The organism is Brevibacterium sp. HMSC24B04, assembly GCF_001806835.1.
GTDB lineage: Bacteria > Actinomycetota > Actinomycetes > Actinomycetales > Brevibacteriaceae > Brevibacterium > Brevibacterium ravenspurgense.
On record NZ_KV786072.1, the window covers coordinates 153,502 to 203,901 of the forward strand.

The 50,400-nt window shown below is 62.8% G+C and carries 43 protein-coding genes and 1 tRNA gene; 17 read left to right on the forward strand and 27 right to left on the reverse strand.

Annotated elements, in window-relative coordinates; all coding sequences use genetic code 11:
* Positions 1–135: 135 nt before the first annotated feature.
* From HMPREF3092_RS02575 to HMPREF3092_RS02585, 3 genes are all read right to left on the reverse strand, one after another.
* Positions 136–212 (reverse strand) — tRNA-Met (locus tag HMPREF3092_RS02575).
* Positions 213–443: 231 nt separating this feature from the next.
* A complete protein-coding gene (locus tag HMPREF3092_RS02580; protein WP_070423767.1) occupies positions 444–3,431 on the reverse strand; it encodes a UPF0182 family membrane protein in 2,988 nt (995 codons plus the stop codon).
* Positions 3,432–3,451: 20 nt separating this feature from the next.
* Complete coding sequence (locus tag HMPREF3092_RS02585) at positions 3,452–4,531, reverse strand: YlbL family protein (protein WP_070423727.1); 1,080 nt, start codon at positions 4,529–4,531, stop codon at positions 3,452–3,454.
* A gap of 167 nt (positions 4,532–4,698) precedes the next feature.
* Here HMPREF3092_RS02585 and HMPREF3092_RS02590 point away from each other — a divergent pair, with 167 nt between their 5' ends.
* Positions 4,699–5,991, forward strand: a complete 1,293-nt coding sequence (locus tag HMPREF3092_RS02590) for a zinc-dependent metalloprotease (protein WP_162131034.1) — start codon at positions 4,699–4,701, stop codon at positions 5,989–5,991.
* A gap of 116 nt (positions 5,992–6,107) precedes the next feature.
* Here HMPREF3092_RS02590 and HMPREF3092_RS02595 read toward each other — a convergent pair whose 3' ends face one another.
* Positions 6,108–6,659: a M48 metallopeptidase family protein gene (locus tag HMPREF3092_RS02595; RefSeq protein ID WP_070423728.1), complete on the reverse strand. Its 552-nt coding sequence runs from the start codon at positions 6,657–6,659 to the stop codon at positions 6,108–6,110.
* 486 nt (positions 6,660–7,145) lie between these two features.
* Here HMPREF3092_RS02595 and HMPREF3092_RS02600 point away from each other — a divergent pair, with 486 nt between their 5' ends.
* Complete coding sequence (locus tag HMPREF3092_RS02600; protein ID WP_141737937.1) at positions 7,146–8,078, forward strand: hypothetical protein; 933 nt, start codon at positions 7,146–7,148, stop codon at positions 8,076–8,078.
* Here HMPREF3092_RS02600 and HMPREF3092_RS02605 read toward each other — a convergent pair.
* Complete coding sequence (locus tag HMPREF3092_RS02605) at positions 8,015–10,078, reverse strand: ATP-dependent DNA helicase UvrD2 (protein ID WP_070423729.1); 2,064 nt, start codon at positions 10,076–10,078, stop codon at positions 8,015–8,017. The two genes, HMPREF3092_RS02600 and HMPREF3092_RS02605, sit on opposite strands and share 64 nt — an antisense overlap.
* Positions 10,075–11,073, reverse strand: a complete 999-nt coding sequence (gene nudC, locus HMPREF3092_RS02610; protein WP_256174361.1) for an NAD(+) diphosphatase — start codon at positions 11,071–11,073, stop codon at positions 10,075–10,077. Before nudC ends, HMPREF3092_RS02605 begins: the two co-directional genes overlap by 4 nt.
* A 90-nt stretch (positions 11,074–11,163) precedes the next feature.
* Between nudC and HMPREF3092_RS02615 the strand changes: the two genes are divergently transcribed.
* On the forward strand, positions 11,164–12,210 hold the full coding sequence (locus HMPREF3092_RS02615) for a phosphotransferase (RefSeq protein WP_070423730.1): 1,047 nt from the start codon (positions 11,164–11,166) through the stop codon (positions 12,208–12,210).
* Here the strand turns inward: HMPREF3092_RS02615 and HMPREF3092_RS02620 are convergent.
* Both HMPREF3092_RS02620 and HMPREF3092_RS02625 read right to left on the reverse strand, forming a co-directional pair.
* The gene (locus tag HMPREF3092_RS02620; protein WP_070423731.1) at positions 12,200–15,571 is read right to left on the reverse strand and encodes an ATP-dependent helicase; all 3,372 of its coding nucleotides are present in this window, start codon (positions 15,569–15,571) and stop codon (positions 12,200–12,202) included. The two genes, HMPREF3092_RS02615 and HMPREF3092_RS02620, sit on opposite strands and share 11 nt — an antisense overlap.
* Complete coding sequence (locus HMPREF3092_RS02625; protein WP_083274210.1) at positions 15,568–18,864, reverse strand: PD-(D/E)XK nuclease family protein; 3,297 nt, start codon at positions 18,862–18,864, stop codon at positions 15,568–15,570. Before HMPREF3092_RS02625 ends, HMPREF3092_RS02620 begins: the two co-directional genes overlap by 4 nt.
* 125 nt (positions 18,865–18,989) lie before the next feature.
* Here HMPREF3092_RS02625 and HMPREF3092_RS02630 point away from each other — a divergent pair, with 125 nt between their 5' ends.
* Entirely contained in the window at positions 18,990–19,604 is a 615-nt protein-coding gene (locus HMPREF3092_RS02630; protein ID WP_083274211.1) for a TetR/AcrR family transcriptional regulator, read from the forward strand.
* A 55-nt stretch (positions 19,605–19,659) separates the two neighbouring features.
* A complete protein-coding gene (locus HMPREF3092_RS02635) occupies positions 19,660–19,881 on the forward strand; it encodes a DUF3107 domain-containing protein (protein WP_019175483.1) in 222 nt (73 codons plus the stop codon).
* Positions 19,882–20,015: 134 nt separating this feature from the next.
* Here HMPREF3092_RS02635 and HMPREF3092_RS02640 read toward each other — a convergent pair whose 3' ends face one another.
* Complete coding sequence (locus HMPREF3092_RS02640) at positions 20,016–20,645, reverse strand: ferritin-like fold-containing protein (RefSeq protein ID WP_019175484.1); 630 nt, start codon at positions 20,643–20,645, stop codon at positions 20,016–20,018.
* Positions 20,646–20,703: 58 nt separating this feature from the next.
* Between HMPREF3092_RS02640 and HMPREF3092_RS02645 the strand changes: the two genes are divergently transcribed.
* Positions 20,704–22,200, forward strand: a complete 1,497-nt coding sequence (locus tag HMPREF3092_RS02645) for a DEAD/DEAH box helicase (RefSeq protein ID WP_070423734.1) — start codon at positions 20,704–20,706, stop codon at positions 22,198–22,200.
* A gap of 25 nt (positions 22,201–22,225) precedes the next feature.
* Here the strand turns inward: HMPREF3092_RS02645 and HMPREF3092_RS02650 are convergent, their stop codons facing one another.
* Complete coding sequence (locus HMPREF3092_RS02650) at positions 22,226–23,071, reverse strand: PHP domain-containing protein (protein ID WP_070423735.1); 846 nt, start codon at positions 23,069–23,071, stop codon at positions 22,226–22,228.
* A 56-nt stretch (positions 23,072–23,127) separates the two neighbouring features.
* Between HMPREF3092_RS02650 and HMPREF3092_RS02655 the strand changes: the two genes are divergently transcribed.
* From HMPREF3092_RS02655 to HMPREF3092_RS02665, 3 genes are read left to right on the forward strand one after another with little or no spacing between them, the layout of a single operon-like run.
* Positions 23,128–24,621 (forward strand): aminopeptidase P family protein, encoded by a 1,494-nt coding sequence (locus HMPREF3092_RS02655; protein WP_070423736.1) that lies wholly within the window; start codon positions 23,128–23,130, stop codon positions 24,619–24,621.
* Positions 24,622–25,782, forward strand: a complete 1,161-nt coding sequence (locus HMPREF3092_RS02660) for a P1 family peptidase (protein ID WP_070423737.1) — start codon at positions 24,622–24,624, stop codon at positions 25,780–25,782.
* A gap of 55 nt (positions 25,783–25,837) precedes the next feature.
* Positions 25,838–26,965, forward strand: a complete 1,128-nt coding sequence (locus tag HMPREF3092_RS02665; RefSeq protein WP_019175489.1) for an Mrp/NBP35 family ATP-binding protein — start codon at positions 25,838–25,840, stop codon at positions 26,963–26,965.
* 85 nt (positions 26,966–27,050) lie between these two features.
* Here HMPREF3092_RS02665 and HMPREF3092_RS02670 read toward each other — a convergent pair whose 3' ends face one another.
* Positions 27,051–27,431 (reverse strand): twin-arginine translocase TatA/TatE family subunit, encoded by a 381-nt coding sequence (locus HMPREF3092_RS02670; RefSeq protein WP_019175490.1) that lies wholly within the window; start codon positions 27,429–27,431, stop codon positions 27,051–27,053.
* A 128-nt stretch (positions 27,432–27,559) separates the two neighbouring features.
* On the opposite strand from HMPREF3092_RS02670, the gene HMPREF3092_RS02675 reads away from it, so the two are divergent.
* The gene (locus tag HMPREF3092_RS02675) at positions 27,560–28,183 is read left to right on the forward strand and encodes an O-methyltransferase (protein ID WP_061942449.1); all 624 of its coding nucleotides are present in this window, start codon (positions 27,560–27,562) and stop codon (positions 28,181–28,183) included.
* 57 nt (positions 28,184–28,240) lie between these two features.
* On the opposite strand, the gene HMPREF3092_RS02680 is transcribed toward HMPREF3092_RS02675, so the two are convergent.
* From HMPREF3092_RS02680 to fdxA, 8 genes are all read right to left on the reverse strand, one after another.
* On the reverse strand, positions 28,241–28,411 hold the full coding sequence (locus HMPREF3092_RS02680; protein ID WP_019175492.1) for a DUF3117 domain-containing protein: 171 nt from the start codon (positions 28,409–28,411) through the stop codon (positions 28,241–28,243).
* 85 nt (positions 28,412–28,496) lie between these two features.
* A complete protein-coding gene (locus tag HMPREF3092_RS02685; RefSeq protein ID WP_256174362.1) occupies positions 28,497–29,690 on the reverse strand; it encodes a hypothetical protein in 1,194 nt (397 codons plus the stop codon).
* A gap of 4 nt (positions 29,691–29,694) precedes the next feature.
* Entirely contained in the window at positions 29,695–29,961 is a 267-nt protein-coding gene (locus HMPREF3092_RS02690; RefSeq protein WP_070423739.1) for a DivIVA domain-containing protein, read from the reverse strand.
* Positions 29,962–29,983: 22 nt separating this feature from the next.
* Entirely contained in the window at positions 29,984–30,856 is an 873-nt protein-coding gene (gene folP / locus HMPREF3092_RS02695) for a dihydropteroate synthase (RefSeq protein WP_070423740.1), read from the reverse strand.
* Positions 30,853–31,629 carry an LOG family protein gene (locus HMPREF3092_RS02700; RefSeq protein ID WP_070423741.1) on the reverse strand — a complete coding sequence of 259 codons (777 nt, stop codon included), beginning with the start codon at positions 31,627–31,629 and terminating at the stop codon, positions 30,853–30,855. The genes folP and HMPREF3092_RS02700 overlap by 4 nt, the downstream gene beginning before the upstream one ends.
* A gap of 61 nt (positions 31,630–31,690) precedes the next feature.
* The gene (locus HMPREF3092_RS02705) at positions 31,691–32,971 is read right to left on the reverse strand and encodes a citrate synthase (RefSeq protein ID WP_070423742.1); all 1,281 of its coding nucleotides are present in this window, start codon (positions 32,969–32,971) and stop codon (positions 31,691–31,693) included.
* A gap of 105 nt (positions 32,972–33,076) precedes the next feature.
* Entirely contained in the window at positions 33,077–34,216 is a 1,140-nt protein-coding gene (gene dapC, locus HMPREF3092_RS02710) for a succinyldiaminopimelate transaminase (protein WP_070423743.1), read from the reverse strand.
* The gene (gene fdxA, locus HMPREF3092_RS02715) at positions 34,213–34,539 is read right to left on the reverse strand and encodes a ferredoxin (RefSeq protein WP_061942434.1); all 327 of its coding nucleotides are present in this window, start codon (positions 34,537–34,539) and stop codon (positions 34,213–34,215) included. The genes dapC and fdxA overlap by 4 nt, the downstream gene beginning before the upstream one ends.
* A gap of 105 nt (positions 34,540–34,644) precedes the next feature.
* On the opposite strand from fdxA, the gene HMPREF3092_RS02720 reads away from it, so the two are divergent.
* Positions 34,645–35,733 carry a GNAT family N-acetyltransferase gene (locus tag HMPREF3092_RS02720; protein WP_141737939.1) on the forward strand — a complete coding sequence of 363 codons (1,089 nt, stop codon included), beginning with the start codon at positions 34,645–34,647 and terminating at the stop codon, positions 35,731–35,733.
* Here HMPREF3092_RS02720 and HMPREF3092_RS02725 read toward each other — a convergent pair.
* The 4 genes from HMPREF3092_RS02725 to HMPREF3092_RS02740 form a co-directional block, all read right to left on the reverse strand.
* The gene (locus HMPREF3092_RS02725; RefSeq protein WP_070423745.1) at positions 35,730–37,400 is read right to left on the reverse strand and encodes a VanW family protein; all 1,671 of its coding nucleotides are present in this window, start codon (positions 37,398–37,400) and stop codon (positions 35,730–35,732) included. The genes HMPREF3092_RS02720 and HMPREF3092_RS02725 overlap by 4 nt on opposite strands.
* Position 37,401: 1 nt before the next feature.
* A complete protein-coding gene (locus HMPREF3092_RS02730; protein ID WP_070423746.1) occupies positions 37,402–38,667 on the reverse strand; it encodes a PIG-L family deacetylase in 1,266 nt (421 codons plus the stop codon).
* A complete protein-coding gene (gene typA / locus HMPREF3092_RS02735) occupies positions 38,667–40,580 on the reverse strand; it encodes a translational GTPase TypA (RefSeq protein ID WP_019175503.1) in 1,914 nt (637 codons plus the stop codon). The genes HMPREF3092_RS02730 and typA overlap by 1 nt, the downstream gene beginning before the upstream one ends.
* Before the next feature lie 88 nt (positions 40,581–40,668).
* Positions 40,669–41,301, reverse strand: a complete 633-nt coding sequence (locus HMPREF3092_RS02740) for an MBL fold metallo-hydrolase (protein ID WP_070423747.1) — start codon at positions 41,299–41,301, stop codon at positions 40,669–40,671.
* 76 nt (positions 41,302–41,377) lie between these two features.
* Here HMPREF3092_RS02740 and HMPREF3092_RS02745 point away from each other — a divergent pair, with 76 nt between their 5' ends.
* Both HMPREF3092_RS02745 and HMPREF3092_RS02750 read left to right on the forward strand, forming a co-directional pair.
* Positions 41,378–41,707, forward strand: a complete 330-nt coding sequence (locus HMPREF3092_RS02745) for a DMT family transporter (protein WP_019175505.1) — start codon at positions 41,378–41,380, stop codon at positions 41,705–41,707.
* On the forward strand, positions 41,704–42,081 hold the full coding sequence (locus tag HMPREF3092_RS02750; RefSeq protein WP_070423748.1) for a DMT family transporter: 378 nt from the start codon (positions 41,704–41,706) through the stop codon (positions 42,079–42,081). The genes HMPREF3092_RS02745 and HMPREF3092_RS02750 overlap by 4 nt, the downstream gene beginning before the upstream one ends.
* On the opposite strand, the gene HMPREF3092_RS02755 is transcribed toward HMPREF3092_RS02750, so the two are convergent.
* The 3 genes from HMPREF3092_RS02755 to HMPREF3092_RS02765 are packed head-to-tail and all read right to left on the reverse strand — an operon-like array spanning position 42,029 to position 44,576.
* On the reverse strand, positions 42,029–43,102 hold the full coding sequence (locus tag HMPREF3092_RS02755) for an NADH:flavin oxidoreductase/NADH oxidase (RefSeq protein ID WP_070423749.1): 1,074 nt from the start codon (positions 43,100–43,102) through the stop codon (positions 42,029–42,031). The two genes, HMPREF3092_RS02750 and HMPREF3092_RS02755, sit on opposite strands and share 53 nt — an antisense overlap.
* 7 nt (positions 43,103–43,109) lie before the next feature.
* A complete protein-coding gene (locus HMPREF3092_RS02760) occupies positions 43,110–43,895 on the reverse strand; it encodes an alpha/beta fold hydrolase (RefSeq protein WP_070423750.1) in 786 nt (261 codons plus the stop codon).
* Between the two features lie 51 nt (positions 43,896–43,946).
* Entirely contained in the window at positions 43,947–44,576 is a 630-nt protein-coding gene (locus tag HMPREF3092_RS02765) for a thymidine kinase (RefSeq protein WP_019175509.1), read from the reverse strand.
* A gap of 146 nt (positions 44,577–44,722) precedes the next feature.
* On the opposite strand from HMPREF3092_RS02765, the gene HMPREF3092_RS02770 reads away from it, so the two are divergent.
* The 3 genes from HMPREF3092_RS02770 (at position 44,723) to HMPREF3092_RS02780 (ending at position 47,871) form a co-directional block, all read left to right on the forward strand.
* Entirely contained in the window at positions 44,723–46,942 is a 2,220-nt protein-coding gene (locus HMPREF3092_RS02770; RefSeq protein WP_070423751.1) for an NADP-dependent isocitrate dehydrogenase, read from the forward strand.
* Positions 46,943–47,091: 149 nt separating this feature from the next.
* Positions 47,092–47,502: a LapA family protein gene (locus tag HMPREF3092_RS02775; RefSeq protein ID WP_070423752.1), complete on the forward strand. Its 411-nt coding sequence runs from the start codon at positions 47,092–47,094 to the stop codon at positions 47,500–47,502.
* Positions 47,503–47,547: 45 nt separating this feature from the next.
* Positions 47,548–47,871, forward strand: a complete 324-nt coding sequence (locus HMPREF3092_RS02780) for a putative quinol monooxygenase (protein WP_061942414.1) — start codon at positions 47,548–47,550, stop codon at positions 47,869–47,871.
* A 68-nt stretch (positions 47,872–47,939) separates the two neighbouring features.
* Here the strand turns inward: HMPREF3092_RS02780 and HMPREF3092_RS02785 are convergent, their stop codons facing one another.
* Complete coding sequence (locus tag HMPREF3092_RS02785) at positions 47,940–48,314, reverse strand: OsmC family protein (protein WP_176745678.1); 375 nt, start codon at positions 48,312–48,314, stop codon at positions 47,940–47,942.
* A 268-nt stretch (positions 48,315–48,582) separates the two neighbouring features.
* Between HMPREF3092_RS02785 and HMPREF3092_RS02790 the strand changes: the two genes are divergently transcribed.
* Positions 48,583–50,349, forward strand: a complete 1,767-nt coding sequence (locus HMPREF3092_RS02790; protein WP_070423754.1) for an N-acetylmuramoyl-L-alanine amidase — start codon at positions 48,583–48,585, stop codon at positions 50,347–50,349.
* The last annotated feature ends 51 nt before the right edge of the window (positions 50,350–50,400 follow it).

A 50,400-nucleotide genomic window follows, 5' to 3' on the forward strand; every position in this document is an offset into this window, starting at 1 on the left:
ATTTGCGCTTTAATGCAGCGCATCAGCGCGTGAATCTGCATTAAAGCGTGAGAACACCCCAGCGCCGCAGTCGACGCGCAACGGCACAGCATAAAAAATCCCGGGACATCTTTGCGATGTCCCGGGATTTCTACGTGGTGGCGGGGGAGGGATTCGAACCCTCGACCTCCGGGTTATGAGCCCGGCGAGCTACCGAACTGCTCCACCCCGCGGTGCGTGTACCACTATACGGAACCTTGCGGTGAACACCAAATTAAGCGGGTGTGATGTGTATCGCACCGCATTTCAGCAGGTGTCCCGGCAACGATTCCACCCAGCAACCACAGTGCTCAACAAACGGTCACCGCCCCCGCCAAGCCCGCTGGGCAAAACAGCTGGCCAAGCCCGCTTGACGCAGCGTCCGCCCCGGCTGCGTCAAGCGGCCGGGGCGAACGCTGCGGGCATCAGTCCTGGTCGCCATCCTGGTCTGCACCGGTGTCGCCACCCTGGCTTGCACCGGCGTCAGCACCGTCGGCCTTCATGGCCTTCTCTAGTGCCTTGCGCAGACGATCCTGAGCCTTGCCGTACTCGTCCCAGTTGCCTTCCTTCATGGCCTTGTCAGAGTCCTTCATTGCCTGATCGGCTTCCTTCAAAGCCTCATCAAGTCCTGCTCCCCCGGCGGCCTTGCCCTTGTCACCGTCCTTTGAGCCGTCAGCTGTGACCGAGCCCTTTTCGTCGTCCGAGGCATGGCCGGACTGTCCGTGGTCACCCGCGGACACACCGGAGTCACCGCCGAACACCTGGTCAAGTGCTTCGTCAAGGGTCGGAGCGAAGCCGATCTGCTCACCGAATGCCACCAGCACGCGCTGCAGAACCGGGTACGAAGTCTCACCCTGCGAACGGACGTAGACCGGCTGAACGTACAGCAGTCCTCCGCCGATCGGCAGTGTGAGAAGGTTTCCGTTCTCCACCTTCGATTCACCCTGGCGCAGCAGGTTGAGGTTCTGCTGAATGGCCGGCTCGGTGTTGAAGTTGTTCTGCGCCTGGCCGGGGCCGGGAACCGTCGTGTTGCGCGGCAGCTGGAGCAGACGCAGGCGACCGTATTCGTCGGCAACCTTGCCCTTTTCATTGCCCGCGTCGCCGCTGGCTGCGAAATAGCCAGTGAGGTTGTTGCGCGTTTGTCCTTCGATGGGCCGTGGAATGAAGCTCGACGTCAGCGAGAACGTGGGCTGTTCCTGACCTGGCATCTGCAGCGTCATGTAGTAGGGAGGCTGCATGAGCTGCTTGTCACGTGCGACCGTCGGGTCAAGCGGCGTCGTCCAGAAGTCCTGTTTCGTGTAGAACGAGTTCGCATCCGGAACGTGGTACTGCGTCAGCAGCTGACGCTGCACCTTGAAGAGGTCCTCCGGGTAGCGCACGTGGCTCATGAGGTCGCCGCTGATTTCCGAGATCGGCTTGAGCGCGTTCGGGAAGATCTTCGACCATGACTGCAGGACCGGGTCTTCTTCATCCCACGCGTACATGTCAATCGAACCGTCATAGGCATCGACGGCGACCTTCACCGAGTTGCGGATGTAGTTGACCTTCTGCGGCGGAAGCGCAGCCACAGCACCCTGGCGCTGGGTGTTGGAGTCTTCCGTGACGGCCTGCAGGACCTGCGGCGTCGAATACGGGTAGTTCGAGCTTGTGGTGTAGGCGTCGACAATCCACTTAATGCGGCCGTCCACGACAGTCGGGTACGGGTCGCCGTCCACTTCAAGGAACGGTGCGACCTTCTTGACTCTCTCCCGCGGCTTGCGGTTGAACAGAATCTGCGATTCCGGGTTGACCGCATCCGACAGGACGATCTGCTCGTCCTGGAACTTCACGGCGAAGGCCAAGCGATTGAACAGCTTGCCGACATTCGGTCCGCCATCCCCCTGGAATGTGGTGTAAACCTGAGCACCGCCGTCCTTGTCATCGTCCGTCGGGTAGTCGATCTCGCGCTTCTCGCCGTCCTCCGGGCCGCCGACAATCGAGTAGGTGGGCGACTGTTCGCCGAAGTAGACACGCGGTTCGTATTCGCCGAGCTCACCCGTCGGCGGGATGTTGTGTTCGAGGAACGCCGGGCGGCCATCCGCACCCTGCTTATTGCCGTAGGCTGCGACAACACCGAAACCGTGCGTGTAGACAACCGACTGGTTAAGCCACGAAGCCGTCGCCTGCGATTCCGGGTTCAGTTCACGAACCGAGATCACGGTGTCCTGCTGTTTTCCGTCGATCTCGTAGCGGTCAACGTCGAGCTGCTCGGGGAACGAATAGAAGGAACGCTGCTGCTGCAGCTGACGGAACGTGTCCGACACCAGATTCGGATCCAGCAGGCGAATAGAAGCCGCGGTGTCAGCGTCAGCCCTCAGGGCACCTCGTTCGCCTTCAGTGGAAGGCTTGTACTGCTGCACTTCGACATCGGCAATGCCGTAGGCATCGCGAGTCGCGTCGATGTTCCGCTGCAGGTAGTCCTTTTCCAGACTCTGTTCACTCGGCTGGACCATGAACTGCTGCACGGCTGCCGGCAGACCGATGATGGAAACCGCACCGAGAACCAGCAGCATGACAACCGAGACCACTGAGAGCTTCCACATGTCGCGAAAAGCGTTCGCGGCCAACAGAACTGCCACGACCACGGCAGCAATCGCGATGATGAGCAGAGCCGGGATCGTGATGTTCACGGCCGTGTAGCTGGCACCGGCCATAAGACCGGATTCGTCCATCAGCCTCGTGTAGCGCTGCAGGAAAATACGCCCTGCCTGCAGCAGAACCAGAATTGCTGCCGTCACGGCCAGCTGCACGCGTGCGGCTTTTGTCAGCTGAATGCCCTTTTCTTCGCCCGGACGGATACCGCCGAACAGGTAGTGGGCCACGGCTGCTGCCACGAGGGACAACAGTGCTGCCATTGCGAGGAAGTCACCGATGACCCTGAGCATCGGCAGAGAGAAGACGTAGAAAGAAATGTCGAGCCCGAATTCCGGGTCGGCTTTGCCGAACGAGGTGGGGTTGAGGAACAGAAGCACCTCTTTCCACGCGCCACTGAGCGACACACCGCCGATGCCGCCGATCACCAGCGGCATGACAATCGTCATGAGTCGACGCAGCGGTTCAATCGCCTCGCGGTAGCGGTCGAGGTTTTCCTGCTGCGGGGTCTGCGGCACATAGACCGGTCGTTTCCGGTAGGCCAGTGACAGCGGCAGGAAAACCGCGAACCCCATAACAATCAGGCCGGCGGCGAACAGGGCAATCCGAGTGATCCACTCCGTGGTGAACACCGCGAGGTAGTCAACCTGGGAGAACCACAGGACGTCCGTGTAGATCTGCGCAAACACCACGTAGAGCGCCAGCAGTGCGATGACCGCGGCAATCGTCAGCACGAGAGGCGATGGGCCCTTGCGCTTCGCTGTTTCCTGACTGTTGGACACGGGGTTCCTTTCGAAGGCTCTCACCTGTCGGCGCTGCACGAAGGCAGGTCGGATGTTCGGTCTTCTGCAATGTCCTCCAGCGCGGTTTTCGCTGCGTGGAGATTGTCGATTCTCACAACTGTGATGTCACGGCCCTTGGCGGCGTCGACCGCTTCTGCGCAGTTGTCACGCGGGGACAGGAAGTATTCGCTGCCGGCATCGTCTGCGGCGGCGACCTTCTGTCGCGCTCCCCCAATGGGCTGCACGGTGCCGTCGGCTGTGATCGCTCCGGTTCCGGCGACGTTCTTGTCACCTGCCAGAGGCCCTTCGGTCAGCTTGTCGATGATCGTCAGCGCAAACACCGTGCCGGCTGATGGGCCGCCGATGTTGTCGAGGTTGAACTTCACGTCGACGGGGAAGTCGAAGTCCTGGTTCAGCAGAACTCCCATCCGGTGTTTGCCGTCGATCATGGTCGGCTGGACCGTTTCGGTCCGCTCCTTTCCCCCGCTTTCGAGGCGGAGCTCCACCGGGCTGCCCTTCTCGACTTCCGCGTGGATTGTCTGCAGGGCGTCCGGACCTTCGACTTCTTTGCCGTTGATGGCCAGCACGGTGTCGCCCTGGGCGACTTTGCCGCGTGCCGGTCCGTCGGCAGGGTCTTCTGCCACTCGCATGCGGACTGTGTAGTCCATGCCGAGTTCGCTGAGCGCCGCGGCCGTGGCGATGTCCTGGGAGCTGGTCATCTGCGCCGTGTTGGTCTGGCTGACCTGCTCACCAGTTGTGTCCAGCGGGTACATAGATTCGGTCGGCACGACGGTTTCTGTCCCCTTGAGAACCCCCATGAATGCGCGCAGTGCGCTCATGTGGCGGTCGGGACCTCCCACCACGCCGACGGTGAGCATGTTGAGCTGCCCGTCAGTGGGATAGGTTTTCGCTCCCGTGATTTCGACGACGTCTTTGTCGGTGTCTTTGACTTTCCCCAGCGTGTTGAACACCGGGCCGGGGGTTTCGACCATGTACGGGACGGGCAGAACAACTGTGACCAACACGAGAACGAACGCGAGAAAGCTCGAAACGGCGAATGCGGAGATCCGCCTGCGGGGCTGGTCAGAGTGCCTGGCCACAGTGTCCTTTCAGTTGGTCGGCTTGAAGCATTCTAGTCGGTGCCGTGACGACACCACCATTCGGCGTTACGTCGAGAGCGAAATGTGCAGTCGACGGCGCTGAGTGGAAATCTTTTAGCGCTTCGCTTCGTTACCCTGAAAAGAACGATCAACCCATGGGGGCCAACATGAGTGATGACAAAGACCGTCCAGATGACGACCCGAGGAACAACATGTTCGGCATGTTCTTCGGCGGCGGGCAGGGGCCGTTCAACATGGATCCAAGCCAGCTGGGATCGATGATGAGCAGCTTCCAGTCAATGATGTCCCCTCCCGACCCAGAAGAAGCCGCCCTGCGGACAGCCGAAAGCGCTGTCCCCCAGCCGGACCCGACCGTGACCAACGAAACCAGCCAAGCCACGGCAGATGCGTTCCGCCTCGCCGAACTGTGGCTCTCAAAGGTGACAGACGCCTCGTCAGGGGCTGCCGGCGTTCAGGCACTCAGCCGCCGAGGCTGGGTCAAGGAGACGATCGGCGGTTGGCTGTCGCTAGCCTCCCCCATCCAGGAACGGACCGCTTCCGGACTCACAGAGAGCATCACGGAGCAGATTCCCGAGGAGATGCGCGGCTTTCTCAGCAGCGCACAGCCGATGCTTGCCTCCATGACAACGTCGATGTTCGCCTCCCAGCTGGGGCAGGCCGCCGCTGCACTGTCCGGCTCCGTGCTCACCGGCACGGAGTACGGTCTGCCGCTGGCATCAAGCCAGCGTCCCTCCATGGTGAGCGCAAACATCACGGGCTTCGCCGCTGAAATCGATGTCGACGTGACCGAGCTGCGCATCTACCTGGCCGCTCTGGAACTGGCACACTACGCGCTGTTTGCTCGCGCGCCGTGGCTGCGCAGGCACATTGAAGATGCCGTGCGCGCCTACGCCTCGACTGTCGAAGTCAACGGGGGCGCCCTCGGTGGCATCACACCGGACATGGATCCGCAGAAAATGCAGGAAGCGGCCGAACAGATGCAGAAGGACCTGTTCAAACCCGCCGATACGGCAGAACGCCGCGCCGCAGAACAGAACCTCCAGCGGCTGCTGTCAACGGTTGCAGGCTGGACCGATGTCGTTGCCTACGCCGCTGTCGAACCGCTTGAAAAGCGCGACCAGATTCGCGAAGCGCTGCGCGAACGCTACAGCACCCAGTCGGAAGCCGAAGCTGAATTCGCTTCGCTCATCGGGCTGAACATCCAGCCGACCCGCATGAACGACGCGGTGCAGCTGTTCACGTTCCTCGAGCAGACAGAAGGCGCTGAAGCACGTGATGCCGTGTTCAGCCAGGTGGAGTCCCTGCCGTCGGCCGTTGACCTCGACGACCCGCTGGGCTACCTGGAGCGCCGCAGCCCCGAAGCAGCCGACGCCGATATCGAAAACATGGACGAAGCTCTCCAGCGACTGCTGGACGAGGAATCCGGCAAGGACGACTGACGCCGGCTGAAGCAAGCAGCCAAACCGAAGCACAAAAGCGCCGCGGGGAGATCACCCGCGGCGCTTTTGTGTGCTGACGCAGCGCAGCGCTCAGCAGCGCCGCGGCTTATGTCTGTTCAGCTTTGCCTTGCTGCGGCTTCGGCGGCATCTTCGCCGTGCGCAAAGCCTTCGAGGAAGACTTCCGCTTCCTCCGCTTTCGGATGCCGGTTCGCCAAAGCGCGAAAAGCCGGTGAATGGTCGAGGTGCCGCAAATGGGCCAGCTCATGAACCAGGACTGCCTCGAGGACCCACCGGGGAACGTTCCGCAGACGGTCGGACACTCTGATATCCCCCGTCAGACCGCTTGCAGAGGCGAACCTGCGTCGCTGGTTCGCAACCCAGCGCACAGAGCCCGGCTCAATGCCGTCGGCGAAATAGCGGCTGTTGAGCTCCTCGGCGAGGGCTCGGAGTTCGTCGTCGCTGCGGGGAGCCAGCGCCCGGCGGCGCTGGGCACGTTCCAAAAGCCGAGCGATGCCGTCGAGGTTTGCTGCAACATTGAAACGCTGCGGAACAGCGAGCTTCCAGCCGTCGGCGGTCGGCTGCAGCGAGTATGTTTTCTTTCTGCGCGCAGAGCGCACCACAGTCATTTCTCCGCTGCGAAGCATTCGCTCAACATCTGCCGCCGTCATGGTCCAATCCAAGCAGAGGGCCCCACCGAGAACAAAGTGACGCGAACATGTCCAGAATGTGACCAACACCACGTGTTTAAATCCAACAGATTTCAAAAAATCATGCATTAACAGCCGAATTTCGCGGATTCTCGGGGCTGAACAGCCATCGACCACATCATCATCCACAGCTGTTTCCACAGGCGCGGGAGAAGTCTCCACAGAGAATCCACACGCGTCCACACTGCCACCCGGACTCCGCTTTGACGACGCCCCGTCGGTCCTTTAACTTTGAGGGACGGACCTGCGGAAAACGCAGTGATCACGGGCAAGGGGAAGGCTCGTGAACACTGACGGCCCTGCGGGTCCGCCTACTGAGCAGGGTCTGCACAGTGGCTTCGGCCCTCACCAGCCGACAGCCGCACAGCAGGCCCTGCTCGTGTTCTATCCACAGGTTTTCCACAGATGTAGAAACCGTCTTCCATCCGGCCAGCCCAGCAACGTAGATTGACTGCACTACCGGAGGTGAAGATGCTCATAATTGATCCGGCCGCCGCCGTCATCAGCCGAACGCACGCCTGTGTGCAGTTCGGAATAGATGACCCGGTCATCCTTTCAGGACTCAGCGATAGCGAATCCGCCCTCATCGACGCTCTGCGGCTGGGCGTTGAAGAAGACGACTTCGAACCTGAAGCACAGACACTCGGAGTCACAGCAAGCAGGGCGCACGAACTCCGCACACTCCTGACAGAAGCCGGAATACTCGTGACCACCCGGGTTCCCGGCACCTCGGCCCCCTGGCGTCTGCGCACGTGGGCGACCCAGAACTCGGCTGATCCCCTCGAGCTCGCGGCAAAAGTGCACCGCTCCCCCGTGTATGCCATCGGACCTTTCAATGATGAGTTCGCGACGGCAGCTGCTGCCGCAGGACTGCGAGCCGCGCCGGCGGACAGCAGCATTGACCCCCGCATCCACCCGGGCAGCCTCGTGATCATCACGGCAGTGTGGATGCCTGATCTGCTGAGCTCGGATGCACTGTTCGCCCGCGACATCGACCACGTCCACGCTGTCATCGGAGACCACTTCGGAACTGTCGGCGGAGTCATTGTGCCCGGTGCTTCACCGTGTTCCCGCTGCAGCGTGCTCTGGGCCAAACAGCATGACCCCGGATGGTTGGAAGCGTGGAAAGCCGTCCACCTGAGCGGACCGCGGGCTTCACTGGCCGACCCCGCACTCGTGGCCATTACGGCTGCCCACGCAGCCTCGCGGCTGCGCGCCAATCGGGCGGGAATGCCCGGCGCGCACAGCAAGCTGACCGTGTCAGATTGGGGATTCGAAGAAGACGCGGTGTCTTTCCACCCCGACTGCCAGTGTCGTCAGGGCTCCGATGCCGCTGCCGAATCTGCTGCAGTGATGTCTAGCAGTTCGGCCCCGAACTGAGCGAGTTTGACCGAGCCGAGACCAGGAATGAGAGCCAGTTGGTCCCGGCTGCGCGGAGAAGCTTCGGCAAGCGCGCTCAGCGTGGCCTGTGTCAGCACCATGTATTCAGGCACGCGCAGCTCTTCGGCTTTTGCCGCCCGCCACTGGCTGAGCTGCTGCAGCAGTCCGCTGTCAGCCGGAGCCGCACACGCGGCGCACCTGCCCATGCGCCGTTCAGCTGGCTGAGTGAGTGCCCTGCCGCACTGCCTGCAGGACTTCCCAGCCGAAGTGGCACGCGGTTCTTCTTCACGGTGAACAGGCTGCGAACCACGCATTTCACCAATAAACCGCGACACTTTGCGCTGGGTGCGAGCACCTGACTGTCGCATGCGCGCCCACGACATATCGAGTGAATCCCGGGCGCGGGTGACGGCAACATAGAACAGCCGGCGCTCTTCGGCGATATCGCGCGGAGTCAGCGCATAGGAAATTGGCATGAGCCCCTCGGTGAGGCCGATAAGGTGCACGCGGCTCCACTCCAAGCCCTTCGCTGCGTGCACACTGGCCAGCGTCACTCCGTCAACCGTGGGTGCGAACTGGTGTTCTCGCCGATCTTCCAGTTCCGCGCTGAACTGCGGCAGGGTGACCGGCAGCTCTGAGCTGCGCTGCATATCTGCGGCCAGCTGCACGAGGGAATTGAGCGATTCCCATTTTTCCCGCAGCGCTCCGGTAGCCGACGGCGGCTGAGCCTGCCAGCCGATGCTGGACAGCACCTCGGCAACAGCGGTGTCGAGTCTTTCCGTGCGCCGTGCCGCGGCAGAAGAGCGCAGTAGAACCATGGCCTCTTTGACTTCGCGGCGAGCAAAGAAGCGCTCTCCCCCGCGCAGCACATAGCTGATGCCGCGGGCTTCGAGGGCTTCTTCTATGGCCCGGCTCTGCCCGTTGGTGCGAAAGAGCACCGCAATGTCAGATGCGCGCGTGCCCTGTGCAATCTGCGCGGCTATCCGCTGGGCGACAGCGGCGGCTTCTGAAGCATCGTCTGCGTACTCCGAGGCGGACGGCGCCTGACCTCCTTCGCGCACCGCCTGCAGCTGCAGAGCTCCACTGCCGGTGTGGGCGAGGATCCGGTTGGCGGCTTCGACAATGGGCTGCCGCGAACGGTAGTTGCGCACAAGTTCGATGGTTGTCGTGTCCGCAAAGCGCTGCGCTGTGTTCAGCAGATAGTTCGATGTGGCGCCCGCGAAGGTGTAGATGGTCTGCGCGGGATCACCGACAACGCACAGGGAGTCCCTGTCGCCGAGCCAGCGCATCAGGAGGTCGTACTGCAGTGGCGAAACGTCCTGGAATTCGTCAACCACGAAGTGGCGATACTGACTATGCACGGTGGCTGCGAGGTCGGCACGCGAACCCAGCACTCCCGACAGCGTCAGCAGGACGTCTTCAAAGTCCAGCAGCCGGCGCTCTGTTTTGAGGTCGCTGTAGCCGCGCATGATGTCGACAACCGCGGAAACGCTGAGCCCGCCCGGCAGTTCACGATTACGCGCCTGCTGCGCGTAGTCCTCAATGCCCAGGAGGCTCACGGCCGCGTATTCGATTTCCGATGCGACGTCGCGGACGAGTTCGCGTTCGACCGTCATGCCAAGATTTCCCATGACGCGGGCAACAGCCCCGGCTTTGTTGGGCATGAGCTCCGGGAACGGACCTTCGGCGAACATGGGCCAGAAATAGCGCAGCTGGCGCAGGGCCGCAGCGTGGAATGTGCGGGCCTGCGCGCCGTCGACACCGAGTGAGCGCAGCCTAGAGCGCATTTCTCCCGCAGCCTTTGCGGTGAATGTCAGGGCCAGAGTCTGTTTGGGATCGCGCTTGCCGGTGAGCGCCCCATAGGCGATGCGGTGCGTCATGGCCCTGGTCTTTCCAGTGCCCGCACCGGCAAGGACTACGAGCGGGCCGCCGCTGTGTTCGGCAACTGCCCGCTGCTGGGCGTCCAGCGCTTCCAGCAGCTGTTCCGCTTTGGATGTCACAGCAGCTGTTCTCCGTCGAGCCAGGCACTGATGATCTGCCCGGCAATTGAGACTTCGCCGGGCAGAGACAGCGAACCGTCCGCTGTTCCGGTTTTTATGTCTTCGCGACTGAACCACTTGACGTCGGCGATTTCATGGCCGTCTGCCGCAATCGCAGCAGACCGCGCTCGCGCAGCAAAGCCGAGCATGAGTGAGCACGGAAACGGCCACGGTTGGGAACCGAGATAGCGAATGGTGTCGCAGTCGATGTCGGATTCTTCGTGGACTTCGCGCCTGACCGCCTGCTCCAGGGTTTCACCGGGTTCAACGAAACCGGCGAGGAGCGAGTACCGGCCTTCGGGCCACAGCGCGTTGTTGCCCAGCAGAATGCGCTCCGTGCCGGCGTCGTCAGTGTGCAGCACCGCGGTGATGACGGCCGGGTCGGTGCGGGGGAAGTGTTCCGTGCCGGCTTCCGGGTCAACCCGCACCCATCCCCCGGCTGAGGGCACCGTGGGGTCGCCCGTACGCGGTGAATGGGTGTGGGTTCTGTGCCAGTTATCGAGTGCCACAGCGGTCGTTGCCGCATCGATGTCGGTGTCGCTGAGCTGTGTTGCCAGTGCGCGCAGATCAACCCAGGTGGGATCGTCCATTGTCGTGCCGACCGCCGGGGCTAACAGGAAGTCGTCAGCAGAAGCTGCGGAGTCATCGAGAACAGCGCTGTCCGCGGTTGAGCGACCGGCGTCGTCAAGCAGCAGCGCCACGAGGTCCGCGGTGTCGCTGCGACCGATGTAGACCCTGGTGCCGGTCAGGCCTTCCCAGTGCTCCTTGAGCTGGGCCACCCTGAACAGGTGCAGGCCTTCACGGGAGACGAGCATGCTGCCGCGGTGGCAGAAGAAGACGCGCGTGCTGCTGCGAGCCAGGACGTCGGCAATGCTGCCGTCAGCACCGCGATCAGTGTGATTGCGGTCGGTTCCAACACGAGCCAGCGAGCGTGCTGGCAGCTGGTAGCGGTTCATGTCCACCACGATAGCCGCCGGCACTGACACAGATCTGACACGCGCCTTCGCGAACCTGAAGTGCTGGTCGCACCCGGGTAGATTGGAGGAGTGGACACTTTCGATCTTCGTGCAGTAGCAATCAGCACCGTCATGCTGGACGGGTTCAAGGCCAAGCGCTGGAAACGGCTCGATGACGAACGCGGCCCGCGCCTGCTTGTCAGCGACGGTGAGCGCACTGTCGTCGTAGCGGCCTTTGACCAGGCCGCAGCAATTGATGCCGAGGCCGAAAAACTCGCATCAGCCGTTCTGCGCTCCATTCTGCCGACCGAGCGCAGCTTTGCCGTGCCCCGCGTCATTGAGTCGCGGACCTTCCGCCCGGGACAGATCAGCGAAGAAGAATGCTGCATCGCGATTTCCCAGCCGCTCGAGGGTGCGCCAATGTCGACGGAGGATTTCCGCACCGCCCCGAGCCACGTTGATTCTCTGGCCGAGATTCTGGCGGTTCTGCACGGTGCCGAAACAGGGCCGATTGCCGATGCGGGGCTCGTGGTCCACGAACCTCAGGAGGCCCGGAGCCTCCTGTGGGACCTGCTGGACCGAGGTGCCGCCACCGGCCGCGTACCGTCGCAGCTGCTGGAGAGGTGGGAAACGGTTCTTGAAACTCCCTCCCTGTGGCATTTCCTGCCGGTTCCTCTGCACGGTGATCTCACAATTGATGCGCTGCGCACCAACGGCGAGTCGATTGTGACGGTTGCCGATTTCAGTTCGCTGCGCGTGGGCGATCCCGCCGTCGACCTCGAAGCTGTTTCGCACCTGCTGGAACCTGAGGACTTCAACAGGTTTTTCGAGCTCTACACGGAGCATGTCCGACACGATGATGCCGGTCTGCGCAGCCGCATCGACCTGCGCAGCGAAATGGCTGTTCTCGAGCTCCTTTTGGCCGCTGTTGATTCTGGCGACAACGCGCAGATCAAGGAAGTCGAAGAAATGCTGGCGGACCTTGCCGAACTCATTGTTCCGCAGGGTGACAGTGACGCGGCGGGTGGGGAGCCGAAGGAGGGAACAAAGACGACGGATGACTCCGACGGTCTGCGCCCGCTGTCCTTCGACTCCCCCGATGACGACGGTGAAGCCACCGACATCATCAGCCGCTGACAGCGGCCTCCAGCTCTTCCCAGCTGAGCAGGGTCCGCTCGCTGCTGTCTGCGCCGGCAGCCGCGAAGCGCACAACGGTGTCGCTGCCCAAAAAGTAGAAGGCCGCTGACACTTCCCGTCCCGCAAACTGCGGCATGCGGGCGACGGCGTGGGCATACATCGAAAGCTGAATCGCTCGGTCTGCCATTTCGCGTTCGCTGTAGGGCGCAGAGCCGGTCTTCCAATCGACAACCTCGAGTGCTGTGCCGGTGTCGAATACCGCATCGATTTTTCCAGAGATGACCTTCGGACCGACTTTGAGTTCAAAGGGAAGTTCGACTCCGGCAGGTGTGCGTTCGGCGAACTCTGACGCTTCGAACCGCTTCTTAAGCTGTTCCAAGCGTGCCCTGTCCCTATCTCCCAAACGCCTGGGCGTGTAGTCGTCCAGTTCAAGCAGGCTCGACTGACCGAACCTGTTCTCGACCCACGCGTGGAATTCTGTACCGAGAGCCGCAGCCGAAGAGGGCTTCTGCGGCATGGGACGGCTGCGTTGCCGATCGAATTCTTCGCGGTCGCCCACGAAGTCAACGAGAGCTGTTGTCGACAAGCGGCTGAGTTCGGCAGGCGCACTGTGCGGTTCTGGCTCAAGGAAAGCCTGTGCGCTCCTGGCCAGCCCTCCGATATCCGGCATGCTTTCGAGGTCGCGAAGGTTAGTGCCCGAAGCTGACCTGTATTCAGCAATGAGCTCTACGCGCTGCCTGAACGTCTGCTCAGCAACCACCGGCGGCCACACCAAGCTGGTCATAGGCCTGGCACTAGGGTCAGCGGCTTCGGGCAGTGCGACTTCCCGGCCAAGTGCTTCGGTGATCTCCTCCAAGAAGGGCGACAGGGTATTCGGTTTGGTGCGGCTGGTCATTGCTGAAGCGCCCAGCCACAGGTGCGTTTCCGCACGGGTGACGGCAACGTAGGCCAGACGCCGTTCTTCGGCTTCGTGGTCCGCTTTGATCTGCTCGCCGAGCGAACCTGCGAACAGCTCTTTCATGTCTTTTGCGGTGCTGAGATTCTGCCGTGTTGTGTCGAGGTCGGCCAAGTGCTGCCTGTCTCCGCGCAGGGGGTAGGGCAGTTCGGCTCCCGCCAGCCATGCTTTTGTGCTCCTGGGCAGAGTAGGGAGATCGCCGACGGTGTTGTCGGGGACCGCCACAGCACTGAACTCAAGACCCTTGGACGCGTGAATCGTCATAATCTGGACGGAGTCGGGGTCGGCTTCTTCTGCGGCAGCTTCGAGGGCTTCGCTTTCTTCAGCCACCATGAGCCAGGCAAGGAAGTCCGCCGCCGCAGCAGACGGGTGCTGAGCACCGTAGTTCAGCGCCATGGCCTTAAGCGAATCGATGGCCCTGCGATGGGGTTCGGAATTGGGCAAAGCCTCGATGTCGAGGTCGAGGTTGAAAACGCGGATCGCAGCACGCAGCGCGTCAACGGGCGATGACGCACTTCGGCGAACTGTTCTGAGCCGCCGCGCCAAGGACTGCAGTCTGCTGATCGCGACAGCCGACAGTCCTGCTCGATCAACAAGATCATCCAATGTGGCGTCGTCGGCGAATTCGTCGATACATTCAATGAGAGTAGGCACCGCGTCTTCTTCAAGACCTTCTGAGCGCAGTCGGCAGAAGCGGTTGAGAGCTCGGATGTCTTTTGCACCCAGTGCTGCCTGCGGTCCGCTCAGCAGCCGCATCACCTCGCTCGATGCCGTGATGTCCACTGCGGCAGCAAGAGCGGCGACAGCATCGGCCGTGTAGGGGTTGTCGAGCGAACCGCGTGAGCCGACAATCGCATATGGAACGTCCGCCGCCCGCAGAGCGTCAGCGATCGGTCCGATGGATTTGCGAGCCCGCACAAGGACCGCCCGGGTGCCCGTCCGCTCCTTCATCCACAGCGCAAGGTCACGGTACTGGTCGAGGCCGTATTGGATATCTGTGCTGCCCGATGTCGTGCAGATTGTCACAGTGCCGTGGGTCGCCTCGTCTGGTTCGGGCGCAGCCTGGGTGCCCTTTGCGGCGCGCGATTTGTGCTCCAGCTGCTTCGCTGAGGTTGCCGAGATCGCAGTGAGCTTAGCTGAGACAGCGTTTGCCGCGTCCAGAATGAGCTGCGCATTGCGGAAAGAAATGCTGAGCGAGTATTCCTGCGCGGGCTGGCCGTTGAACCTGAACTTTTCCGGGAAGTCGCGAAGGCTGCCAGCCGAGGCTCCACGCCAACCGTAGATGGACTGGCGGTAGTCGCCGACCGCGGTGACGGCTTTGTCAGAGAACAGCTTCTCAAGAAGTTTGAACTGGCTGTCCGAGGTGTCCTGGTATTCATCAAGCAGAATGATGTCCCAGCGGCCGCACTCCTCACGTCGGGCTTGTTCGTCAGCGGTCATGATTGTGTAAGCGGAAGCGACCTGGTCAGAGAACTGCATGCGCCCGGTTTCGCTCTTGTGCTCTTTCCATCGACCGGCCAGCACCGCGTACTGTTTTTTGCGCAGCAGCGATTCGATGAGCTCAGATGTCCCTGCTTCCACCACCGCGGCGACAGCTCGGTCAATGAATTCTGGTGACAGTGTGCGAACTCCGGCAGCTTCACCGGCCAGTGTTTCTAAACGTGCGGCGAGGGCTTCTTTTTCCTCTTTGGGAATGCGCTTGCGGCGAACCGCGGCTGCGTGTTCTGTCAGGTTGTCCGAACTGACCGCATCTGCCAAAGACGCATCGAGGTACGTGATCACGTCGTCTGACGTTTTGAGGTGTTCGTCAATCTGCGAGGCCAGGTGCAGAGTGTCCTTGATGACCGTGGCTCGTGATTTTCCAGCCGGAATATCGGCATCGGCCGCTTGGTCGACGAGCGAACCGAATTCCTGGATGGCTTCCGCATCGTCGAGGATGGTGGTTCCGTCTTCGATCCCGATGCTCAGACCGTACTCACTGACGAGTGCCGAGGCATAGGAATTGTAGGTCTGCACGGTTGGTCCGAACATCGTGTCCAGTGGGTCTCGCTCACTGTCCTCTCCCCTTTCGCAGGGCCTGCCTTTGGCTGCCTCGTAAGCCTCGAATGCGCTGATGAAACCGTTGATGCGCTTGGCGAGTTCGCCGACTGCTTTGCGGGTGAAGGTCAGCGCGAGGATACGGTCCTTGGCAACGTAGCGGTTAGCCACCAACCACAGCACTCGCTGCGCAATGACAGCGGTCTTGCCGGAACCAGCGCCTGCGACCACGACAGCCGGTTCATCGACCGGGCTTTCGATGATCTTCTTCTGTTCGTCAGTCGGCATGGGCTTGGTGCCGTCTTTGAGCGGTGTGCCGACGATCTGGGCGAGGTCGTCCGCTGAATAGAACGGAGGCTTGCAGTTCACGATTCGTCCTCTCCTGTCTGAACAGCGGGGCAAGAGCGCTTCACGGGGCAGAAGCGACACGCTTCGGCACTCGGTGTGGCAGGGAATTCTGCGGAGCGAATGCCGGCAGCTGTTGGCCGCACTTTCTGAGCCAAGAATTCCTCGCGCGTTTCCCCCGTCATGGGGTCCTGCATACGCCGATTCGATGTTCCGCCAGTCCCGGCGGCTTTGCGCGGGTACATGAGCATGCCGCCTCCGGACTCAGCGCCGTACTCTGACAGCGGCATCGGCTGGCCGTCCTCCCCTACGATGCGGACTTTCGGCAGACCCATGGCCGCTTGGTATGCCCCCAGCTGAGGGTCGTTCTGCGCGTCCTTCAGGGATTTCGGCGTTTTCGCGGTTTTGAAGTCGACGATGTGCAGGCGGCCGTCGCTGTCACGTTCCAGCCGGTCAATGCGCCCGCGGATCCGCCAGCCCTCACCGCTGTCGGCAGCCAAAGTCATTTCGGAGCCGATGAATTCATAGCCCTCACTGCGCCGACCCACAAGGAAGGCGTTGAGGTTGGCCACCATGTCGAGGCCTTCGGCATACTGCCTGTCGCGTTCCCACTGGGAGGGGAATTCCAAGAGAGCAAAGCCTTCTTCAAACGCTTCTTTCAGCTCCGCATAACCGCCCTGCGGGTATTCTTCGGCCAAAGAGTGCACGAGAGTGCCGATCTTTTGGGCGTTGGTGGACGGCATCGTGCCTGCGTGGCGTGACAGCAGCCATTTGAGCGGGCACTCCAGAAATGTTTCCAGGGTCGACGGCGAAATCGTCACGGGAACATCCGGAGCGGCTGAAGGTTCAGCCGTTGACCGTTCACGCCAGGCGCTCCAGGTTTCCGGCGACGCTGATTCGATGCCGGCATTGGCAAGGCTGGCCAGCAGCTGTGCCCACGGCTTGGGGTCGGTGCTGTTTTCAAACTGGCCGCGCGCATAGCCCACAAGTTGGCGCATGGATGCTGGCCCCACGCTCGCGTCGTCGCTTTTTGGACCAAGAATTCGCGGCTCGGCCGCGGAGTGCGTGCCCTCGCGGCCGAACTGCGCGGCGGCTTTCTGAACGTGTTCGAAAAACACCGACGGCAGGATTTCACCGTCGTTGACGGCGAGAACCACCGCGTTTGAGCGAGCCCGCGACAGTGCTGCTAGGAACATGCGGCCTTCGTCACGGACGGTGTCCCTCTGCAGCTTGCGGTAGCTGTCCCCCGTACCAGCATCGACGGGGCGAGCGCTGTCTTCGGCTGACGTCCACTCGGCGTCACGCCAAGCACCAGCGGCCAGATTGTCGTCGAGCTGCTGCTGTAGGAAGACCGAGCCGCGCACCCGGGTGTTTGGCCACGTGCTCTCCTGGACATCGGCGATGATGACGTGCTCAAAGTCGCGGTGTGCGACTGCCGCCGGTGTGGTCACCGAGACTTCGCGACTCTGTCCGGAGTGTGCCAGGGAGTCCTGCGCAACTGCCTGGCTCAGCACCGTCTGGGCAAAGCTTTCGGCTTGGGCAGTTGCTCTGTCGGTGAATTTCTGTGCCAGCGTCTGCAGGCGGATGACGGCGTCGAGGTCGCCGTTGCGTTCGTCTTCGGGATCGGATTCTGCGCGGCGCTGCCATTCGTCGGCAACGTCGAAAGCGTCCCAGACTTCCCACACTGCGCTTTCCGGATCGAGCTTGCGCGCACCTTCCGCCGCCGTCAGAACGCGCTGCAGCATGCGCACAATCCGGTGTCCCGCCGCGGTGTTCTCTGCTTGCGGTCCCCCGTCCGCGCCCACAGCACCATCCGCTGCATCAGCACTATCAGCGGTTTCGGCACGCCGGTCGATAGCGCTGAGCAGAAGCGCCCCCAGGCTGGTATCGCTGGTGTCTTCCCGACTGTCAGTGCGCAGCAGTGCTCGCCGCAGGCTTCCCGCGCCGACCGCGTCGAGTTCACCGTAGGGGCCTGCCGCGATGTCTTCGCACAGGCGTTCGCGCTCACCGGGTTCTGGGTTTTCGCCAAGGGCGAGCAGGCGCAGGATGTGCGCGGTTGCCGGTTGGGAGCTGAGCGGCTGCACCTGTTTCTGCACCGGAATCCCGTGTGCTGCGAGTTCTGCCGCGAGCGCGGATGCGGTCCCGGATGAGCGCGACAGCACCGCGATGTCGTCCCATTGCGTGCCTTCGTCGTGCCAGGTGCGAATGAGCGAGGCAGCCAAGCGCGCTTGCTCGGAATGAGTGCCCACGGCGGCGGTGGACACGGTCGAGGTCCCGGCTGCGAAGTCTTCCGGCGAAGCTGGGACGTGCCGACGGTGAAGATCGCGGGAGATGATGCGGGCCAGGGAATCATAGACGCGGCGAATGCCGCCGGCCCCGCGGTGCATGTGTGCGGCACCGTCGATGGTGAAGGTCTGCGTGCCCGCTGCCAGGTGCCTGAACAGCCGGCCGCCGGCGCCGCGGAATCCCTGCACTGTCGTGTCCGGGGATGTCCACAGGCCGATGGTCGTGCCTTTGGCTTCGAGTGCCAGCAGGAAATCAAGCGCGGTGTCGGGGAAGTCCTGTGCAGAGTCCAGCAGAATGTGGGTCGGCACCGTTTCCGAAGAGAACGACCAGCTGTTCCCGGCTTCCGCGCTGTCGCCGGCGACTACCGAAGCTGCGTGGGCGAAGACCGCGGCTGTGTCGACGCCGCCGAAAACGGGGATCGCAAGGAGGCCTTCGTAATCCTGCAGGACGCGAGCCAGGGCCTGCCATTCCTGCAGGCCTCGCCTTTTGCCCAGCCGTTTCAGTTCATCCGATTTCATGCCGTAGCCCATAACGGCGTTCAGTGCATCGCGCATCTGCCGACGAAAGCCGGAGGTGTCACGGAGTTCTCTGCTGAAGCCCGGCGGCCATTCGGGACCGGAAACCCGTCCGGATTCAAAGCCTTCGAGAATAGAGGCCAGCAGGTATTCCTGGTCTGCACCGGAAATGAAGTCAAGCGGCCGGCCGTCTACAGCCGTCGAATGCGCTGATACGAGCGAAAAAGCGTAGGAGTGGACCGACCGGGCTGCCGGTGCGGAGCGAATGGTGTCGGCACTCGGCAGACGATCGCGCAGGGTGTCTGCGTGTTCGCGGCTGGGAGTGAGCGCAAGAACGGATTCGTGTCCCCCACGCCCAGCCAAAACGGAGTAGGTGTTGATCAGCTGTTCGGTCTTTCCTGTACCGGGACCGCCGAACACCGCCGTCCGCTGCCCGGCAAGCAGGGATTCAACCGCCGCGTCGTCCACACCAGCGCGCTCTGCGTCCCTGCTTTTTGCACCCGAGTTCGTCATCATGCTCCTATGAGACCACGAACCACTGACATAAGGGCCGCACGCACAGAAAAAAGATCTAGAATGGTCAGTCGTTCACCGCGGAACAGCTCCTGTCTCCGCGTCCGTCGTCAGATAAGAGTCACACAATGCCGCCGACACCTCGTATGAGACGCGCGCAGCGCCGCGCGCAGATCATCAGCATCGCTACCCGCCAGTTTGCCCAGGAGGGCTACCACGCGACGTCGATGGATGCGATTGCTGCGAGCATCGGAGTGTCCAAGCCCGTCCTGTACCAGCACTTCGAATCGAAGCTTGACCTGTTCCTCACGGTCCTTGACGAGGCGATTGACAACCTCAACCGAATGCTCGCCACTCTGCTGGACTCGGTTCATGACCGCCGCGAGCGCGTGTACTCGACCATCAAGAGCTTCTTCATGTTCGCGGTTGAGGACCGCAACGCCTTTGATGTCCTCATGCGCGCCGACAACGAAAACGACGAAAGCCGTCAGCACTGGCGGGATGCTCTGGACAGCTTCGCCGACACGGTGAGCCGTTCCATCCGCCGCGACACCGAGGTCACGGAGGCCGAAGCGAACATCCTCGGCCACGCTCTTGTCGGCATGGCGAAGCAGGCGGCGTTCGAATGGTCCCGCAACCGCGACTACGATCCTTACGAAAGTGCTCGTCTTGTCGGCATCCTCGCTTTTGACGGGCTGTCGGCGATTGAAGATCCCCAGGTTGACCTGCATCCGGGGGAATAAGCGCAGCCTCGTGTGAGGTTGCCTCTGCGAACCGCGAACCCGCCAAGGAGGCGCTATGGAAATCAAAATCGGCATCACACAGTCCACTCGTGAAATCGCCATCGAATCTGACCTTGATGCTCAGCAGCTGAAGGACCTTGTCGATTCCGCGTTGAAGGACGGCACTCCTCTCGTGCTGGAGGACGGTCAGCGTCGCGTTGTCGTGCCGGCTGATTCCATTGCCTATGTTGACTCCGGCCCGTCCACGCAGGGTCGGGTCGGCTTCGGCATCAGCTGATCGGCTAAGTCAAAAGGGGAGGCTGTGGGCCTCCCCTTTTTCCTGTTCGCACGGGTTTTTCTTTTGTCACCGCTCCTGACTCACGAGGCGCCGCTGATCTCCCGCTGCCCCGCTCAGTCAGGTGCGCGCTCGGGTCAGGCGGTCAGCCCGAGGTCCGACATGCGCTTGGAGTGCCCGGCGAGCAGCCTCTGGAGAAGAGCTTCGTCGGGCTTTTCGAATACTGTGTTCGGGATTGCGGCGAATTCGCGGATGCGGGTGAGAGATTCGGCGACGAGCTTGCGTCCCCACAGTGCCAGGCGGCTGCCGATCACCTCGTCGTCGGCCACGACTGAACGCAGGCATTCCCGGAGATAGTCGGCAGAGCGTGTATCATCGAACACGGAATCGACGACCTCTCGACTCTTGGAGTCAAGAGCTGTGAGGGTGCTTCGACAGTATTCGGTCATGATCCCGTCGTAGACGTAGACCTTCATGACGGATTCGTACCAGTCTTTGGGTCGAGTGCGTTCCCGGAAAGCGCGGAACGAACCCGCCTGGCTTTCCATGAGGCTCGTCAGATCCCCGCCCAAGTCCGCCACCCGCGACGCCAGCCGCTCGAAGTGTTCGAGCGAGTGCCCCGCAAGACGCGCAAGGCCGATGGATTCGCGGATGCTCGGCGCGTGCTGTGAGTCCGTTGATGTGAGTTCAAACGTCGAAAGTGCGTGGAAGGCCAAAACGGACAGCGTTGCCGCGTGGACTTCTTCAGGCGTGTTGGAGTGGGGCATGGCCCTAGCCTAACCGCCGCGAGTGCGTTCGCCGCACCGGATAGACAATAGGAAAAATGTGACTGAACAGAAGACTTTTGCTGACTTCGGGGTTTCCGGCCCCATCGTCGCGGCTCTTGCCGATCACGGCATCACCGAGCCCTTCCCCATTCAATCGATGACTCTGCCGATCGCCCTCGGCGGCGCCGACATCATCGGTCAGGCGCAGACGGGCACCGGCAAGACCCTCGGCTTCGGCCTACCGCTGCTGCAGCGCCTCGATGCGCCTGTCCGCCCAGAGTTCGCTCCGGCCGAGGGCTCAACCCCCGAAATCCCCGAAGCCGGACGCGCCCCGCGTGGGCTCGTCGTCGCACCAACGCGTGAACTCGCCCAGCAGGTTGCCAGCGAACTCGCGACTGCGGCAGAAAAGCTGCAGGTCAAGGTCGTCACGATCTATGGCGGTCGGGACTACGAACCGCAGATTGAATCGCTCAAAGCCGGCGCCGATGTCGTCGTCGGAACTCCGGGCCGCCTGCTCGACCTGTACGGCCGTCGGATTCTCAAGCTCAGCGAAATCACGACCGTCGTCCTCGACGAGGCCGACGAAATGCTCGACCTGGGCTTCCTGCCGGATGTTGAGCGGATCATCGCCGCTCTGCCAGCGAAGCGCCAGACGATGCTGTTCTCGGCAACCATGCCCGGTGCGGTTGTCACAATGGCTCGCCGCTACATGCACCAGCCCACCCACATTCGGGCTGCAAACGAACAGTCGGCGCACGAAAAGACGGCGAACATCAAGCAGTTCGCCTACCGCGCCCACGCTATGGACAAGGCCGAGCTCGTCGGTCGTGTACTGCAGTCAGAGGGTCGCGGCCGCACCATCATCTTCGCCAAGACGAAGCGCACTGCCGACCGTCTGGCCGAAGAGCTCACGGACCGTGGTTTCAACGCCCGCCCGCTGCACGGTGACCTCAACCAGCAGGCGCGCGAGCGTGCTCTGAAGAACTTCCGCACCGGCAAGACCGATGTTCTGGTCGCCACCGATGTCGCTGCCCGCGGCATCGACGTTGAGGACGTCACCCACGTCATCAACTACCAGTGCCCGGATGACGAAAGCACCTACATTCACCGCGTGGGACGCACCGGTCGTGCCGGCAGCACCGGCATTGCGATCACGCTCATCGACTGGGATGACATTCCGCGCTGGAACATGATCGCCCGCACCCTTGAGCAGGACCTCGAGGCGAAGGAAACCTACTCCACGTCACCCCACCTGTTCGAAGAGCAGAACATCCCCAAGGGCACCAAGGGCCGGCTGCCGCGAGCACAGTCCGCAAAGTCCGAAGGCTCAGGCTCCGGCCGCGGCGAGAACCGCCGTTCCGGCCGCGGCGAGCGTCGTCGTGATGACAGCAAGCCGCGTCGCCCACGCCGCCGCACTCGCGGAGGCAAGAGCGTTGAGAAGGGCTCGGATGCGCAGAAGTCCGATCCCGCACAGCAGGCGAAGACCTCTGATGGGGATGCACCCAAGCGCCGTCGCCGTCGCCGCCGCACCCGAGGCGGAGCGCAAGAAGACTGACGGGTTCCGGCGGGTGCCGGGCGGGTCAGGCGTGAAGGACTTCGACGCCGCGGGCTCGCTCTGCTATTCGCTCCAGCTGTTCCGGCTCGGTGATGTTTTCACCGAGCCGGTTTGGCTTTCCGGCGCCGTGATAGTCGGATGATCCGGTCACAATGAGGTCGTGTTCTGCCGCCATGCGGCGCAGTCGGCGTCGCCCCTCCGGAGGATTGTCCCGGTGGTCGATCTCCAAGCCGTCGAGTCCCGCTTCGATGAGTTCGGCGATGGCAGCGTCACCGAGCACGCGGCCGCGTGCTGATGCAAGAGGGTGGGCGAACACGGCTACTCCCCCGGCATCGTGAACCATGCGCACGGCATCGATTGCGGATATTGCCGGAATCGGCACGTAGTAGGGCCCGCGCGGTGACAGCAGGTGCGCAAAAGCCGCACTGCGGTCGGCGGCGAATCCGCCGGCTACGAGGGCGTCGGCAATGTGCGGCCGTCCGATTGTCGCTTCAGGGCCGACAACGGCCAGAAGGTCGTCCCAGTTCAGCGGGTAGTCGCGGCTGAGCAGTTCGACCATGCGCTGGCCGCGTTCAAGGCGGGCTTTGCGCATATCGGCAACCGCGGCGGAAAGTTCGGCCCCGTCTGGATTGTGCAGGTAGCTCAGCAGGTGCACTGTCACACCGTCGTGTTTGCACGACACTTCCATACCGCGCACCAGGCTGATGCCTTCGCGTTTGGCAGCCACGGCCGCATCGGCCCATCCGCGAACCGTGTCGTGATCTGTCAGCCCCACAGTTTCAAGCCCCACCTGCGCGGCTTCTTTCAGCAGTTCTTCGGGCGTTTGAGTGCCGTCGGAAAAGCTCGAGTGGGTGTGCAGATCGATCGACATGCCACACAGTCTACTGAGCCGGATGACACGGCGGCACTGGCGACTATGCTGGAGTCATGACTACCGATCAGGCTCTTGATGACCGTGTCAACAACCGCTCCCGCAGGCCGAACTCGAAGGCCTTCCGGGATTTCGTAGCTCAGGGCTGGGAGCGCACTCCCGTTCCCGCCGAAGCACTCGAAGCCTCCCGCTTCACCCCCGCCCGCCGTGAGGCAGTCTCCAAGGCATTCCCGGGCGAACGGGTTGTCGTTCCCGCCGGCAGCCTCAAGGTCCGCTCGAACGACACCGACTACCCCTTCCGCCCGCACTCCGCGTTCATTCACCTGACCGGGCTGCACGCTGACCTTGAGCCCGACTCTGTTCTCGTGTTCGAACCCACCGAGGACGGCCACAACGTCACGTTCTACTTCAGCCCGCGCGCTGGAGCGGACACCGAGGAGTTCTTCTCGGATGCCCGCTACGGCGAATACTGGGTCGGCAAGCGCCCGGAACTGGAAACCATGGAGACCATGACCGGCATGGCGTGCCGGCCCATTTCCGAAGCCGGCGATTCCATTACGAAGGACCTCGGCAGCACCTCGGTGCGTCTGCTGCGCGGTGCCGACAGCAGCATCGAAGCGCAGGTTGATTCCGCCCGCCAGGCTGTTCAGGCCGACCTCGAGGCCAGCCAGGCCGGCGATGACGAGCTCGCCCAGTTCCTGTCCGAGCTGCGCCTGATCAAGGACGACTACGAAATCGGCGAAGTCCGCCGCGCTATCGCAATCACCCGTGAAGGCTTCGACCACATCATCGACAGCCTCGACGAAGCCGTCGGCCACCACCGCGGTGAGCGTGTCATCGAAACCGCGTTCTGGAAGGCTGCCCGCACCGAGGGCAACAACGTCGGCTACGAAACGATTGCCGCTTCCGGCAACAACGCCTGCACGCTCCACTGGACGAAGAACACCGGCAAGGTCAACCCTGGTGATCTGCTGCTGGTCGATGCCGGTGCTGAGGCCGACAGCCTGTACACGGCTGACATCACCCGCACGATTCCCATCAGCGGTACTTTCTCGGACGTGCAGGCCCGCATCTACGACGCGGTTCTGGAAGCCGCGGACGCTGCTTTTGCGGTTGCCGGTGAGCACGTCAACCGTCCCGTGAAGTTCGCAGAGATTCACGATGCCGCTATGCATGTCATTGCGCACCGCTTGGAAGAGTGGGGTCTTCTGCCGGTTACTGCCGAAGAGGCGCTCAGCCCTGAGGGCCAGCAGCACCGCCGGTGGATGGTCCACGGAACCAGCCACCACCTCGGGCTCGATGTTCACGACTGCGCCCAGGCGCGTGCCGACATGTACCTGGGTGCTGACCTCAAGCCGGGCATGATCTTCACGATTGAGCCGGGCCTGTACTTCAAGGAAGAGGATCTTCTGCTTCCCGAGGAATACCGCGGCATTGGCGTGCGGATCGAGGACGACATTCTCGTCACCGAGGACGGCGTTGAGAACCTGTCGGCCGGCTTCCCGCGGACTCGCGAAGAAATCGAAGCGTGGGTTCAGGGGCGCAGCTGAGTGGAACTCGGCCGTCTGCTTCCCGGGGTCGGCCCCGAGCACATCGGGGTGAGGGTCGGCACGTGCGCTGTGGGTTCTCTCAGCGGCGTCACGGCTCTCATTCCGCCTGCGGGAAGCACAGTCGGGGTTGACTCCCGAGGTGGAGGCCCGGCTACGCACGAAACCGACATCGCCCGCCCGGGAACCCTTCCGTTCGGGGCGGACGGGATTGTGCTGACCGGTGGCAGTGCGCTGGGACTGGCTTCAGCCCGCGGGGTGCAGGACCGGCTGGTCGAGTCCGGTGTGGGCACGCCTGTTGCCGGCACGCGAGTCCCGATTGTTCCCGCCGCCGCGATTTTCGACATCGGCCGCGGAGGCGCGCCTACTCCCCCATCTGCTGAGGATGGGTACCGGGCTGCCGAGAACGCACTCGGCCGCCGGGCAGCCAGCGGTTCCGTTCTGTATGAGTCTCGTGGCAGCACGGGTGCCGGGATCGGCGCGTGGACGGGCCGCGGTTTTTCCCGAGGCGGAATGGGCTGCGCGTCAATCTTCACCGCGGGCGGGCACTGGGTCAGTGCAGTCGTCATCGCCAATCCGATGGGCACTCTGTTTGAGCCCGGCGGCAGGCTTGCCGCCGCGGGTGTGCTCAATACCTACGGAATGCAGCTGCCGACTGTCGATCCGGATGAAACCGCACGGATGACTGAGTGCGCCCGACAGCGTCAGCAGCAGGCAACGACGAACACGACTATTGCCCTCATCTGCACTGATGCTTTTCTGACAGACGCGGAAGCCACTCGGCTGGCGACGTCCGCACACGCGGGAATCGCCCGTGCCGTGTGGCCTTCGCACACCATGTTCGACGGCGACACCGTGTTTGCTGTCAGCGCCGGGCAGCACGCAGACGGTGCTGCCTCGACCGGCCCCGGAGGCTCCGCCTCGTCACCGGGAACCCCCGTGGAGATGCAGACCCAGCTCAACATCGCCGCCGCCGATGCCCTGTCTGCCGCAATCGTCGATGCTGTTCTCACCGCGGGTGAACCGCACCACCAATTGTCCAACGTGGATCTTCCGCCAGCGCTGAGGGATGTTTTCCCTGACCTGTGCAGTGCGTGGGAAGCGCAGGCGCGGGAACGCCTGGATGGTCCGCTGACAGGGACAGACACCGCGGTACAGCCCTGATCGGCGGCGAAGTAGAATAGCCAGTCGAATATCGTCGTCAGAGGAAGGTCGGTCAGTGACACCTCCCAACAGGGACGCGGTATATGAAGCCCTCAAAGGCGTCATAGACCCCGAAATCCGCCGCAGCATCGTCGAACTGGGAATGCTCGACGAATTCACCATCGCAGACGACGGCACCGTCGACGTGCGCGTTCTGCTGACAGTCGCGGGCTGTCCGCTCAAGGACACCATCATCAGCGACACCACGAAGGCCGTACAGGCTGTTGAAGGCGTCACCGCCGTCAACGTGGAACTGGGCACCATGACACCCGAACAGCGCCAAGAGATGCGCGAAAAGCTCCAGGGGCCCGGCGCCTCGCGCCCCATTCCCTTCAACGAACCGAACTCGCTCACCCGCGTCTACGCGGTGGCCTCCGGCAAGGGCGGTGTCGGCAAGTCGTCTGTAACCGCCAACCTCGCTGTCGCACTCGCCGAACAGGGCCTGTCGGTCGGCGTTGTCGACGCCGACATCTACGGCTTCTCGATCCCCGGCATGCTCGGCCTGTCGGGCAACCCCACCCGCGTGGACGACATGATCATCCCGCAGGTGGCTCACAACGTGAAGGTCATGTCGATCGGCATGTTCGTCCCGCCGTCACAGCCTGTCGTGTGGCGCGGACCTATGCTGCACCGTGCGCTCCAGCAGTTCCTCACGGACGTGTTCTGGGGCGACCTCGACATCCTGCTGCTCGACCTGCCTCCGGGTACGGGTGACATCGCCATTTCAGTCGGCCAGCTGCTGCCCACCTCGGAGCTTCTGGTTGTCACAACACCGCAGCAGGCCGCCGCCCAGGTGGCCGCACGCGCCGGCACGGTCGCAACACAGACCCGCCAGCGCATCGCGGGTGTTGTCGAGAATATGTCGTGGCTCGAACTGCCCTCCGGTGAGCGCATGGAGATCTTCGGTTCAGGAGGCGGCACCGAGGTAGCCGAACAGCTGACCCGCACCACCGGTGCGAAGGTCCCGCTCCTGGGTCAGATTCCGCTGGACGAGCCCGTCCGCTCCGGCGCTGACGCCGGTGTGCCGGCTGTTCTGTCCCACCCGGATTCCCCCGCTTCGGTGACGCTGCGCTCTGTTGCCCAGCAGCTCAGCCGCCGTTCGCGCGGACTTGCCGGCCGTTCGCTCGGACTGTCACCGGCCTGAGTAAGGCACACAGCTGAAGAAGAGGGGCGTGCGAGTTTCAACCTCGCACGCCCCTCTTTTCGATTTCACAGCATTAGGTCGGCACTTACGTAGCTTCGTCGTCAAACGGCGCCGGTTTCGATGTGTCGCGCTGGCCTGCCTGTTCTGAGTACCTCTGCAGGGGTGACAGGCGCATGGGCTCCAGCGGGCGATCATCAGCCGGTTCGGGTTCGTCGTCTTCCATGAGGGCCTCACGCACAATCCTGCGCGGGTCGTACTGGCGCGGATCGAATTTCTGCCAGTCGACGTCTTTGAAGTCGTCACCCATTTCGTCCTGCACGCTGTCGCGCAGACTGACGATCTGCTTGCGCATGGTTTTGACGAAATCACGCAGCTGCGCGGCATATTCCGGCATGCGCTGCGGGCCTACGACAATGAGAACAACAAGCATGATGATGATGAACTCAGTGCCGTTGATCCCGAACATGCACACCATTCTAAGCCGTGGCGCCCTCCGGCTTCAGCCGAGGTCGGCACACGCCAGGACCTGTGACTATGCTTATCCCACCGGGGTCATCAGGCCCGGCGGGAACACACGCAGAACAGGAGGAGCGCTTGTCCAGAAACTGGGCGGCTGACAGCCACTACGCTTCTCGGTTCAACACCGCGACAGCCGCAGAAGAAGCGGCGCGCACAATTGCGGCGGACTATCAGAGCGCCCCGTTGGGCGCGACATCCGCCAGGCTTCTGACCATGCTCGTACAGCTGACCGGTGCAAAGAACGTCGTTGAGCTGGGCACCGGCACGGGAGCGTCAACACTGGCGATACTCGCAGGATTGGGCCCCGGCGGCATGCTCACGAGTGTTGACATTGATCGCGAACGCCAGTCAGTGGCTGCTGAACTCGCTGAGGTCGCAGGTTTCCGCGCCCACCGAACCCGGTTCATCCAGGGTTTTGCCGAATCGGTCCTCAGCCGGCTCTCACCGGAAGGCTACGACTTCGTGTTCGTCGACACTGACCCAGCTGGTTTCCCCGACATCGTGCCGCAGGCCCTGACGAAGGTGCGCAACGGCGGACTGCTGGTGGTCAATGACGCCCTGGGTTCGGGGACCGTCGCAGACCCCGCTGCTCGGGATGCGAGTTCCACCGCCCTGCGTCGGGTTCTTGCCGACCTCCAGGACTCCCCCAACCGTGTGCTCCTGCCGATCGATGCGGGACTGCTGGCAGTGCGCCGCTGACCGGCCAAAGAAAAATCCCGTTCTCCCACCGGGAGAACGGGATCTGCGAAACGCCGGTCAGCCTTCGAGCGCTCCGGCCAGGACATCCTTGAGGTCCTGAGCTTCGTCCTGGCTGATTTCGATAACCAGACGGCCGCCGCCTTCAACGGGCAGGCGAAGGACATAGCCGCGTCCCTCTTTCGTCACTTCGAGAGGGCCATCACCGGTGCGAGGCTTCTGAGCTGCCATTCTTAATCCTTTCGCCGAACACAGTTATCAGCTATTATCCAACACTTTCTCGGGTTTCGCACATACCGAGACCTTCTTCGTCATATCACGGCGGGAAGCCCGTGGGCGGCACCAGACGCCACAGCAGTGATACCCACAGAAGCTGCAGGACCGTAAACCCGATAAGCGCCGTAGCCAGAGCCGTGCGGGAGCGACTGCGCGCCTGCACCATTGCCAGACCGAACATCGGCAGCAGAAGCCGCAGGGTTGAAGTCTGCGGTGTGAAGAACAAGAGCAGGTAGACGGCATAGCCGAAAAGGAACTGCTTCTGCGTCCTGCCGATCAGCTCACCCGTCGGACCGAGCGTTCCCCACACGAACAGCAGGATGAGAACAGCGAGGGCAATCGGCCCCCACCAGCCCAGATAGCGTGTCGAGGCCGTGAGCCACTGGGTGAAGACCTCCGTGTGGCCCGTCCACGCGGCTTCGGTCTTCCGGTAAGCGTCGAATTGTCCCGTGAGCATCCATGCTCCCAGCGGCTGCAGTACGGCGAAGAAGCACGACAGCACACCCAAAGCCCACGATGTCAGGACTTCCCGCAGAGGATACGGCTCTGTCTGCCTGCGCCGGATCCGATCAAGCAGGTGAATGAGCATAAAGAACGAAAACGCCACTCCAATGGGCCTGGCGAGGTCCATGAGGAGAACTGCTGGAATGGCAAGAAGATAGCGGCGAGAATCCACGCACAGCAGGGAAAGCGCGAGGAAGAAGATGCCGGCGGCTTCCGAATAGCCGGTCGAAAAGACGGCTGCTGCGGGAAAGAAGAACACGAGCGCTGTACCGGCAAGGGCTCGTGCAGGATCTGCGTGCCGCCGGAACAGGTACAGAATCGCAATCGCTGCTGCCAGGGCGAAGATGTGCGACACGATGGGTGAGAGCACCTTGTAGTCAATGCCCGTCATATCGCGCAGCCAGCCGACAATCGTGGGGTGCAGCGGATAGAACGCCCACTGGTTCTGGGCGACATCCCCACTGTCAGTCAACGGGAGAACACGGGGGTAGCCCTCATCGGCGATTCTGCGGTACCAGTCAGCGTCCCAGAAGCCCAGGAACTCAAAGAAGGTCGGAGGTTTGTTGTCCGACCAGAACGTGGGCGCCTGGAAGCGCAGAACAATGCTGAACAGCAGCAGAGTCACCACGCGGCTGACGGCATAGACCGCAGTGGCCTGCGCCCATACCGGCAGGCGCAGAAGAGACGCCGTCAGACGCCGGGCAGAGAAGGCTTCGGTGCGTAGCTGCACGGCTTCACTTTTCGGTTCTGACACCGGCTTCTTCTTCAAGCTCTTCTATGCGGGCAGTGAGGATGTCAATGGCCTGATCAACTTGGTCCCTGCGGTACCCGCCGAAAGCTGGTGAGAACCGCATCCGGGCAATATCAGCAGCGGATGCGTCCTTCGGCGGCAGAACGGGTTCGGGTTCGCTCATGCCGGAATCGAAGATGCCGAAAGCGCCGGCGGCAACGGCTGCGAACACGATGAGCGCCGCGCACGCTCCAAGGATCATCCAGGCCATGCGTCTATGCTCTCACACGCTTTCAGCGCAGTCCCCGCTGTGCGCTGACAGGCGGTTTGAGGCCGCGTATGCCGACAACCACGTCAATCGCCTGACGTGTTTCAGCCGTGTCATGCGTACGGATAATGGCAGCACCCGCATCAACTGCAAGCGCCGTGGCCGCAATAGTGGCGGCAAGCCGGTCATCCGGTCCTTGTGAACCGACGAGCTCTCCCACAAAGTCCTTGCGCGAAATCGCGAGCATCACGGCGCTCTCACCGGCTGTGAGCATGCCAAGGTCCCGCATAACAGCGGCCGACTGGTACGTGTTCTTCCCAAAATCGGGTGTGGGGTCAAGAATGATGGCTCGTTCGTCAACGCCCGCCTCAAGGGCGCGTGCGCGCAACCGCTCAAGCCCCTCCATGACGGCCGGCATGACATCAGCAGACGATAGGCCCAACCGGTTGCGGTGCGCGTCAGTCCGGGGAGTCAGGCCCCCGGTGTGGGAGCAGACCAGGCCGACCTCCGCCTCGGCGGCAGCGTGTGCGACATCAAGATCCACACCCGCCCACGTGTCGTTGATGAGCCCGGCACCGGCCTCGGCCGCGGCTCTGGCCACCGGTGCGCGGTAGGTGTCGCAGGAGATGAGCACATCCGGGTGTTCCTTAGCCAAAGCCGAGATGACCGGCGCGACCAAAGCGATTTCTTCGTCTACCGACACAGACGGTCCGCGCCCGGCCCTCACTCCCCCGATGTCGAGGATCCGCGCACCTTCCCGGACCGCCTCCTCGGCAGAGCAGAGTGCATCGTCCACGGTTGCCGCAGACGTGTAGAACGAGTCCGTCGACCGGTTGATGACAGCCATGATGACCGGCTGCAGGGGTCCGGCCTCAACCCCGCGAACTCTGAACGTCACGGACGGAAACGACCGGTGGGAATCGGCTGGTCGGCAGACTCCTGAATGAAGGCAATTGCCTCATCCACCGAATCCGTCAGATGGAACAGATCGACATCGCCGGGAGAAATCGTTCCCTTGTCGACGAGTGTTGTGGTGATCCAGTCAACGAGCCCCGACCAGAAGTCCGTTCCCATAAGAACCACCGGATAGCGGTTCTTCTTGCGTGTCTGCACCAGTGTGAGAGCCTCAAACAGCTCATCAAGAGTGCCGAAGCCGCCGGGCAGCACAATCGCGGCCGAGGAATACTTCATAAACATCGTCTTGCGCACGAAGAAGTAGCGGAAGTTGATGCCGATGCCCACATAGGGGTTGAGCCCCGATTCAAACGGCAGTTCGATGCCCAGGCCCACCGAGGTTCCTTCGGCTTCCGCTGCACCCTTGCTGCCGCCCTCCATGACACCGGGCCCACCGCCGGTGACAACCGCGTATCCCTCGTCCACGAGCCTGCGACCGAGCTCTTCAGCCAGGGCGTACTCTTCCGTGCCTTCGTTCAGGCGGGCCGAACCGAAGATCGACACTGCCGTCGGCAGACCCGCCAGCGAACTGAAGCCCTCAATGAACTCCGCGTGGATCCGCATGGTCCGCCACGGGTCTTCGTGCACCCAGTCCGAGTTCGGGCGGTTGTCCAACAGTCGCTGATCGGCCGTGGTTTGGGGCACGTGCTGGCTTCGCAGGTGCAGTGAGCCCTTCGTGTAGAAGAGTTCGTCGTTCGGGATGTCAGAGCTGGTCATTGTGTCCTTTCACGAAAAAGACGGGGCGGGCACAGTGCCTCACCCCGCCTTCACCCAGCCGTCATTTCGACGGGTAGGTGCGAAGCTTTTCGCCGGTGTAGATCTGGCGCGGACGGCCGATGCGGGTGGTGTCGTCACCGCGCATTTCAATCCACTGGGCAATCCAGCCGGGCAGACGGCCCATGGCGAAGATCACCGTGAACATGTCGGTGGGGAATCCAAGCGCCTTGTAGATCAGACCCGTGTAGAAGTCGACGTTCGGGTACAGCTTGCGGCTGACGAAGTAGTCGTCGTCAAGCGCAACCTTTTCCAGAGCTGTAGCAAGGTCCAGGAGGTCGTCGTTGCCGCCCTGCTCTTCGATGATGTCGTGGGCGGTCTGCTTGATGATGGCAGCGCGCGGGTCGTAGTTCTTGTAGACGCGGTGGCCGAAGCCCATGAGGCGCACGCCGCGTTCCTTGTTCTTGACCCGCTCCATGTAGCTTTCGGCGCCGTCGTCGGACTGCGAAATCTCTTCGAGCATTTCCAGCACCGCGGAGTTCGCGCCGCCGTGCAGAGGGCCTGCCAGAGCGTTGATGCCGGCTACAACCGACTGGTAGAGGTTTGCTTCGGACGAGCCGACCAGGCGAACCGACGATGTCGAGCAGTTCTGTTCGTGGTCTGCGTGCAGGATGAACAGAAGGTCGAGCGCCTTGCGGACGTTCTCGCTGGATGCGTATTCTTCACCGCTTACACCGAAGTTGCTGCGGAAGAAGTTGCCGACCAGGCCGTACTGCGGTTCGGGGCGCAGCACCGAGTCGACGCCGAAGCGGCGGCGGTGGGCCAGGGCCGTCAAGACGGGCATGGCGCCGAGCAGGCGAACGGCGGCTTCTTCCATCTGTGCGTCGTCGTAGACGTCGATGGTGTCCTGGTTGAAGGTGCCCAGCGCCGAAACGGCGGTCGAGAGGATCGACATGGGGTGGGCGTCTTCCGGCATTGCGGCGACGAGGTCGTAGATGCCCTGCGGGACTTCGGCGTGCTGGGCGATGCGCTCCTCGAACGACTTCAGCTGTTCGGCGGTGGGCAGTTCGCCCTTGATGAGGAGGTAGGCGACTTCGACGAAGGATGCGTTCTCGGCGAGGTCTTCGATGGCGTATCCGCGGTAGCGCAGGATGCCTTCGTCACCGTCGATGAAGGTGATGGCGGAGGTCGACGAGGCGGTGTTGCCAAAGCCGGGGTCGAAGGTGACGCGGTCGGTTTCGGCCAGGAGCTTGCTGATGTTCAGCCCCTCAGTACCGGCTGTTGGTTCGACGCCTTCGAGTTCGAGTTCATGGTCATCTACCCGCAGGAAGCCGTCTGCCGCCATTGATTCTCCTCTGTTCGAACTTCGCACGCTCTGTTCCGCTGTGGTTCAGAGACATGAAGAAGATTACCTAATTGTAGAAAAAACAGTAAATCACTGAGAGTTCGCTCAACGTGTGGTAGCTGAGCTTCCGCGCAGCCTCTCAGCCGCCGCGCGGATCCTTTCGTCCGGTGCTGTCAGCGCCAGCCGGACGTGCTGCTGACCCTCGGGTCCGTAGATGAAGCCGGGGCCTGCCATGATGCCCAGCCCTGCCAGCCATTCGAGTGTTGTCATGCAGTCTTCGCCCCGGGTTGCCCACAGGTACAGGCCCGCTTCCGAATGGTCGATGCGCAGGCCCGCCTGTTCGACTGCCGGCCGCAGAAGCTCGCGACGACGCCGGTAGAGGTCGCGCTGCCGCTGCCAGTGCGCGTCGTCATTCAGAGCGGCGATCATCGCCGCCTGCACGGGTGCGGGAACGATCATTCCCTGGTGTTTGCGGGTGGTGGTCAGTTCCCGGATGAGCACGCGGTCACCCGTGACGAATGATGCACGGTAGCCGGCGAGGTTTGACTGTTTGGACAGCGAATAGACGCTCAGCACGCCGGAATAGTCGTCGCCGACGACCCCAGGGTCGAGAACCGACGGGGTTGGGCGATCCTCGGCCCAGTTGAGAGCTGCGTAGCATTCGTCGCCGGCGACCACGGTGCCGCAGCGACGCGCTTCTGCGATGACAGCCCGAAGCTCTTCAGCCGTATCTACGCGGCCGGTGGGATTGCCCGGCGAATTGAGCCACAGGAGGCCCACACCTTCCAGCGATGCTCCCGCGGCAATGTCTGCTGCATTGATGCGCACACATTCGACACCGGCAAGGCGCGCACCGATTTCATATGTGGGGTATGCCTGCGACGGGCATGCCACGCGCAGTCCCAGCTGAGCGAGCCCCAGCAGGCTCGGCAGGGCTGCGACGAACTCTTTGGACCCGACCGTCGGCAGGATTTCGCTGCCGGGATCAATTTCGATGCCGCGGACCCGCTTCGACCAGCCGGCAATCGCTTCGCGCAGCTGAACAGTGCCGTCAGTTGTGGGATAGCCCGGAGCGTCAGCTGCCGCCCGCAGGGCTTCCTGTATGAGCTCCGGTGTTGGGTCGATGGGCGTGCCGATTGAGATGTCGACGATCCCATCGGGATGAGCTTCGGCGGTCTGCCGTACGGCGGCCAGCCGGTCCCACGGGTAGGCCTCCAGGTGAAGACCGTAGCGTTCGTAGGTCACTCGTCGTGTTCCTGCTTGGGCAACGCTGCAACGATCGGGTGGTCGTAGCCGACATTGCCGACACCGGCGGCTCCGCCGGGTGAACCGAGGTCGTTGAAGAAGTCGACGTTGGCCGTGTAGTACTCGGCCCACTCTTCTGGGACGTCGTCTTCGTAGTAGATGGCCTCAACAGGGCAGACAGGTTCGCAGGCGCCGCAGTCCACGCACTCGTCGGGGTGGATGTAGAGCATCCGCTCGCCTTCGTAGATGCAGTCGACGGGACATTCGTCAACACAGGCGAGGTCTTTGAGGTCGACGCAGGGCTGGGCAATGATGTAGGTCACTGGGACTCCTTCTGCTGAGCGTGGAGTGACACGCTCCCGGCGGCATTCATCTGATCCAAGGGTACTCCCCCGCTAAGGTGGTGACGTTCATGGTCTGGATACACCTTGGAGGTCACAGGAGTGTTTGAGCCGCAGCCGGGAATGCGGGTCGTCGTCCGCTACAGCGACGGCGGGCAGCTGACAGACGCTCTCGGCCACGTTCTCGCGGCCGATGCCGACTCCGTGACAGTTGACTCCAAGCGCGGTCCCGTGCGGATTGAGCGGGCCTCCATTGAGCTCGCCCACGAAATCCCGCCGGCACCTAAGCGACCGGGTCCCGTCCATTCGACCGTGTCGGCGGCAGACCTGCGCCGCATTTCAGCCCAAGTGTGGTTGCCGGGCGAAAGCGTGTGGCTCAACCGGGACGCGGTTGCCGAAGAACTCACCTCGGACGAGGGCGCGGTCTCTGCTGTCGAGTCCGGCTGGCTCTTGCGCGCCGCCGCCGGGGCCGATGCTCGCGCGAACTCCGCTCTTGTGCTCACCGACCCGCAGGTCCCCGCGGAAGAGGCACTCGGAGCAGTCGAGAAGTGGTACATAGATCGGGGCCTTCCCCCTGCCCTGCAGATCTTTTCAGGTGAGGCCGGAGGAGAACTCGACTCCGCCTCGGCGCAGGTTTCGCAGCTGCTGCGACCGGCGGGTTTTTCCCCCAGCGACACGTGGCTCACGATGACCGCCCCGGCCCGGGAAGTTGCGGGTGCCGCACAGCCGCCGGAGGGTTTGGAGATTGTGCAGTCCGATCAGGCCCACGCGGTGCACTTGGCCGCGTGGGGTCATGACGACACTGAGGACATGCGCGCGCTCCTGCACAGTGCGCCGCAGGTGATTTTTCTCTCAGCCGTTGCAGTGCACCCAGACGGGTCGCAATCACTCGTGGGCGCTGTCCGGCTGGCTATCGCCAGCAAGTGGGGCTGGTTGGACAATCTGGTTGTCAATCCCCAGCTGCGCCGCCGAGGTGCCGGGAAGGCTCTCGTGCAAGCCGCCGCCCGCTTGGCCTCAGTTCAGGGCATCCGCTCCCTTGGGTGCGATGTGCCCGCGGCAAACGAAGAAGCGGCAGCGCTCCTTGCCGGATTGGGCTTTAAGGAGCACCACCGCTTCTGGTTTGCCGTCCAGGAGGCCGCTGCCGGCGGCATCACTGAGCAGCCCGCGGGGGCTTAGTCGCAGACGATCCTGTTGACCGGGCGGTAGACGGTCGTGAACTGGTCCTTAGTCACCTTGCCGGTCTCAATGTTCTTCATAGTGCGGTAGATGGTGATCGACCATCCGCCCCGCGGGGACTGCGGTTTGCAGCTGGGGCCCGACTTCTTCACGGTTGCCGGACTCGTGTGGGCGAAACGGCCCGAGGCGCCGGCTTCGACTTCGAGAGTCTTCTCGCCCTTGATTTCCGCATTGACCTTGCCGCCGGAGACCGACATGTGCAGAACCACCGGCTTGTCCGAGGTGTTGGTGAAGGCCATGTCGATCGAATGCCAGTCAAGGGTGGACTCACGGCCTTCCGGGTAGCGGGAAATGTAGCGCGAGTGAGCCTTGTGCTCGTCCAGCTGCATACCGGAGAAGAACGCGGCGTTGAACAGCGTTGTCGACACCTGCGAAACACCGCCACCGTAGTCCTGCTTCATCTCTCCGCCGGAAATTACGCCCGCTTTGCGGTAGCCGTTGGCCGCGGTGCGCTGTCCGAGTGCTTTGTTGAGGCTGAACTGTTCGCCCGGCTGGACGACCGTGCCGTCAACCTTGGCGGATGCGACCTTGAGGTTGGTGTCGCGGCCCGGCTGCGACGAATACGGGGTGGAGAACTTACCCATCGTCTCCATCTTCATGTTTTTCGCATCATCCGTGGTAAAAGATGCTTTCTCCGCTGTCAGCGGCAGTTCGGCCGTGCGGTTCTCTGCCTTCAGCGCGGCATCGACGGCTTTCGCCACGTCAGCGTCTTTCGCTGAGATCCCGTCCTTGGATGGAACGACCGTCAGCTTTCCGCCGGAGAATTCAAAGCTGGCGTTCTGCGCTTTTTCGCCCACTCCCTTGTTCTCTTTGAAAAGCGAATCCTTCAGGGCTTTGCCGTCGAGCTCAAGGGCAAGTTTTGATTCGCGCGGTGTGAAAGAAGCTGCCTTCGCAATCGCCTTGGGTGAGAGTTTGAGGCTTTCGCCGGACTTTTCGCCCGTCGACTTCAGGGTCACAGGCGATGCGACAGCCGGCTCTGCAATCTCTGTTTTCGCCTTCTGCGCTTCGGCGTCCGTAATGTCCGGTTCGACGGTCTCAGCCTTCGTGTTCAGCGGCTTGCCGTCCTGTGCGGGCCACTGAGTTTCGATGGCCTCGACAATGCTGTCTGCAGTGACTTCGCGGCCGTCTGCGCCTTCCCTGACCTCCGGCTTTTCACCGGAGAAGGCCAGTTCGGCGTTCTTCGGCTCCACGCTCAAGTCCTCGGCAAGAGACTTCGCCGCGGTATCAAGTGCTGATTGGTCGTATTCGAGTGCCAGCGGTTTGTCGTGCTCACTGCCGGACAGCGCGTGGAAAATATCGACCGGGTTGAACCGCGGGCCGATGAGCTCAACCACGGTGTCTTCGGCCGAAAAGCCCAGCGACACATCGTCAGGAGAAAATTCAGCTTCCGAATCCTCACCCGCACTCAGCGCAACCGGCTCCTGGGCCCTGTCCGCAAGCCCCTCATCGAGAGCCTTCACAGCCTCGTCCCGGCTCATCGACCCGATGTCGATGCCGGCAACATGAGTTCCGGCCGGAACAGACCGCCCCGTCCAAAAGGCCAGGGCCGCATAGCCGATGAGAACAACGGCAACTGCCGTCAGGGTTCCCCACAGAGCTTTTGACATATCAGTGCTTTCGGTTTGCGCGCAGACACGGCAGCGTGAACGACACGACAGCGGCAATGATCATGGGCCCAAACAGCCAGGCCACGGACCGCAGGGTTCCGGTGACCAGAACACCGCCACCGGGCAGCAGGCCGGGCTGAGAGCCGATGAACGACACCAGGCTCATTGTGACGGCACAAAGCACAACTGCCGCCGTCGAACGGTTGGCCTCGGCGACGTACCACAGCACACAGCCGGCAAGGGCCAGCGCCAAAAGCAGTCCCCACGGCACGATGACAGCCTGCCCTGCAAGGTTGAAAAGCGATGCTCCCAGGTGCTGGAAGGTGCCGAGCACACCCGCGAGCAGCCCGAGGAAAACACTCGAGAACACCATCGCCACCGCCGAGGGCGGCTCTGGACGATCAGGTTCTTCGAGGAACTCGAGGATGTCCGCACCCTTGTGGCCATCGGGTGATGTGAAGTATTCGGTGTCCAGCAGCACGGTGCCGATGTTGTTCGACAGCGCGTAGAAGTCACCGGCAACCTGCAGCTGGGTGGCGTGAGCCGCCATAGCCCGAGCTTTGTGCCCGCGGTGGGCGCTGATGTCCTGGCTGAGAACGACGGGGTCCTCGGCCGGGATCGTGGGCACTTTCTGGGCTGGTTCGAAGCCGGTGAGGGCAAAGCCCGGAAGGTCCACGTTGAACATCTGGTCGACGGCCTCCTGGGGTGTGTCGACGTAGATGACGCGCGGCCGGTGTTTGCGCTTGAGCCTCGACACTGCGCGCAGTGTTGCCTCGTGCACCCGCACGTGGTCGGGGTGCCCGTATCCCCCGCCGGCCGGATAGGTCACCACGAGGCGGGGTCGGCGGTCCTCAATGACGGCGGCAATATAGGCGGCAACGTCATCGAGTTTTGCGGCACACAGTGATTCGGCCGGGGTGTCGGCGGGAACCTGCGCGTGGCCGTCAGGTCCCCATTCCATGCCGGAGTCCTCAAAGCGGCGCTCCGGCAGCGTGCCGGCACCACCGGCAGGTGTGCCGAGGAACGCCCAGTCGTCCACACCGAGCGCTTTCATGGCCTCGGCGAGTTCGCCCTCCCGGTGGGCGGCCAGCGCGTCGCGGTGGCCTTCCAGGGTGTCTTTCAGCGGACCGATCACCTCACCGCCCTCACCGCGGGTCGCGGTGAGGATCGTGACGGGCACCTGGGCTTCGCGCAGTCTGGCGATGGTGCCGCCGGTGAGGATCGATTCGTCGTCCGGGTGGGCGTGGACGAACAGGACTCCGGACATCAGGAGTTCCTGCGTTTGCGGGCACTGGCGGCCTTGCGGCGCTCAGCCTGGTCGAGGATGACCTTGCGCAGGCGAATAGCGCCCGGGGTCACTTCGACGCATTCGTCTTCAGCGGCGAACTCGAGAGACTCTTCGAGTGTGAGTTTGCGCGAGGGCGCCAGGTGTTCGAAGCTGTCGGCGCTGGCCGCGCGCATGTTCGTCAGCTTCTTTTCCTTGGTGATGTTGACGTCCATGTCTTCGTTGCGGCTGTTTTCGCCGACGATCTGACCCTCGTAAACCTCCGAGGTGGGCTCGACTATGAACGAACCGCGCTCCTGCAGGGCAATCATGGCGTACGGGGTGGCAGCACCGGCACGGTCTGCAACGAGCGAACCGGTGTTGCGGAACTCGATTTCGCCGGCCCACGGCGCGTAGCCGGCACTGATGGAGTTCGCAATACCGGCCCCGTGGGTTTCCGTGAGGAATCGCGTGCGGAAGCCGATGAGGCCGCGCGCCGGAACACGGAACTCGATGCGGACCCAGCCGGTTCCGTGGTTCGACATGGATTCCATCTGGCCCTTGCGGCTGGCCATCAGCTGGGTGACTCCGCCCAGATACTCTTCCGGCACATCGACCGTGAGCATTTCAAAGGGTTCGTGCAGGGTGCCGTCGATCGTCTTAGTGACGACCTGCGGTTTGCCGACGGTCAGTTCGAAGCCTTCGCGGCGCATCTGCTCAACGAGCACGGCCAGGGCGAGTTCACCTCGGCCCTGAACCTCCCACGCGTCGGGACGTTCCGTGGGCAGCACCTTGAGGCTGACGTTGCCGACCAGTTCCTGGTCGAGGCGGTCCTTGACCATGCGCGCGGTGACCTTGGTGTTCTTTTCGCGGCCGGCCATGGGCGAGGTGTTGGTGCCGACGGTCATGGAGATCGCCGGGTCGTCGATGTGGATGGGCGGCAGGGGGCGCGGGTCGTCGAGGTCGGTGATGGTGTCGCCGATCATAACGTCCGGGATGCCCGCGATTGCGAAGATGTCGCCGGCCCCACCCTCTTCGACCGGCACGCGCTCCAGGCCGCGGGTTTCGAGCAGTTCAGTGATTTTGACCTGCTTGAGGTCGCCTTCCTTGTTGATCCAGCCGACCTGTGCGCCCTTGCGCAGCACGCCGCCGTAGATCTTCACGAGTGCCAGACGGCCCAGGAAGGGCGAGGCGTCAAGATTCGTGACGTGTGCCTGCAGCACGCCGTCGTCCGTGACGGTCGGGGCAGGGATGTTCTCCATGATGGCCGCGAACAGCGGTTCGAGGTCGGTGCCGTCGGGAACTTCGCCGTCAGCGGGCTGTTCTGCCGAAGCGATGCCCGCGCGTGCCGACGCGAAGATGGTGGGCACGTCGAGAACCGCGTCGACGTCGATGTCGGGGTCTTCTTCCGAAAGGTCGCTTGCCAGTCCCAGCAGGAGGTCCTGAGCTTCTTCGACAACACCGTCGATGCGGGCATCCGCGCGGTCGGTCTTGTTGATCAGCAGGATCACGGGGAGTTTCGCGGCGAGTGCCTTGCGGAGCACGAAGCGGGTCTGCGGCAGCGGACCTTCGGAGGCGTCAACGAGGAGCACAACTCCGTCGACCATCGACAGGCCGCGTTCGACCTCGCCGCCGAAGTCGGCGTGGCCGGGGGTGTCGATGACGTTGATGGTGACGGGCTCACCGGGTGCCGACGGGCCGTTGTAGATGATCGAGGTGTTCTTCGCCAGGATCGTGATGCCCTTTTCACGTTCCAGGTCACCGGAGTCCATCACGCGGTCCTGGACCTCGCCGTGATCGCCGAACGCGCCGCCCTGTTTGAGCATCGCGTTGACCAGCGTGGTCTTTCCGTGGTCGACGTGCGCCACGATCGCTACGTTGCGGAGGTTGTTTTTGCGTGATGTCTCAGCTGCCATCAATCCACTTTCTTCTTGGAAGATCCGGGCACACTGCGTGGGCCCAACCGACAATTATAAGTCCGCGCCCGGTGTTTCCGGGCAGTGTTCACCAGCCGCGCTCCTGCCATTCGTCCAGGTGCGGCCTTTCGGTGCCGATCGTGGTGTGCGCGCCGTGGCCCGGCAGCACGACGGTGCTGTCGGGAAGAACGTCGAAGATCCGCGTGCGCAGGTCGGCCATGAGGCTTGTGAAGTCTTCAGGGGACCAGGTTTTGCCGGGGCCTCCGGGGAACAGCGAGTCTCCGGAGATCAGCACAGTGTCATCCCCGTCGCGGATGATGAGCGCAATCGATCCGGGCGTGTGCCCGCGCAGGTGAACGATCTCGATGGCAACGTCGCCGACGGTGATGATCTCTCCGTGCTTCAGACGCTCAATGATGACAGCACCGGACTCTTCTTCGATGGCATCGGCGTCGTACTCCCCCGCCGCAGACACAGCGCCGGTGTCGGCGAGCGCATCCGCCAGAGCCCGAACGTGATCCCAGTGGCGGTGGGTTGTCAGAACGCGTTCAACGGGAGCATCGCCGATGAACTGTTTGATGGCCGACCAGTCGTCTGCCGCGTCGACGAGCAGTCGCGCCCCGCTGTCGCGGTGGGTCACAAGGTAGACGTTGTTTTCCATGTCCGAGACCGCTATCCAGCGGATCTCGAGGGCCGAGGTGTTGATCGTGTTCTCAGTCATGTCAGCCTCCCTGACGCATCGGCGCGCGGGCCGATAGTGTTGTTGTCTGCTCCCAGTCCATCACAGAGAGGGTGCCGTGTTCGAGTCTTCTGCTGTCGCGTGGACGGTGCTGTTGATTTCCGGCGCGTTTGAGGCCATGTGGGCTGCCGCTCTGGGTGAGTCTTCCTGGTCGATGCGCAAGCGGATCATTGTGTTCACGGTCGGCACGATTGTGTCGATGGGCGGACTGTACTTAGGCCTGACCGTGATCCCAGTCGGTGCGGGCTATGCCGCGTGGGTTGGTGTCGGTGCGGTCGCAGCTCTTGCCTATTCGGCGCTGCGGGGCCGTGAGCGGCTCACCCTGTTGCGGCTGTTCTTTGTTTTCGTCCTCATTGCCGGAATCGTGGGCCTGGGGGTGTTCTCGTGAATCGCTTAGCGCCGACCACCCGCACGGGTGCGTGGATTGTTCTGCTGATTTCGGGGGCCTGTGAGTCCCTCTGGGCGCACGCTCTGAGCAGCGGGCTGGGCAGCATCGGCTGGATTCTGCTGTTCTACGTGGGTCTGTTCGTGTCGCTTACGGGTCTGCGCATGGCGATGCGGATCATCCCGATGGGCACTGCCTACGCCATGTGGACGGGGATCGGCGCGGCAACGACCGCTGTGTGGGCGGCCACTGCCGGTGAGCCTTTCCCCCTGCTCAAAATCGCGAGTCTGGTTCTTGTGGTGATCGGTGTGGCGGGCTTGGAGCTCACCAGCGGCCACGGACGTACTGGGGAGGGTACGGAATCTCGCGAGGATTGAGGCCGAGTTCGTGAGCGGCTCGCAGCGGCCACGACGGTTCGCGCAGGGCTGCCCGCCCGATGAGGACCGCGTCTGCCTGCCCCGTAGTGAGGATGGTCTGTGCCTGCACAGGGTCGGTGATGAGGCCGACTGCTGCCGTCGGCACGCCTGCCTCGCGGATCCTCTGTGCGAAACCGGTCTGATAGCCCGGTCCCACCGGAATGTCAGCAGGGGTGTTTCCTCCCCCGGACACGTCGACGAGGTCGCAGCCCTCTTCATGCAGAACTCGGGACAGTTCGACTGCTTCGTCAATGCCGAAGCCGCCCTCTGCCCATTCGTCGGCGGAGATGCGCACGAGCACTGGGAAGTCGTCCGGCACCCTCGAGCGCACTGCGGCAAGGATGTCGCGCAGCAGTTTCCACCTGCCGGTGCCTGAGCCGTATTCGTCGTCGCGGTTATTCGACAGCGGGCTGAGGAAGGAGTGGATGAGGTAGCCGTGTGCGCCGTGGATTTCGACGGTGTCGAATCCTGCCGTAACAGCCCTTTCTGCGGCCGCGCCGAATGCTTCGACGACGTCCCTGATCTGCTCGGCGCTCATAGCCGTCGGTTCGGCAAGCCCCGGGTAAGCGAGGTCACTGGGTCCGAGTGTCGGCCAACCTCCGGCGTCCTTGGACACCGTCCCCTTTCCTTCGCCGGGGAACGGCCGATGCGTACTCGCCTTCCGGCCGGCGTGTGCAAGCTGAATGCCGATGGCGGCTCCCTGGGAGTGCACGAAGTCGACAATCGGCTTCCATGCCTGGGCTTGTTCGTCGTTCCAGATGCCGGCGTCCTGCGGTGAGATCCGCCCCTCGGGAACAACGGCGGAAGCTTCCGTGATGATCAGCCCGAAGCCGCCGGCAGCGCGAGCCCCGAGGTGCGTCAGGTGCCACTGGCCGGGCACGCCGTCGCGGTTTTCGCAGGAGTACTGGCACATGGGAGGCAGCCACACGCGGTTGCGCACGGTCAGTCCCCGCAGGGTCATGGGGCTGAAGAGCTGAGTCATGGATTCCTCACAGGTGGTTTCGGAAGAACTCGCCCAGGTGATCGGCTGCGAGTTCGGGGTGTTCGATCATGAAGACGTGAGCGGCATCCGGGATGGTGACGTGCGTGCCGTTCTGTGCTGTTTCGGCAAGCTGCTCCATGGACTCCGGTGTGTTGACGACGTCCTGGGCGGCAGACATCCACAGGGTGGGCACCGCAATGTCGGCGGTGCGCTCGGAAAGGTCGTAGTCGGCGAGCGCTTCACAGCAGGCGATGTAGGCCTCTTCAGATGTTGTCAGCAGCTGGTGGGCGGCAATGTGGCCTGCGGCAAGGTCCTCACTGAGGAAACCGGCGGCAAACCACAGGTCGAGCGTGTCCGGCACTGCCGGAGCAATGCCGTCCTCGCGCACCCTGGCGATCCTGTCGTGCCAATCCTGGGGTTCGCCGAACTTGGCCGCTGTTGCCACCGGCGCTGCTGCGCGCACCCGATCGGAGTGGTTGAGGGCGAGCTCCTGTGCCACCCCACCGGAGATAGAACAGCCGGCGTAGCCGAAGGTCTCCGCACCGAGCTCATCGGCAATCTGGACGACACCTCGGGCCATGGAGGCAACCGTGACAGGCTCTTCAGCCGAGAAGTCCCGTCCGGCATCGGCGCCGTGGCCGGGAAGCTCAGTCAAAACCACCCGGAAGTCATCTGCCAGGCGGGCGGCGACGGAAGCCCACACGGATGCGTGCGTACCCAGGGGCGGACCGAAGATAAGCGTGGGAAGGTCAGTCGATTCCGGGTTGAGAACGGAATAGGCGAGTTTCGTCATATCAACTCCAACGGTGAGTGGCCGGCTTTTCTTCCTGCCGGGCGGGTGTGCTCAGCCGAACGACCCGCCCGACTTTTCGAGATAGCACTGCGGACACAAGGACTCATAGGTGACGTCTGCCCCTTCGATTGCCACCTGTGAACCGGCGAACACGAAGTCACCGTCGGCTTTGCGGCCGTTGAACATGGCCTTCTTACCGCAGCGGCAGATGGTTTTGAGCTCTTCGAGGGTATGGGCGATCTCCAGCAGTCTGCGGGAACCGGGGAATGCCTGCGTTCGGAAGTCGGTGCGCAGGCCGTAGCACATCACCGGCACGTTCTGACCCACCGCGATCCGCATGAGTCCCTCAATCTGGGTGGGTGTGAGGAACTGGGCTTCGTCCACCAAAAGGCAGGCGACCGGCTGCACCGGCTGATCGACGTGGGTGATGAGCGCGGACGGGTCGGCGTATTCGGCGGCTTCGCGGAAAACGGTTTCAACATCGTCGTCTTCGCGCACGAGGATGTCGACGGTGCGCGAAACTCCCAGACGCGAAATGATCTTGTCCGCACCCTTCGTGTCGACGTACGGCTTGGCAAGCAGGATCCGCTGTCCGCGCTCTTCATAGTTGAACGCAGCCTGCAGCAGAGCTGTCGACTTGCCGGAGTTCATCGCTCCGTGCCGGAAATACAGTTTGGCCACCCTGTCCGTCCTTCCTACGCGACCGGAAACAGGATACCGGCACCGACGCCTGCACCCGGCTGTCGCGAGGGCGGCCGGTGCTTGGCACTCCGAGTCGATAGAATGACTTCGACAATCCCGAAGCGAGTTGGAGTGATCCTCTACTAATGGCAAAGATCATCTACACCCGCACCGACGAAGCGCCTCTGCTTGCAACGTATTCGCTCAAGCCGATCGTTGAAGCCTTCGCGCACACCGCCGGTGTCGAGGTCGAAACGCGCGACATCTCACTTGCCGGTCGAATCCTGGCGCAGTTTAACGATGTCCTCCCCGAAGACCAGCAGCACCCTGACTCCCTGGCTGAGCTCGGCGAACTGGCCAAGAAGCCCGAAGCCAACATCATCAAGCTGCCCAACATTTCGGCATCCGTTCCGCAGCTGAAGGCGGCCATTGCCGAACTGCAGGGGCAGGGCTACGACCTTCCGGAATTCCCGGAAGAGCCGAAGACCGACGAAGAGCGCGACATCCGCGAACGCTACGGCCGCGCCCTCGGTTCGGCTGTCAACCCGGTTCTGCGCGAAGGCAACTCCGACCGTCGCGCCCCGCAGGCAGTGAAGAACTTCGCGAAGGCCCACCCGCACCGGATGGGCGAATGGACGAAGGACTCCGGCACCCGCGTGGCCACCATGTCCGCTGACGACTTCCGTTCGAACGAAAAGTCCGTCGTCATGGAATCCGACGACACCCTGCAGATCCGCCTGCGCGGTGAAGACGGCGAAACCACCGTCCTCAAGGACGGCCTCAAGGTGCTCAAGGACGAAGTCATCGACTCGACGTTCATGAACGTCCGTGCCCTTGAGAAGTTCCTCAAGGAGCAGATCGCTCAGGCCAAGAAGGACGGCGTTCTGTTCTCCGTTCACCTCAAGGCCACCATGATGAAGGTGTCAGACCCCGAACTGTTCGGCCACGTCGTCCGCGCGTTCTTCCCGTCGGTCTACGAAAAGTACGGCGAAGAGCTCACCGCCGCTGGCCTCACCCCGGACTACGGTCTGGCAGCCCTGCTCAACGGCCTCGACAACCTCGACCCCGAGGTCGCCAAGGGCGTCAAGGCAGAAATCGACGCCGGCTTCGAAAACGGCCCGGCACTGGCCATGGTCGACTCGTCGCGCGGCATCACCAACCTGCACGTGCCCTCGGATGTCATCGTGGATGCTTCCATGCCCGCGATGATCCGCGACGGCGGCAAGATGTGGGGTGCTGACGACGGCCAGCACGACACCCTTGCAGTCATCCCAGACTCCAGCTACGCCGGTGTCTTCCAGGCCACCATTGAGGACTGCAAGGAAAACGGCACCCTCGACCCCGCCACGATGGGCACCGTGCCCAACGTGGGCCTCATGGCGCAGAAGGCCGAAGAGTACGGCAGCCACGACAAGACGTTCATCCTCGACCGTCCCGGCACGGTTGAGGTCGTCAACTCCGCAGGCGACGTCCTCATGTCCCACGAAGTGCAGACCGGTGACATCTGGCGCGCATGCCAGACCAAGGACATTCCGATCCGCGACTGGGTCAAGCTCGCTGTTACCCGTGCTCGTCTGTCGGACACCCCGGCTGTGTTCTGGCTGGATGAGAAGCGCGCGCACGACCGCAACCTCATCGAGAAGGTCAACACCTACCTCAAGGACCATGACACCTCGGGTCTGGACATCCAGATCATGAGCCCGGTCGAAGCCGCCAAGCACTCTCTGGCCCGCATCCGCAAGGGGCAAGACACCATTTCTGTGACCGGCAACGTGCTGCGTGACTACAACACCGACCTCTTCCCGATTCTCGAACTCGGTACATCGGCGAAGATGTTGTCGGTTGTTCCGCTGCTCGCCGGCGGTGGCCTCTTCGAAACCGGTGCAGGCGGTTCGGCACCCAAGCACGTCCAGCAGGTTCAGCAGGAAAACCACCTGCGCTGGGACTCGCTCGGCGAGTTCTTCGCAATTGCCGAATCCTTCCGCCACTTCCTGCACTCGCAGGACAACCAGCGTGCCGGCGTTCTCGCCGATACTCTGGACCGTGCGACGGAGACCTTCCTCAATGAGAACCGCTCGCCTTCGCGCAAGGTCGGTGAAATCGACAACCGCGGCAGCCACTTCTACCTGACCCTGTACTGGGCAGAAGAACTGGCCAAGCAGTCTGACGACGCCGAACTCGCCAAGGCACTGACTCCCATTGCCGAAGCACTGCGCGAAAACGAAGCCGTCATCACCGAGGATCTGCTGGCCGTTCAGGGCCAGCCGGTCGACCTCAACGGCTACTACAACCCTGCTGACGAAACGCTGACCAAGCTCATGCGTCCGTCGCAGACGTTCAACGCGATCATCGACAAGCTCAGCTGAGACTTGAGCTGACCGATAACAGCTGAGGGCCGGGGGCGTGATGCTCCCGGCCCTCACTGTTTTTTGCACAGTGACATATCTGATGCCGCGAAGAGCTGACCTGCGCAGCCGCGGATGAAAGAATGGCGGCAGAGAGAAAGGACGTCCCCATGACGCAGCCCAACGACGACTACCCCACCGTTCCCGGCGAGAACCCAGTTCCCGAGTACACCTCGCCCGATACCGACGAACAGGTGGGCGAAACCGCACCGCAGACCGCTTCCGCGCACACACCGGAAAAGGCCCAGACACCGCCGCCAGCACCAAAGTCTTCCGGCGGCCTGTCGGCGGGCATTTGGGCGTCGCTGATCATCGGCGCCCTCATTCTGGTTCTGCTGCTGATCTTCATCATCCAGAACAACGAACCGACCCAGTTCTACTACTTCGGCTGGCAGTTCACCCTGCCGCTTGGCGTGTCGATTCTGCTTGCCGCAATTGCAGGCATTGTGATCGCCGGGATCTTCGGCACGGTCCGCATGTTCATTTTGGGCCGTCAGATCAAACGCGCGCGCAAGCGCTGAGCGGCTGCGATACAGACCTCACTGATGTCAGAGAAAGGACAGGATATGTACTTCATCGTCGTCAAGTTCCGCGTCAAGGACGAGTTCGTGGCCGACTGGCCCAACATCACCCGCGAATTCACGGAAGCCACGCGCGCAGAACCCGGCAACCTGTGGTTTGACTGGTCGAAGAGCCTGGAGCGCGATGACGAATACGTGCTCGTTGAGGGCTTCGCCGATGACGAAGCCGCAGGCGCACACGTCAATTCGGACCACTTCAAGAAAATGCAGCAGGACTTCCCGCCGCACCTGAAGGAAACCCCGCTCATCGTGTCCCGCAAGGTCGAAGGCAACGACTGGGACCGCATGGGCGAAATCTCGGTCGACTGACCTCGACTGACCTCACTGCACGCAGACGGGGCCGCGGAATCTTCCGCGGCCCCGTTTCTGCTTCTGCCCTAGTCTTCCGCGCTTTCCGCGCCCGAGGTGAAGCTCACCTCGGACTCTGCCCTCACCTCTGTCCTGCGCTCGAGGGTGCGGGCCACGGTGCACGTCTTCCCGTGAGCGTGAGCAAGCGCGCGCTCGACCGTGCGGGCGGCACGCCGTGGATCGGCTGAGTCGTCGAGTTCAACGGCCAGCTGGATGAGCACGTCCTGTAAGTAGTTTTCGTCTTCGCGCACGTAATCAGCGGAAACCTCAGCGGTGAACGACCGGGGTTCGGTGCGCCGACTGATGACCGTGTCCGGATCAATCGATGAGCACGCACCGAGTGCGGCCAGAAGCAGCTCGACGGGTGTGAAGACATCCTCGCCCGCGCCGACTTCTACCTGCACCCCAGCAGCATTGGTCGCTCGGAAACGTCCCTGCGCTGTCCGCTGGACACTGACGTGAACTTGTTCCACTGCCTCGCCTTCCTTAGGAATGCAACCAGCCTAGTTCCCCGAAACCGTGAGACACAGCTCACCCGGGCAGGCGCCTCGTGAACCAGACTTGAGCAGAACCGCCGGCTCTTTTGCGAAACACCCGAAACAATACGCGGGCAACGACCCAGCAGACCGTACAGTGAGAAAAACCTTTGTCTTCCCCATGTAAAGGACTCACATGCGACACCTACCGGCAACACTCGGCGCCCTCGGGGTGGCCGTTGCGGTAGCCGTGCCCGCTGCCGCGGCACCCACCGCCGACAGCAGCGCAGAACCGGCGCCGCAGGAGACCGCCAAGAACGCTCCGCAGGAAACCGACAACGACGGTCAGGAACCCAAGGTCGACACCGTCAAGCAGAAGGTTGACGCTGACAGCACGGCCCTCATCGACGCCACCGGCACAAACGATGAGAACACCGTAGTCATCTTCGGAGCGACATGGGCAGGCGACGCCCAGCCGAAGGTCGAGTACCGCTCAAAGGTGACCAACAGCCTCAAATGGTCGATGTGGCAGGAACTGGAGGCCGACCCTGACGAAGGCCCCGACGACGGCTCGAACGAGGCCAACACCCCCGGCACGGGAGCCGTCAGCGCTGCCTACAACGAAAAGATCGAAGTTCGCACCACGGGCGCACCCGTCACCGTGACCGTCACGACCACCCCGATCACGGACGCCGACCGCACCATGTTCGGCGGCGTCAACGACGAAGGCACATTCTCCTCCCCCGACCTCAACGAGCCCGCATCGTCTGCTCCTGAAGCCGATGCCACCTCTGCCGGGAACAGCGGCCCCATCGCCGGTGGCAAGCTCAACGCCAAGAACGCCCCGTCCATCGGCGGCTTCAAATACTTCTCGCGCAAGCAGTGGGGCGCACGGAAGGCTCGCTGCTCGACGTCGACGACCAACCGCAACTCCGCAACGATCATCCACCACACCGAGGGCTCGAACAGCTACTCCAAGGAGCAGGTTCCGGGCATCCTCCGCGGTATCCAGTCCTACCACCAGGGCAGCCGCCAGTGGTGCGACATCGGCTACAACATGCTCGTCGACAAGTACGGCAACATCTACGAGGGCCGTCCCAAGCTCGACAAGGCTGCCATCGGCGCCCACGCATCGAGCGTCAACCGCGGCACGTTCGGCATTTCGGTGATCGGCTCCTACAAGAAGAAGGCGCCTGAGGCAGTAATCAACTCGGTTGCCCGCATCGTCGCCTGGCAGTCCTCGAAGTGGAACTGGAAGATCGACTCCAAGGTCACCCTGACCTCGGCAGGCGGCGACACCCGCAAGTACCCCAAGGGTGCGAAGATGACCGTGCAGCGCGTGTCCGGCCACAGGGACGTCGGCAACACCGACTGCCCCGGCGACGGTCTGTACAGCCAGCTGGGTGACATCCGCAAGAAGGCCATCGGCTTCCAGAAGGGCAAGCCTCCGGCACCGGCTGAAAAGCCCAAGAGTCCCATCCAGAAGTTCCACGAGGCCAACAAGTCCAAGACCGGCAAGCCCACGGGCAAGGAGCACGGCGGTCTGCCCGGCGGCGGCGCGTACCGAGCCTTTGAAAAGGGCGCGGTGCACCACTCACCGAAGACCGGCACCCACTTCACCCGGTTCGGCTCCGGCATCCAGAAGGCGTGGGCCGCGCAAGCCTTTGAACGCGGCGCGCTGGGCTACCCGACCGGCGAAGAATCCTGCACCATCAAGGACGGCGGCTGCTACCAGGCGTTCCAGAACGGCTCAATCCACTGGTCGCCCAAGATCGGCGCCCGCAAGCTCATGTACGACTCCGCCATCCGCAAAGAATGGGCCAAGCAGGGCTTTGAACGCGGCTCGCTCGGCTACCCCACAACGGAAGAGTTCACGTGGGGCAAGTACAAGCGCGTCAACTTCGAAGGCGGCTACCTCACCTGGACAAAGGAAGAGGGTGTGAAGCACCACAAGAAGAAGTGATCCTCTTCAGAGTTCTTCTCACCTGAGCGGGGCGGCAGTTCTGATCGAACT

Excerpts from the sequence above, each read along its gene's own strand:
- HMPREF3092_RS02630 (WP_083274211.1), top strand. The coding sequence starts at position 18,990 with ATGCCGCCGACACCTCGTATGAGACGCGCGCAGCGCCGCGCGCAGATC.
- HMPREF3092_RS02670 (WP_019175490.1), bottom strand. The coding sequence starts at position 27,431 with ATGTTCGGGATCAACGGCACTGAGTTCATCATCATCATGCTTGTTGTT.
- HMPREF3092_RS02740 (WP_070423747.1), bottom strand. The coding sequence starts at position 41,301 with ATGACTGAGAACACGATCAACACCTCGGCCCTCGAGATCCGCTGGATA.
- HMPREF3092_RS02700 (WP_070423741.1), bottom strand. The coding sequence starts at position 31,629 with ATGACCAGCTCTGACATCCCGAACGACGAACTCTTCTACACGAAGGGC.
- HMPREF3092_RS02770 (WP_070423751.1), top strand. The coding sequence starts at position 44,723 with ATGGCAAAGATCATCTACACCCGCACCGACGAAGCGCCTCTGCTTGCA.
- HMPREF3092_RS02790 (WP_070423754.1), top strand. The coding sequence starts at position 48,583 with ATGCGACACCTACCGGCAACACTCGGCGCCCTCGGGGTGGCCGTTGCG.
- HMPREF3092_RS02655 (WP_070423736.1), top strand. The coding sequence starts at position 23,128 with ATGACTACCGATCAGGCTCTTGATGACCGTGTCAACAACCGCTCCCGC.
- HMPREF3092_RS02625 (WP_083274210.1), bottom strand. The coding sequence starts at position 18,864 with ATGATGACGAACTCGGGTGCAAAAAGCAGGGACGCAGAGCGCGCTGGT.
- nudC (WP_256174361.1), bottom strand. The coding sequence starts at position 11,073 with ATGAACCGCTACCAGCTGCCAGCACGCTCGCTGGCTCGTGTTGGAACC.
- HMPREF3092_RS02760 (WP_070423750.1), bottom strand. The coding sequence starts at position 43,895 with ATGACGAAACTCGCCTATTCCGTTCTCAACCCGGAATCGACTGACCTT.
- HMPREF3092_RS02775 (WP_070423752.1), top strand. The coding sequence starts at position 47,092 with ATGACGCAGCCCAACGACGACTACCCCACCGTTCCCGGCGAGAACCCA.
- HMPREF3092_RS02705 (WP_070423742.1), bottom strand. The coding sequence starts at position 32,971 with ATGGCGGCAGACGGCTTCCTGCGGGTAGATGACCATGAACTCGAACTC.
- HMPREF3092_RS02680 (WP_019175492.1), bottom strand. The coding sequence starts at position 28,411 with ATGGCAGCTCAGAAGCCTCGCACCGGTGATGGCCCTCTCGAAGTGACG.
- HMPREF3092_RS02690 (WP_070423739.1), bottom strand. The coding sequence starts at position 29,961 with ATGGCCTGGATGATCCTTGGAGCGTGCGCGGCGCTCATCGTGTTCGCA.
- HMPREF3092_RS02595 (WP_070423728.1), bottom strand. The coding sequence starts at position 6,659 with ATGACGGCGGCAGATGTTGAGCGAATGCTTCGCAGCGGAGAAATGACT.
- HMPREF3092_RS02650 (WP_070423735.1), bottom strand. The coding sequence starts at position 23,071 with ATGTCGATCGATCTGCACACCCACTCGAGCTTTTCCGACGGCACTCAA.
- HMPREF3092_RS02635 (WP_019175483.1), top strand. The coding sequence starts at position 19,660 with ATGGAAATCAAAATCGGCATCACACAGTCCACTCGTGAAATCGCCATC.
- HMPREF3092_RS02780 (WP_061942414.1), top strand. The coding sequence starts at position 47,548 with ATGTACTTCATCGTCGTCAAGTTCCGCGTCAAGGACGAGTTCGTGGCC.
- typA (WP_019175503.1), bottom strand. The coding sequence starts at position 40,580 with ATGGCAGCTGAGACATCACGCAAAAACAACCTCCGCAACGTAGCGATC.
- HMPREF3092_RS02590 (WP_162131034.1), top strand. The coding sequence starts at position 4,699 with ATGAGTGATGACAAAGACCGTCCAGATGACGACCCGAGGAACAACATG.
- HMPREF3092_RS02640 (WP_019175484.1), bottom strand. The coding sequence starts at position 20,645 with ATGCCCCACTCCAACACGCCTGAAGAAGTCCACGCGGCAACGCTGTCC.
- HMPREF3092_RS02725 (WP_070423745.1), bottom strand. The coding sequence starts at position 37,400 with ATGTCAAAAGCTCTGTGGGGAACCCTGACGGCAGTTGCCGTTGTTCTC.
- HMPREF3092_RS02730 (WP_070423746.1), bottom strand. The coding sequence starts at position 38,667 with ATGTCCGGAGTCCTGTTCGTCCACGCCCACCCGGACGACGAATCGATC.
- HMPREF3092_RS02755 (WP_070423749.1), bottom strand. The coding sequence starts at position 43,102 with ATGACTCAGCTCTTCAGCCCCATGACCCTGCGGGGACTGACCGTGCGC.